Genomic DNA, 57,671 nt, shown 5'->3' with positions numbered 1-57,671 from the left:
AGTATAGAAAAGTAGATGCCCGCGATCAGTTTTACAGGAACTTTAGGCGAAGGACGATAATCAGGGCGTTGTTGTTTGCGAATGGTTCGACTAGATTCAGGTGCTAAGCGACCCATACTTTCCAACTTTGAATCTGCTCTTCATTGATGACTGAAATTGGGGGGGTCGGTCAATCTATCCTGAGGCGTAAAAATTTAAAGAGAGGGAAATAACGCAGTCAACATAAAACGCAGACCGCCAAGTAGCAGAGAGTTTAAAGCGATCGCTTGCACGTCCATCCTGTAGATAAAGCTGTCTTATTACCAACCACTCAAGTTTCTATCTTGAGCGCGATCGCCCAAAAGACCTCTTTTACCTATCCATCCGCACGAGGAAATTGACTTCGCTACTGCCTATCTTTCCCGTTTTGCTTAATTTATAGATGTAAATAAACTAGATATCTGCGATTTTTTCTTTCCAGCAATGAGCAGCCAGATGTATCAGATGACAGAAAAGTATGACCGTCATCCTAAAGGTTTATAATTAATTTTCTGTTGCTAAGGTCATTTGGCTAGTCCAGACACTGGATAGAAGCCAAAGAAGCAAAGATTCGGTAAAGATCCCCAACAATCCTTCTGTAGAATGAGGCAAAATGATACCTTAGGCGTAAAGAATGTTACGTGATGCACGATTAATTTACAAAAATTAATTTCAATAAACTTGAGTTGTTAACCTATCGCTTCCATGAAGAATCATTCGAGTCTCAATCAACCTTCTAAAACTGACCGCATTCTCGTTGTGGATGATTCTCCCGATAACTTGTTTTTGGTTCAAACCATTTTAGAAGAAGAGGGATATCAAATTACCTTGGCGGAAAATGGTCGTTCTGCCTTAAACGAGATTGAACAATCTCCACCAGACTTGGTTTTGTTGGATGTGATGATGCCGGGGATGGATGGATATGAAGTCACGAGGCGAGTCCGTGATAATACTAAGTTGCCATTTATCCCGATTTTGCTGATCACAGCCCACGATCACGCCAGCGTGGTAGAGGGATTAGATACTGGAGCAGATGATTTTATTCGCAAGCCAGTGCAAGTTGACGAATTGCTGGCGCGGGTGCGATCGCTTCTGCGGCTCAAGCATAGTGTGGACGAACGCGATCAAATTGCCCGTCAGCGAGAAGATTTCGTTTCCTGGCTCACCCACGACTTGCGGACGCCGATCGTCGCCGCAGAGCGGATGCTGGCTTTATTTAGGCAAGGAGCCTTAGGAGAACTCTCGCCAGGAATGCAAGAAGCGATCGCTACAATGGATCGCAGCAACCGCAACTTGCTGGCGATGGTGAATACTTTGTTAGAAGTCTATCGCTATGAAGCCGGTCGTAAAACCCTGAGCTTCTCACCAATTGACCTGCGGAAACTACTTCAGGAAGTAGTTCAAGAACTTTCTCCCTTAGCAGAGGAAAAGAATCTCACCCTGAAGCTGGATTTAGGGGACAGCGCCGATAATCATCCGCTTGATTTCAAAGTAGTCGGCGATCGCATGGAAATCCATCGGGTTCTAACGAACTTAATCGGAAATGCTATCAAATTTACAGATAACGGTTCAGTTGCTGTCCATGCGTCGGTAGGCTCCCATACAAGTAACTCCGCGAATCCTGCCATCGTTATTGACGTTAACGACACAGGTCCTGGTATCACCCTAGAAGACCAGAAAGTTTTATTTGAGCGATTTCGCCAAGGGAACCACAAGCGTTCTGGCAGCGGTTTAGGGCTGCATCTATCGCGTAGAATTGTGGAAGCTCATCAAGGTGAAATAGAAGTCAAATCCGAGTTGGGTAAAGGTAGTTTATTTAGAGTTCGCTTGCCTGCTCAAATATGAAATTTTACTGTTGGATTTTAGATTTTGGATTTCAAAGGGTATAGAGTCTAAAATTTAAAATCCAACATTGGAGAAAAAATGCTAGTACCACCAAAAGTTAGTAACATCGTATTTCAGCAACGAAAGTTTTTTGCAACCGGAAAAACTAAAGATATATCATTTAGAATTCAACATTTAAAAATTTTAAAGCAAGCGATTTTAGAAAATGAAGCCGCTATTTTTAAAGCTCTGCAAACCGACTTAAATAAACCAGTATTTGAAGCTGCTTTATCAGAGATCGGAGTTTGCTTAGAGGAGATTAATTATGCTTTAAAAAATATTAATATTTGGACAAAACCGAAAAAAATAAAGGCACCAATTACCCAATTTATAGCCTCCGCTCAGGTTTATTCTGAGCCGTTGGGTGTAGTTCTAATCGTGGGAGCTTGGAACTATCCCTTGCAGCTACTAATTTCCCCTCTAGTGGGTGCGCTCGCAGCCGGTAACTGTGCGATTCTAAAACCGTCAGAACTCGCTACAAATACATCGCATCTATTAACTGAGATTATCCCTAAATACTTTAATCCAGAAGTAGTGGCTGTTGTAGAAGGCGGTATCGAAACCAGCCAGCAGCTACTGGAAGAAAAGTTTGACTATATCTTTTTTACAGGCGGCAGCGAAGTTGGAAAAATTGTTATGGCGGCAGCAGCCAAACATCTGACGCCCGTTACCCTAGAATTGGGCGGCAAAAGTCCTTGTATTGTAGATGCCGATACTCATCTGGAATACACTGCGAAAAGGATTGTTTGGGGTAAATTCATGAATGCAGGTCAAACTTGTATTGCCCCAGATTATCTTTTAGTAGATAAAAGAATTAAAAGAGATTTGCTCGCACAAATCAAAAATTGTATTCACGATTTTTATGGGGATGAACCGGAAAAAAGCCCTGATTATGGCAGAATTATTAATCAAAAACACTTTAACCGTCTTTGTAAATATCTAGATGGGGATGTTTTGATTGGTGGAGAGACTAATCCATCTGAGCGATACATTGCTCCTACCGTCATCGATCGCGTGGGCTGGGAAGATCCAGTCATGCAAGAAGAAATCTTTGGTCCAATTCTGCCAGTCCTAGAATATACAGAGTTGAACGAAGCGATCGCGCTTGTCAACGCCAAACCGAAACCCTTAGCCCTCTACTTCTTCTCGAAAGACAAACAAAAGCAACAAACCGTCTTGCAACAAACCTCCTCAGGCGGTGTTTGCATCAACGATACCGTTATGCAGGTTGGTGTCCTAGATTTACCCTTCGGTGGCGTCGGAGAGAGCGGCATCGGTCGTTATCACGGCAAGGCAAGTTTTGAGACATTCTCCCATCAAAAAAGCGTACTCAACAAATCTTTTCTCGTTGATATGAAGTTGAGATACGCTCCCTATAAAGACAAGCTCAAGATCCTGAAGTGGCTAATGAAATAATTAGTAATGATGAAAAAGTTTTAAATTGTAGAGGCGCGATTTATTGCGTCTGAGTTTTGAATTAAAGAATTCTTTTATAACTCAAAACTCAAAACTCTCTTTTCCTACTCCCTTAATAGCTATATCGCTCTTCTGCCCACGGTTCTCCCCGCCGGTGGTAGCCATTGCGCTCCCAAAAACCCGACTCTTCTTGCCGAAGAAATTCTAAGCCGTTAATCCATTTGGCGCTTTTCCAGGCATAAAGATGAGGGACAACTAGCCGCATCGGCCCGCCATGTTCCGCTGGTAGGGGTTCCCCAAATAGAGTGTGAGCAAAAAAGTTCTCTTCCCGCAGAAAGTCTTCTAAAGGAATATTCGTGGTGTAGTCGCCGTAGCAGTGTTCCATAACATGAACGGCTTTCGGGTCAACTTCCACCAGCTTCATAAAGTCTGTCACCTTAACGCCAGTCCACTGCACGTCGAGTTTAGACCAGCGGGTGACGCAATGGAAATCGGCAGTAAAGTTATGTTGGGGCAGAGCCATAAAATCTGCCAAGCTGAAAGTCTTTTCGGTTGCCAAACCCCAGACGCGAAATTGCCAGTTGTCAGTATCGATCTGCGGAGTGTTGCCGTAGGTCAGCACCGGGAAGCCTTTCGTCAGATATTGACCGGGAGGAACCCGTTCGCTCTGCTCCGATTCTGGTTTTTTGAAAAATTTTCCTAGCATGAGTCTAGTAGAGATGGCGTTTTGTGTACTCTAATTCTTAATATGCACTTATATCCAAAAAAATAGCGCCCAAAGGCGCTCGGAAATTCTAGGAGGCTGAGACGAAAAGCAACCTCTAGGATAATTATTCTTCTTCGGCTTCTTCTTCCTGGGTTGGATACACAAACTTAGAACGCCCAGTCAGAATCGATTTGCCCAAAGACAGAGCTTTCTGAGCTTGAATTGTCGCCTTGTGCTTCCAGGTGGCTTTGCGCTTATCGCGCTTGGATTTTGATGTTTTCTTCTTAGGAACCGCCATGATCGTAACTCCAGCAATCGTTTACAGCCTTCCTATTCTAAGAGATCCCTTGACCAGTTCAATCTAGTCGGGCGAATTTCTCGACTGTCTCACGCTTGTTCGTTCCCGATGAGGCACTGAGCAGAGAGGTGTGCGCGGTGGTTCACACGCTGATTTGGGCGGTTTTTATCGCCCCTGTCCGGTGGTTCCCGTTCCAGTGGTTGGCGTAGTGGGATTGGGAATGTTCTCTGTTGGATTGGGAATGTTTTCTGTTGGATTGGGAATCGTTTCCGTGGGATTTACATTACCGCCAGGAAATGCTGGTGAAGAGGGAATCGTTGGCGAGGTGGGAGCAATTGGTGCATTTGGTGCAGTTGGGGCTGCGGTTCCGGGTGCCTGGTTCTGAGGAGTACCGGGGGCTGCGGGAGCGGCTGTTCCCGGTGTCTGGTTCTGAGGAGTCCCTGTAGGCGCTCCGGGCGCGACATCCCTAATGTTACCGGGCACTGCGGTTGGTGGGGGAGGTGTAGCAGGTGCCCCCTGTGCTGGTGCTGGGGGGGGTTCGGCAGTAGCGGGGACGGGCTGATCGGAAGGCGTCACGTCATCCACAAAACCGAGTAAAGACTTGGTATTGGGGAAGTAGGTTGCCCAGCGCGGGGTATCGGGGCGGCTTCTCCAGGCTCCGCGAGTTACTTTTAAAGAAAGAATCGGCGCGATCGCTCCCTGATTTTGCCCCAGAATCATTACGGCAACATCAGTCACTAAGATGTCGCGATCAAAGCTGCGCTGCGCCGCCGCCCTAGCCACTACCTCGGCTCTGCGGACAAAACCTTCGTAAGTTTCTGCTGGCTGACGAACCAAGGCAACTTCAGAGCGAGCAGTGTAAGCTTGGGCAATCTGCGGTATAAAAGCAGCCGTTGCCAGCCAAGTTGCTCCCCCATAACCGAGCAATGTCACTAAACTAATGGGTGCAATTCGCTTAGCTGCAAAAGACTTCATCAAATTAGCAGTCCTCTGACTCCACCCTCTCCCTTGAAACTCGATTGCTGATAAAACCTTCAAACCATCAGAACCCGATTCGTGCATAGTTGCCACCCGGTTTTTGCCCCGCCCTAGAATCACCGATTTTCGCCTTCCTACTTTAAAGATAATGCCCAACAAAAATGTAGTTCATCTACATCATGGCTGAGAATTACCTCCCACTGTAGAGGGATTTTGCCATAGATCACGACAAAATTAAATTCAAAATAGTTCCGAGTAAATGAATCTTTTCTTGTCTTTGGTACTTGGCTATGCGTTCTTTTTTAGTTTTCAGCTCAACCCTAGCGGTAATAGCTAGCATTTGGGGAGTCTTGAGTCCTTCATCTAGGGCGATTCAGCTAGCAGATGGAACTGTTTCCTTTGAAAAACCGCCTCGCTTAATAGATGCTACGACTACCTTTGACCGGATTAATGTCTGGGGAGCTACCTATTATTTCACCGTCAGTGTGCCAGAAAATGCTGGTGAACCACTTGGGCAAGTGACGATTACCCAAAACGAGGGATTAGAGATAATTCGATTTAAACTTAACGACAGCGAAGCATTTGTAGGGAAGCCTGGAAACAAAGGCGAGAAGTTAGGGCTGGGAAAAGTCATAAGAGATAGCCAGACAAACACCATTTCAGTCATGTTTGATCCTCCCGTACCTCCAGGTAAAACCGTTACGATTGGTCTCGATCCGGTACGTAACCCCTTCAGTAGCGGCGTATATCTGTTCCGAATCAAAGCTTTTCCAGCCGGAGAGAAAGCTTACGGTTTAGATTTGGGAGTAGGACGCCTGCACTTCTATTCGCCCTTTTAAAAGCTTGTCTTTCTCTTAACCATCATTGCCGAATTTTCCGGATAGGCTCTTATAGGGGATGTAGCCGTCTGAATTACTTGCATAAAACAAGTAAAATTGCAAGCGATCGCTACTCTGGTTGCAGATTTTTGTTACCACACCCCAATTACTCTGTTTCAATATCACTATGGCTCAAACTTTTTTTATCAATCCAGCGACCGGAAATGATAGCGCTGCTGGCAGCCAGTCAGCGCCGTTTAAAACGATTACCAAAGCTCTCCAACAAGCGCAATCCGATACGACCATTCAACTGGCAGTGGGGAACTACAATGCAGCCAGCGGTGAAGTCTTTCCCCTCAAGGTGCCGGCTGGGGTCAAGGTTGTGGGGAATGAAGCCAATAAAGGCAGTGGCATCTTGATTGAAGGAAGTGGAACCTACAGTAGCCCCAACTCTTCTGGCGGTCAAAATGTGACGGTCACTTTAGCGAATAATGCTCAACTCCGGGGCGTAACTGCAACCAATCTGGCTACACGCGGAACTGCCGTCTGGCTTGAATCGAATGCCTCCACGGTTGCCAATTGCACCTTTACTAATAGCAAGCGCGAGGGAGTCTTTGTGACGGGTGATGGCAACCCGGTCATCACCAATAATGTATTTACTAAAAATCTGGGCAATGGCATCTCGCTAGCAGGAAATGCCAAAGGCGAAATTCGAGGCAATACTTGCCAAAATACGGGTTATGGCATGAGCATTGCGGATAGTGCCTCTCCATTGGTGGTAGATAACCAAATTTCAGGCAACCGATCTGGGATTGTCATCTCTGGAAATGCGCGTCCCAAGCTGCGGAATAATCTGAGCGAACGAAACTCTGACGATGGTGTGACGATAATTGGCAATGCTTTACCGGATCTGGGCAGTGCCACCGACGCAGGCAAAAATATCCTGCGGTATAACACTAAATTTGATTTACAAAATAGCAGCTCAAACCAGCTAATTGTGGCGGGAAATCAAATAAATCCCGACAAAGTCAAGGGAAGCGTAAACTTGCTCGATAATCAGCTTCCTCCGACTGACACGGCAGGTGGCGGTGGTACTGGCGGCGGTACTGGTGGCGGTGGTACTGGCGGTGGTACTGGTGGCGGTGGTACTGGCGGCGGTACTGGTGGCGGTGGTACTGGCGGCGGTACAGCCGTTGAGCTAACCGATATTAAAGGTCATTGGGCTGAGACTTTTATTCAGGAATTAGTGAAGCAAGAGATTATCAGCGGTTTTCCTGACAAAACCTTCAGACCCGATGCCAGTCTGACGCGAGCGCAATATGCTGCCTTATTGACCAAAGCCTTTACCCCACCTGCCAAACGAGAAGCGATCGCTTTCAAAGATGTGGCAAACAGTTTCTGGGGTTACGCTGCGATTCAACAAGCCTATCGCGGTGAATTTCTCTCTGGGTTCCCCGATAAAACCTTCAAACCGAACGACAATGTCCAGCGCGTCCAAGTGATTGTCTCCTTGGTGAATGGACTAAAGTTAACCGGGGGCGCTCTCACCGCGTTAAACTTCTTCGATGACCGCACGGGCATTCCTGACTATGCCAAGGACGAGGTTGCAACAGCCGCCCAAAAGCAGCTGGTTGTCAATCATCCAACGCTCAAAAAACTTAACCCCACCCGCGATGCAACGCGGGCGGAAGTAGCGGCAATCGTTTATCAAGCCTTGGTGAATGCTAACCGAGTCTCAGCTATCAACTCACCCTATATCGTGACGGCTTGATCGAGGCTGAAACTGCTTCACCTTGATTAAATGTTTCGACCGCCTTTAGGGGCGAACAGTTGTTCGCCTCTACTTCTCAAATCTACACTGGAGAAACCACGAGATTTACGAGGGTAGACCCGATCTCGTGGAGGGGGAGAACGAAATCTACACTTCCCGTCTCAATGGCGGCGCGAGGCATCTCAAAAAATTCCGATGTACTTTCATCTTGGGCGATCGCTAATCCACCCATCTTATGAATTGCCTGCACCCCGGTTGCACCATCGCTGCCAATTCCAGAGAGAATAACCGCGATCGCCCGTTCTTTAAAACTCGCCGCCAGTGACTGCAATAGCAAGTCAGCAGAGGGGCGTGCAAAGTCCACGAGTACCGCCCCAGACAGGCAAAAAGTCCCCTCCGGGGTGACGAGTAGATGCTGATTTGGAGGAGCCACGTAGACCATCCCCGGTTTTAATGGCTCTCCTTCTTGTGCCTGCTTGAGTGGCAAGGTCGTAGGGCGATTTAAAGCGTCGGTTATCAAACTGGAGGCAGACTGAATGTCGGGTTTTTGCACCACAATAATCGCTGCCGGAAAGTCCGGGGGGAAGGCAGGCAGGATGTGGCTTAAGGCTCTCAGCCCCCCCTCAGATGCCGCCAGCACCACTACTTTGAAAGGGGAGTGCGGATTTCCATTTCCGTCTGCACTCTCGCCTGATTCCTCACTCTCGGCTAGCCGTACTGTCGCAGGCAATTGACCTTGGAAAAGCCCCTGCCGGATGAAATCAGAGCGTTGTTCCGCTTCTTTAGCTTTTGCTTCATAACGCTGTGCTGACAAGGTTTTGTTGCGATCGCGCGAATACTTCGCCATCTTATACATCAGCTCTGCACGCTCTTCTAGAGAACGGATTGCGGCCCACAGCGCCTCCTCCTGAGCCTGGGACTGCCCCGCTACCAGAGTCTCTGCTGAATAAGCGTGCCCCACGCGACAGCGGTACTGGAGCAATCCTCTCTCATTCAGTTGGAACAAACTCCCGCCACAATCTGGACAAGTAAAGCTTGAGTGGGTTCCAGGCTTTCCCCGTTCCCGTAAAGCGGCTCCATCCACTTCCACAATATCGGTATCCGTATCAAATTCGCTTTCGCTAGACACAGTGCTGGCTCCTTCCTCTGCCACAGTTTCATGGGCTAGACGCACTAAAGCAGGGGCGATTGACGACAGCGGCAGGATAAAATCAACATCTGCGTGTTCGATGGCGCTCTTCGGCATCCCTGAGAAAAAAGCGTCCGTTGGGTCTTGAACGACTGCCACGCCCCCTTGCCGCTTTAAATCGATCAGTCCCGCCGTGCCATCGTCGAGGGTACCCGACAATACCACCCCGACTACCCGGCGTTTATACGCCCTCCCTGCGGTGCGAAACAGGGGATCGACTGCCGGACGAGCGTTGTTCTCTTTTGGCCCCTGCACCAAGCGGATATATCCGCGCTTCACCAGCAGGTGATAATCTGGCGGTGCTACATAGATTCGCCCATACTCAATCTTCTCATTGTTTTTAGCATGGTCTGCGTGCAAGGAACCATTCAAAAGCTGCGGCAGAATACTCTTACCCCACGCTGGAAAGTGAACGACGACGAAAATCGCAGCCGGAAGATCCGACGGCAAATCAGCGACCAATTGAGTCAAGGCTTCTACCCCCCCGGCGGAAGCTCCAATAACGATAATGTCGTGACCAGGCATTTGCCTCTCCTGATGGAACACTGCGGAAAAATCCATCCGATTGATGGAATGGGGTGAAAACTCTGCTCAATTAGTGATGATTGTACCTACGGCGGTTTTAGCTGAATTTCTACAAGGAAAATGTGCTTGGCGAGAAGCTCTATCCTTCTCTCGCCAAGCATCTTCTTGAGAGAACCACTATTTTCTGCCTTTCCTGTAAAGCTTGCAAGGCAGTGGAATTTTTAAAGCTTTGGCTTACTTATAACTAATGTAACTACTCGTGTTGCACCCATCTTCTAGCTGGGGAATGAGTTCACTATGAAGTTTATAAGTGAGCTTGAACACAAAAAGCCTTAATGGTTTACAGCGCTAGAAGCTTAGTTAATAGGTCTATTTTCTATGGAATTGCATCTTGATAGCAGCTAGCAGGCATTGCTAATTTTTAAAATAATCGGACTTACACAGAGATACCCCTTGCATCCCCCGATAAATTAGGGGACTTTAACTCGATTTTCATCAATTTATCAAGAAGTTACGGGGATTTAGGTTTTAAGCTTTCAGTGAGTCAGTCCTGAATAATATAGAAGTTTTTGCTCTAGCGATCGCTTTCTCTTTGATGAGATGGGGAAAGTTCCATTACCCTAGAAGAGGCTTTCTCATCCAGTCTGAGTCGCAACCAACGCTCTACCCCCAATTTCTTAAATGGTGGAACAACTTAAACCCCGCTATTCTGTTGCTTGGATTAGTAAAATCGCTGAAGTGCCCCAAGCCGAGTGGGACGCGATCGCTCTGCCGTTGAAAACGCCTTTCCTAGAATGGGATTGGCTCAACAATATGGAAACTTCTGGTAGCGTCGGCGCTAAAACGGGTTGGCTACCCACTCACCTAACGATATGGCGGGACAGGCAGCTAATTGGGGCTGCACCGCTTTATCTGAAAGGACATAGTTATGGTGAATTTGTATTTGACCATCAGTGGGCAGATTTAGCCCAACGCTTAGGGGTGCAATACTATCCAAAATTACTGGGAATGTCTCCGATGACCCCAGCGGAAGGCTATCGCTTCTTAATTGCGCCTGGTGAAGATGAGGATGAACTAACCGAGCTAATGGTGGAGGCGATTGACCATTTTTGCCAAAAAAATCGGATTAGTGGCTGTCATTTCCTCTATGTAGACCCCGAATGGCGACCGATTCTGGAACGACACGGTTTTACCCCGTGGCTGCACCATAGTTTCATTTGGCAAAACACGGGCTTTAATACTTTTGATGATTACCTGGGCGCGTTTAACGCGAATCAGCGCCGCAACATCAAACGGGAACGCAAGGCGGTAGAAAAAGCCGGTTTGCAAATCAGAACCCTCACGGGTGATGAGATTCCGAAGCCACTATTTTCGTTAATGTATGACTTCTACGCCGATACCTGTGACAAGTTTGGTTGGTGGGGAAGTAAGTATTTAACTCGGCGATTTTTTGAACAGCTGCATCCCCGCTATAGCCATCGAGTGTTATTTGTAGCAGCCTACGACGAGCAGAATGACCTGCACCCCATTGGAATGTCTTTTTGCCTCACCAAGGGCGATCAAATGTATGGGCGCTATTGGGGTAGCTACCAGGACATTGACTGTCTGCATTTTAATGCCTGCTACTATACGCCAATTGAGTGGGCGATCGCGCATGGCATCCAAAGCTTCGACCCCGGTGCTGGTGGACGTCATAAAAAACGTCGCGGTTTCCCAGCTACTTCCAACTACAGTATGCATCGATTCTATAATCCGCGTTTGGGTCAAGTTCTGCGGACTCACATCCATCAAATCAACGAAATGGAGCAACTGGAAATTGATGCAATTAACCAGGAGTTACCTTTTGCCCAGCGCGATGAATAAAACAACCTTAAGAGGCACGAAAGCTCTGGAGAAATAGAGGAACGAACTAAACTTGAGATAGGCTGTAAGCCTGTTTACAGTGTCGATTGTTTAGAAATCTCTTGATTTTTATGCCTCAAACTGCTCAAGATTTAGCTGCCATTGATGACCAGCTTTCCAAACGTTATATTCACCTCGATCCGGCTGGATATTTCATCATTTACCTGGATCGGGAAGCGGGGCTAATTTGCGCTAAACATTTCACGAATATCATTAACGAACGCGGTTTAGCAGTCGATCCCGAAACTGGCAAACCCATCCCGGTGCGAGGCAAGGTAGAACGTACCCACACCGCTGTCTATAGTGGCAGAACAGCTAAAGAGCTTTGCATAAAAATTTTTGAGCAAACTCAGTCCGCCCCACTCACCATGCTGGATCATGCCGCTTATTTGGGGCGCGAATTTGTCAGGGCTGAGTTTGCTCTAATTAACGGGCAGGAGTACGTTCAAGACTAGCCGGAGAAGCCTTGATAGAAAAAGTAAGTCACCATTGGAATGACAGTGGCAGCGAGCAGTAAGCCAACCACCCAGATAGTCGCGTTGCCAGTGTCGGTTTCTTCTGCCTTTTTAAAGGTTCTTTCGACGTTAACCGTATCTTTGACTTCCGGCGGACCTGGGTCTGGCTCACCTGTTAGTACGGCAATTAAGCGATCGCCTGCATCCGAAAAAGCTTGATTGTATTTGTCGCCTTCCCGTAGTGGCACCAGCACGGTTTCTTCGGCAATGCTCTTGGCGATATCATTGCTCAAGATAGACTTTACCTTTTCACCTGTGCGAATCGCAGTGTTGTTCGTAACGCTATCAATCACCAGTAAAATTTGATTCGCTTGCGCTTCTGGCGTGGGAAACCATTTTTCAAACAACTGATTGGTAAAACTTTCCACTGTTTCGCCATAATCGAGGTGGCGGATGGTCACAAATCGGACTTGATTGCCTGTGTCGTTGGCTAATTTATCCAACTCGGTGTTAATTTGACCTTCAGTAAGGCGACTGAGAATTTCAGCTTTATCGAGAATCCAGTTGCGATCGCCTGCTGCTAAATTGGGAATTTGATAAACGCCTGTAGCATTTACTGGCGCTGCGATTAGCTGAGTAGCTAGAACCATCAGGGCAATGGCTACTATCAGGCGCGTCTGGAATTTTATTCGGCGAAAGACTTGAGTGAGGAATTGTCTCATTGGATGAAATGACAAAAATGACTTTTTTCAAAAAATACTACACAAACTCCCCGAAAACTCACTTTCGGTGAAGCGAACGTGTTAGTTTTTAAAAATAGCCTTTTTTCGGTTATATCGAAAGTGAGCGCGATAGGTTAGCAAAATAATCAATAAAATCGCTCTGGGTGGTATCAGCTATGAGTTCACCAGAAATTTACAGGGGTTGGCTAATTGAAGCACGACCAGTATTCTGCGTTCAGGTTTGGAGTGCTGGTGGAGAATGCCTGATTCCCGTCCATAATGCCAAAACCGAGGCAGAAGCACTGGAGTTGGCGAAGCGTTGGATCGACCTGCAAACAGCACCAGAAAATCCTCAGCCCAACTCGTTCGATCCATTTTCCAATGAGATTGACTACGACGATGATATTCCGTTTTGAGCGATCGCATCCTTTGAGTAATCTCATCGCACTGACGCAAGCTTGGAAATCAATTTCGACCAGAAGCTAAAGTAAGCTTTAGCTTACTGGTAGGCGGTTGAACCCGTTTCAACGGATGTTAGCTTTTAGCCCATTTAGTTCAGGGCTGTAGTCCGCGACTTGCTCTTGGCAATAGAAAGAGAGCGATCGCATCTAGAGTGGCAAAACTCGGTTCGCTTCAGTAAAGAGAATTGAGCTACTAACAAAGCGATCGCATTGTCTTAATTTTTATGTAAAAAAATTCATAAAATTTAAACTACTTAAATCAAAAAATGACCCAAAAGTTAATGCATTTTTGGCGATATATTTGGGAACTCTAAAAATAGACAAGTTATCTGTAAGTGAATCTGGAGAAATCCTATGGATGCACAAGAACTGAAACAGCGCTATGAAGAAGGACAAAGAGATTTTAGCGGCGAAAATCTTATAGGGATAAACCTGGAAAGAGCCAATCTATCCGGGTCAGACTTTTCAGGAGCCTATCTATCAGCGGCAAACCTTAGTCGCGCAGTCCTAATCGGAGCAAACTTCAGTGGAGCCTGCCTGCATCGAGCCGATCTGAGTTTTGCCAAAGTCAACGAAGCACGATTCATCGAGACAGACTTGACAAAAGCCAACTTAAGAGGAGCTGTCCTCGTTAAGTCGGTGCTGGTCGGAGCAAAACTAAGTGGTGCAATCCTAACATCAGTAAATCTGCGTTTGTCAAACTTGCGCGGAGTTAACCTGTGCGGTTCGGACCTGCGGGGGATAAACTTGCGGTCGGCTAACTTGGTGGATGCTAACCTAAGTTGGGCAAATCTGAGTGGAGCCAGATTGAGCGGCGCATTGCTGCGAGGAACGATACTCAACGGCGTACACCTGAGAGGAGCTTACTTAAATGGCGTCGATCTCAATGGCATAGACTTGGATGGCGTCAACCTCAGCGAGACCAAACTGAATGGAGCTAATCTGAGTGGTGCCAACCTAGCAGCCACAAATCTGTCTGAAGCCCAGATGCGTGTAACGATTCTATCTAGAGCAAATTTGCACGCATCCAATCTAAATCACTCCTCACTTGCCAAAGCAGACTTATGTGAAGCGAACTTAAGTAAGGCAGACTTGAGTCAAGCCAATTTGAGTGAAGCTGACATGACGGGAGCAAACCTAAATATGGCAAGCTTGCGTGAAGCCAACCTAAGTGAAGCAAGTTTGCGGGGAGCCTATTTGTGGGGAGCTAACTTGAATGTGGCAGAAATGCGTGGAGCCGACTTGACTGGTGCTAGCCTACGGGGAGCCTACCTGGAAGACTCTGATTGGCAACAAGCAATCTTAACGGGTGCAATCCTTCCGGATGGCACAGTCCACGAATAAGTTATCTGGCGGGCATCCTGGGCGATACTTCTACCATTTGTATCTGTGGCTACAACATGAACTAAAGGGTAATTGGTAATTGTTTTCTCGTTACAGCTCATGAGCATTTATTTGTAGCAAGCATTTATAGAAAAAATGGTTTTAACACTCGAAGCGATACGCGCTAAGCGTATCGCTCCAATTCTATGTTGGTGCTGTTAGTTGTAGGTTCTCGTTTCCAAGCGTAAGAAACGAGAAATTTTATTTTGGGAAATTGGAGAGAGTTTTTGCAATTTCTTGGTAAAACTACAGTCACTTGAGCGGATCGTGACCCCAATTCATCAGTGAGTAGCGCCAGCGCGTGTGTTCTATATCGCCTGACGGCTGCTGTGCGCTGTGGCGGTGGACGTAACTAATCACTTTCTTAATGTGCGATATGTCATCTTCGCTGTACTCATCCTTCTTCTTGTGCAACAGCTCGATGATACGCTTACCAGATTTGTGACCTGTTGATTCTTCCTCTCCATCCTTCTGCCCAACAGCTTTAGAATCTTCAGTTTTAAGCCAGGACTCAAGTTCCTGCGGAGTCATGTTAACAACGCTGTGAAACTCGTCGATGGCTGATTTCACATCATTATTCATAATTCAGCATTACTCCTCTTTCTTGAGGGATTCAGGCTTGTGAGCAGCTTCTTTCCCAGTTTTTTCGCTTTCAACTAGATACTCAGGATTATCTTTGGATGCGGCGACGTGGTGTCCTTTGATATCTGTGGGTGAAGTCAGTTTTTTCTTCACAGTGCCGCTGGTTTCACCTTGTGAAGTCTTCCATGTAACCTTGTCACCTTTCTTCAATTGATCGCTCAAAGTTTGACTCCTGCTTAATATTTCTTTATCTACTAACTGTCACATTATGGTGGCTGATTTCCAGGGAGTAATCAGTCTGGTTGCAGATTAGCCGCCCGAAGTTTGCTACCACAAATATGCCTTTTGTAAGTGGTTGATTGCTAGGAAACTGATTACTTAATTGCAGAGTAAATTGCGCGATCGCAAGTGCGCCTAGAGGCAAGTACAGCTCAATACATTAGTTCGTACTGAAATTTACCTGGTAGCGATCGCGCCCAATCGCTTGATTTTGCTAGCACAATATTAAAAATTTTTCAAGTCGCCCAATCGACTGACACCCAACTGAGTTACCAAAAATAAGCGACTGGCAAGAAACTTTCAGCAAAGGTTATATCTGTAAAGCAAAGGGATTTGGCTGGCAACCTGAAAATTAGTATCGGCTGCGAGCAGTACCATCTTCTTTTACGATTGCCGATTTAAATTGCAGAAATTAATTACTATCTAATCTTTCACAATCTGCAATTTTAAATCGTCTAACTAGATACCAGTTTCATAAATCCCCATTTTTTTTAAATTACTGATAAGTAGGGTAAATTTCAAATTGATTTTGAGGAATCCGAATTCTTCAACCTCTTCCTAAATCGATAATCAGAGCGAGATTTTTCAAAAAAATTAGCCGGTTAGAAACACTGAAAATTCAATTTTGTGGAATCTGGACGCAAGAAAAACGGAAATTTCGATCGAGGTAGAGGTCAAAACCAGCGCCACATAAAACGGTAATCAACAAGGAGGAAACATAATGACTAGACACGGACAACTCTATCTAAGAGACCAAGTTCCACCCCGCTCCACTGCTTACGATCAAGGAAAGTTTGGTCGGCTATTCCCGTCCTTGCCTCCCTTTGCTAGTGACTCCAAATCAGTGCGCCAGAGGCTGATGGAGCTTGGGAAACCAGGCGGTTTGATGGATGCAAAAGACGATTTAAACGCAACAGACCCCGTACCTGGAAGTCCTAGCAACACCGATAACCCCAATATGACCGCAGGGTTCACTTTTTTGGGGCAGTTTCTAGATCATGATATGACCTTCGATTCCACCTCTAGCCTTGAGCGACAAAATGACCCGGAATCTATTGAAAATTTCCGAACGCCTTTCTTAGAGCTAGATAACGTTTATGGTTCGGGTCGTGCAGCCAGTCCTCACTTGTATGACAAAACAACGGGAGGCATCAAGTTCCTGATTGAGAAATTGGGTGGGGAAGGGTCGAAGGACGATCTCCCTCGAAATAGCCAAAATATGGCGCTCATCGGCGACCCAAGGAATGATGAGAACACGATTATTTCTCAGATGCAATTGGCATTTCTGAAATTCCACAATCATGTTGTGGATTACGTTATCGATAGTGGAATCAAAGATCCGAATGATGCATTCACCGAGGCACAGAAGCTAGTTCGCTGGCACTACCAGTGGATTATCGTGCATGAGTTCCTGCCCACAACCGTAGGACAGGATTTGGTGGATGACATTCTGAAAAAAGGTCGGCGGTTCTACAACTGGCGCAACCAGCCATTTATCCCAGTTGAGTTCTCGGTCGCTGCCTATCGCTTCGGTCACAGCCAAGTCAGACCGGGATACATCGCCAATCATGGCACTCAGGATATGCCAGAGTTTAGGGCACCAATTTTCAATTTCAGTTTAGACCCTAATCTTTGTGACCCAGATGACCTGCGCGGTGGGAAACGCGCACCCCGACGATTTGTTGACTGGGATACCTTCTTTGATTTCAAAAACGGAAAAGTCAAGCCCAACAAAAAGATCGATCCTAAACTCTCAAGTGCATTATTCACGCTGCCTTTTCCAGCACCCGGTTTGCCAGGACAAGAAGAGCCAATCCGGTCGCTGGCGCAGCGCAATCTGCTGCGTCACCTCACCTTCAGCTTGCCGTCTGGTCAGGATGTAGCCAGAGCGATGGAAATCGAGCCTCTGAGTCCATCCGATCTGCGCGACCTCAAAGATTTGGGATTCGACAAGCGAACACCCTTGTGGTTCTATATTTTGAAGGAAGCGGAGCTGAGAGCGCAAGGCAAGACACTGGGGCCTGTCGGCGGACGCATTGTTGCGGAGGTGTTCATCGGTCTGCTACAAGGCGATCGCAAATCCTATCTTCGGCAAGACCCCAAGTGGAAGCCAGTTTTAGGGCAAAAGCACGACTTCAAGATGGTTGACTTGTTAAAGTTTGCGGGACTTGCTCCATAAGGAACGACTGAGTGCGGAACGGCTAATTTTTGGGTACGCGATCGCGCTTGTGCGTGCTGCCAATCTCTCACAAGCTACGCACGCAAGCAAAATCTATTCTCCACTAGGAGATAAGCGGTTGGATGAAAATCTGCCCGCTTTTTTCTGTAGCAAGGTTTAGCGATTCGGGTCCGGCTTGTTCCCTAAGTGGGTGTTGTTCAAATGAATCTATGGACTGCTAGATTTTTTTTAGTTATTTATAGTATTTCTAGGTCATCTTCATCTGCTCAAAGAGATTGAGCCTTCGTTGGGACGGAAACTCAGTCGCTCCCTATTCCCAGCGTTGCCAATTGCACTAGTCAATCGCTCGAAAGAAAAAACAGGCATGAAAGAACCATCAGAAAAAATGGTTAGCGGTGGATTTACTCTGGCGCTGCTTTTGTTGTTTGGCGTCGGTGTCACCTTCTCCTGGAGCGTCCAAAGGCTGCTGAGTAACTCTAGATGGGTAGATCACACTTATCAAGTCCGGGAAGAGATCGAGCATACCCTTTCGGGAATCAACAGTGCCGAAAAAGCAAGGCGAGGCTACATCATCACGGGAAAAGACACTTACCTGATCAATTACCGGCAGGGCATTCAAGAAAGTAACCGGGGCTTCAAAACGCTTCGGACATTAACGGCTGATAATCCTCTCCAACAGCAGCGACTCGATCTCCTCGAACCTCTGATTGCCGAAAAACTGAAGGGGCTGCAAGAATCCATTGAGCTGCGACAGCGGAATTTAGGAGAAGACAGGAACGCTCAAATTGCCTTTACAGATAGAAACTCAGCGATATACGAGAAAATTAAAGAGCTACTGGCTGCAATGCAAAAAGAAGAGCAAATGTTATTGCAGCGTCGCGCAGCGGCAACAAATAGAAGCGTTCGTTATACCATTCTGGTTGTTTGTATTGGCGGTTTGTTGAGTTTCAGCCTACTGATTGCGATTTACTTTCTGTTGCGAAAGCAAATTCGCGATCGCATCCTAGCAACCGAAAAACTTGCTCAGACAAACGCTGCTTTAGAAACTGAGATTGCGGAACGGTTAGAAGCAGAGCGCAAATTAGAGCAACTCACAACCAACTTGCAGCGCTCCAATCGAGAACTAGAGCAGTTTGCTTATGTAGCTTCCCATGATTTGCAAGAGCCATTACGGGCAGTGTCAGGTTATACCCAACTGTTAGTGCAGGAGTATCAAAACAGTCTGGATGAGTCTGCACAGGAATATATGGCTTATGTAATAGACGGTGCAACGCGGATGCAGCAGTTGATTCAAGACTTGCTTGCCTATTCCCGCGTCAGCACTCGCACTCAAGCATTTGTCTCCATTGATGGGGAGAAGGTGTTGCTTCAGGCGATAAACAATTTGCAAGTCGCGATCGCAGAAAGTAACGCCACCATCACCCACGACCCTCTGCCCCAAGTAAACGGTGACAAAACCCAATGGCTCCAGTTATTTCAAAATTTAATCGCCAACGCCATTAAGTTCCGCCGTGAGGAACCGCCCCAAGTTCACATTACAGCGGAGTTAAAAGATCGGGAATGGCTTTTTTCGGTACGTGATAATGGAATTGGTATCAAGCCACAGTATCTCGATCGCATTTTTGAGATATTCAAGCGTCTTCATACCCGTCGAGAGTTTCCTGGTACTGGCATTGGTCTGGCTATGTGCAAAAAAATTGTCGAGCGTCACGGTGGAAGCATCTGGGCCGAATCGCAACCAGGACTAGGAACGACATTTTACTTTACCATTCCCCTCACGCCTGACCCTTCACTCTTAGAAGCCACGAACTCGCATGAATAGCCGCTATACCTTCCGATCCGTGGAAATTTTGCTGATTGAAGACTCTCCCAGCGATGCGAATTTAACCATCCGAGAATTTAAAAAAGCTAAGATTGCTAACAACCTGCACTGGGTTGAATATGGCGAGGCGGGAATGGAATTTCTGCGACAGGAAGGTGAATATGCCAATGCTCCACGTCCAGACCTGATTTTACTCGATCTCAATTTACCAGGGATGGATGGGCGAGAAGTCCTCATGGAAGTCAAATCAGACCCCGATCTTAAACGTATCCCAGTTGTCGTTCTCACCACCTCAGCCGATGAAGAGGATGTACTTAAGTCTTATAACCTCAGTGCCAACTGCTACGTAACGAAGCCGGTTGATATGCAGCAATTTATTCGGATTGTGCAATTGATCAATGATTTCTGGCTGGCAGCAGTAAGACTCCCACTAGAGTAACCCCAGTTATGTACAAAACGCCGATTCAAGTCCTCCTAGTGGAAGATAGCCCCAGCGATGCCAACTTGCTACGCCAACTGTTCTCGCGCTCAAATCAGGAGGGATGGCAATTAGTACACGTTGAGCGGCTGGGCGACGCAATTGATGCTTGTAGCGCTGATTCCTGGGATGTTGCTTTATTGGATCTTTCTCTTCCTGACTCGGATGGATTGGACACAGTGGCACAATTCCGGATAGCTGCACCAGATATCCCCATTGTGGTGCTGACCGGGTTTGATGATGAGGAACTTGCCCTACAAGCGGTGGCAACAGGGGCACAGGATTATCTCGTCAAAAATCAAATTACAATGCAATTGCTAGTGCGGACGATCCGCTACGCCATTGAACGCGGACAAATTCTCAAGCAGCTGCACGAAAGCGAACGACGCTTCCGAGGGATTTTTGAGCAGACATTTCAATTAATGGGGTTGTTGACACCAGAAGGAAAGATCCTGGAAGTTAACCAAACAGTTCTTAACTTCAGCGGTCTTCAATTAGAAGATTATGTTGGTCACTTGATGTGGCAGACAAAATGTTGGAATTATTGCCAGGAAAGCCAGGATTGGTTGAAAAATGCGATCGCCTACGCCGCGAACGGTCATTTTGTCCGTCATGAGATCCAGGTACAGGGCGAACTGAATGTGATGCTGTGGATTGATTTTTCCTTAAAGCCCTTGACGGACGAAACGGGAAAAGTGGTGTTGCTGATTGTGGAAGGCAGAGATATTAGCGATCGCAAACTCGCAATGACAGAAATCCTCAAAGCCCTGGAACAGGAACGAGAACTCAACCAACTCAAATCAAACTTCGTTTCCATCGTTTCCCATGAGTTTCGCACTCCCATGACGACAATTCGGATGTCTGCGGAGTTACTTCGAGCCTACAATCAGAGCTTAACCGAACAGAAGAGAAATGAATACTTCGAGCGGATTGAAGGTGCCATCGGCAATATGCTCCACCTATTAGATGAGGTATTGATCTTGGGTCAAACTCAGGCAGGTGGACTTCAGTTTAAACCCGCACGACTCGATTTAGAAAAATTTTGCTGCGATCTCACAGCAACTTTACAAGCTAGTGCTACCAGACAGCACAACATTATCTTTACCTGTCAAGGGAAACGCCCCCAAGTTGAAATGGATGAAGTCTTGCTGCGGCATATCTTCACTAATTTACTTTCCAACGCGATTAAGTATTCTCCCCAAGGTGGCAATATCTACTTTAATTTAGTTTTCCAAAATGGAGAAGCTACTTTCCGCTTAAAAGATGAAGGAATTGGTATTCCTTTAAAAGATCAACAACGTCTGTTTGAAACCTTCCATCGCTGTAGCAATGTGGGACCAATTCAAGGAACCGGATTAGGTCTTTCCATTGCCAAAATGTGTGTAGATTTACATCGGGGAGAGATTCAAGTAGAAAGTGAAGTCGGTATTGGAACAACATTTATCGTCACGTTGCCATTCAATCACTCACCGGGACGGTTTCCTCCACAGGAACGCCATTTACATCACCAATCTTAGGGAATTTGAAAAAATTTTGCTTGACATTTCGAGCCTCCACCCGAAGATAAATTGGAGACTAAAAAAGTTGCGCGTAGCGTCTCTTCCGCTTTCGGCTTCGTTTAAGCCTATGTGGTCTTAACAAGATGTACTGGAATTTCAATCGTAAACTCTGCACCCTGTCCGGGGAATGAATGACACGTCAGTTGACCTTTATGCTTTTCTACTATAATCTCATAAGTCGTCAATAACCCTAACCCGCTGCCTTGACCTATAGGCTTTGTCGTAAAAAATGGGTCGAATAAGCGCGATCGCATTTCTTCAGCAATGCCAATTCCATTGTCTTTAATTCGGATAATTATCGTTTCCCAAGCACTAAACTCTGTACTAATCCAAATTGTTGGGCTGGAAGATTCAGAAAAGTCTTGCCCAATCCTCAATTCTAGAGCATCAATAGCATTATTTAAAAGATTAAGAAAGGCCTGGTTAAGCTGGTTAGCATAACAATTAACTAAAGGTAAATCTTCATATTTTTTGATCACCTGAATCTCCGGGCGTTTCCCTTCTCCTCTAAGTCGATGCTGCAACAATAATAAAGTGCTATTCAATCCTTCATGGATGTCTACAGCTTTAATATCTGATTCATTAAGGCGGGAGAAAATGCGTAAAGCCAGGAGCATTGTGCAGATTCGCTCTACACCCGTTTGCATTGAGCCTACAAGGTTTTGAATATCTGAATTCAGAAAATCTAGATCGATTTCTTGAATTGCTTTCTGAATGGAAAGAGTAGGCTTTGGGTACTCTTGTTGATAGATACGAACCAGATTTAGCAAGTCTTGAATATATTTGCGTGCTGGATCGAGATTGCCAGAAATAAAGCCAATAGAATTATTGATTTCGTGAGCCATTCCTGCGGCTAATTGACCCAACCCAAGCATTTTTTCTTTTTGAACCAGTTGTGCTTGAGCCTTCTTGAGATCGCCTAAGGCTTGTTGAAGTTGTGAGTTCTGATTTTTCAACTGAGTTTGAAGGCTTTGAATTGTTAGTTGATTTTGAATCCTCGCCAAAACCTCCTCAATTTGAAAAGGCTTAGTAATATAGTCTACGCCCCCAACTTGAAAAGCTTTCACTTTATCTAAAACATCATCCAAAGCACTTAAAAAAATTACAGGTACAGAGGAAGTTTCAGTATCTTCCTTTAACCTTTCGCAAACTTCATAACCATTCATGCCCGACATATTAATATCTAACAAGATTAGATCCGGCTGAAGTGTCTTAACTGCGGTTAAAGCCATTTGACCATTAATCGATTTACGAACGTTATATCCTTTATCTAACAGCAGGGAAGATAAAAAGCGAATATTGTCTGGTGTATCATCAACTATCAGAATATCGGCTTTGAAGGTATTTGCTAATTTGGAATCCATTGGGCTTTGAATTAAAAGGGTATCAAAATTGTCAACCTGCTGATTATCGCTGCATCCCAAATAGTTAATCTTTGGAAAAAAAATAGGTGCTATTTCAATTTTATTAACTATCTTTATTTAATTTAAACTTATATCTAGTAACATAGACTACACGTTTAGCTTAAATATTATTGCTGTGTATCCGATACGATTAAGTTTGTTGCTTTTTTTCCCTCTACGGGTTTGGAAAATAGATATCCCTGTCCAAATTCACAATTTAAGTTTCTTAGCTGAGATAGCTGTTCGCCCGTCTCAATTCCTTCAGCAATTACACTCATATTTAGAGTTTGAGCAATCTTCATAATCGCCGGAATCAGTCCCAAACTATCTGTTTTTTCATCTAAATAACTAATAAAAGAACGGTCGATTTTGAGAGTATCAACAGGAAAATTATATAAATAACTCAGAGAAGAATACCCGGTACCAAAGTCATCAATACATAACTGAATCTTACGTTCTCGAAGTTGCTGAATAATCGCTTTTACAGATTGAGTATTATTCATCAGAACACTTTCTGTGATTTCTAACTTCAAGCTTTGAGGATTCAGTTGGGTTTCCGCGAGGATTTGGTCGATTTGCTCAATTAAATCTGGCTGTGCAAACTGCCGCGCTGAAAGATTGACACTCATAAATAGGGGATGATCGAGCAATTTTTCCTGATACCATTGCTGAAGTTGATGGCAAGCTTCCCGCAAAACCCAATTGCCAAGTTGGTTAATCAAACCTGTTTCTTCTGCTACAGGAATAAACAATCCAGGCGATACCATTCCTCGTTGAGGATGATACCAGCGAACTAATGCTTCAAACCCAACAATCTTGCTGGTATCAAGGGCAATAATTGGCTGATAGTGGACAATGAATTCTTGTCGTTCGATGGCTCTACGCAAGTCATTTTCAAGCTGTAAAACTTGAATCACAGCATCGTGCATCTTTGGGTCAAAAATTTGGTATTGACCTTTTCCTAAGGTTTTGGCACGATACATTGCGATGTCTGCATCTCGCAATATATGTTCTGCTCGCTCGTAATTAGGATTGCTCATAGCAATTCCAACACTAGCGTTGATGAAAATTTCCTGTTTTTTTAGTTGAAACGGAGAAGCAAAAGATTGAAGGATTTGATCGGCGATAAGGAGTACACTGCTGATATTTCCAACGTCTGTCAAGATAATCGCAAATTCATCACCGCCCAACCGAGCCAAAGTATGATGTTGACTGAGTAATTTTTCTAAGCGACGAGCTAAATTAATTAACAGTTCGTTCCCAGCAAGATGACCGAGAGAATCATTGACTACTTTAAAGCGATCGCAATCAAGAAACAACACGGCAAACGCCTCTCCTGAATGTTCCTTGGTGCGTTTGAGAGCTTGTTCTAGACGCTCCATGAATAAAGCTCGATTGGGCAATCCTGTAAGATCGTCATAAAGTGCCATTTTTATGAGTTGTTCTTGAAGGAGCATCCGCTCGTTGATTTCTCGCCTCAGTTCTTGATTTGCTACTTCTAGCTGAAAAGTCCGCTCTTTAACTCGTTCTTCAAGTTGAGCATTTAGTTGTTGGTTTTGGATTTTTGCGGCTCTTAACTCTAGTTGATTCTGAACACGAGCTAAAACTTCTTCAAATTGAAAAGGTTTGGCAACATAATCTGCTCCGCCAACCGAAAAAGCTTTTACTTTATCAAAAGCCTCGCTGAGAGCGCTTAAGAAAATTACAGGAATTGCAACAGTTTTTGGATCGGCTTTCAGTTTTTCACAAACTTCATAACCATCCATGCTAGGCATCATAATATCAAGCAAAATTAGATCGGGGATAACAGTTTGTATCGCTGTCAGTGCCATTTGCCCACTTAATGCCTTGCAAATGGTATAGCCTTGCTTCATTAGCAGACCAGACAGAAAACGCAAGTTTTCAGGGGTGTCATCAACGATGAGAATATCTTCTTTTGCCATAACGAGGGAGAAATTATTTATTTCAATTCTTTCATCATCGATTTTGGAAAATTCGTTAGTTTAGAATATTATTTAAAAGTCATCTTTCTTCTATTTCCTGTTTGCAGTTAATGATAAAAGTTTAAAAACTTTTGAACTAATTGATTGCAGCGTTAAATATTATTTAACTACTTATCTTAGACATTCTGCAATCATCTTCCACAGGTGGGAGAGTAGAGGAAGGCAATGGGAAAAAACCTATTTGCCATCCTGCAACAAAATTTTTCAATATCTTACTCCTGCTGGGAATGTGATAGAAGAGGCGAAAAATTGAGGGAAGTTTGCTGTGAGTTTTTACCAGTAAGCTGTGTTTCAGTTGATTGAATTAATTCCATAATTTGCTCAAACTGAAAATTTTCGACCAAATTGGTCAAAGCATTTATAACAAACGAATTTGCTGGGGGAATTTCCTGAAGGAGCTGAAGGAGCAAGAAATCGCTGCCTTGGGAAGCTGCATAGTGTAGCTGTTGTATCCATTCAGAGGGCATAGTGGAAATCTGAAGGGGGATGTCAGAATCGGAAGTCTCTGGTAAATTTTCCTTCCTGCTTTCGGTGGGTAATGCTTCCTCCTCATAGAGATATTGCACCCCTAGATATTTATTCATTTTAAAGAGTAGTTCCTCTTCTCGAAAAGGTTTACGCACGAAGTCATCGCATCCCGCTGACAAGATAATTTGTCTGTCTTCTTCAAAAACGCTGGCAGTTAGGGCAATAATTATGGTTGCCTCACCTTTTAAGGAAGCTCTAATTTTTTTGGTAGCTTCATAGCCGTTCATCACAGGCATCCGCATATCCATCCAGATTAGATGGGGTTCCCAACTCTCCCAAATTGCCACAGCTTCTTGACCATTTTCAGCTTCTTGCACCTCAAAGCCCAAGTAAGTAAGAAGCTTAACTAGGAGGAGACGATTTGTGGGCTTATCCTCCACAACTAGAACACGATAGATGGGTTGGTCAGGAGCTAAACCAATAACTTTTTTATAGATAGATTGGGATGTTTCAATCTCCATCTGCTCAACCAAACCTGCCTGAATGTCAAAGGTAAATTTGGCTCCCTGACCTGGATGACTACTGACTGCGATCGCTCCTCCCCCCATCAGTTGGACAAACTTTTGACTGATCGGTAAACCCAAACCCGTGCCTTGACAGGACTTCAGCCCAACTGAGGTTTGTCCAAAAGCTTCAAACAACCGATCGAATTCATGTGGCTCAATACCAGGGCCAGTATCTTCCACTTCAAAGAGCAGACGGATAAAAGGTACAGGTGAGGAGTTATCTGCTTGCTCCCCGACATTCCTGCTTTCAGCCTCTCCTTCTTCCCCTGTAACGCGCAGGGTGACGCTCCCTTTGTCAGTAAATTTGATGGCATTACCGAGAAGGTTAATCAAGACCTGACGCAGCTTACTTTCGTCGGTTCTGACGTACTGGGGAACAGCAGCCGTGCATTCAAAGTTAAGCAAGAGTCCCTTGCTTGTGGCTTTGAGTTGTAGCATCTGTTCGAGACTATTGAGCAGACAATACAGGTCAAAGTCATTTTCATGTAGCGTGACTCGCCCTGCCTCGATTTTAGCCATCTCTAAAACATCATTAATCAATGCCAGCAGATGATCGCCACTGCGACTGATGATCTCCAGGTATTTCTGATGTTCGGCAGATAGGGAGGTATCAAGGCTCATCAATTGGGTAAAACCAAGGATGGCATTGAGGGGTGTCCTTAGTTCGTGGCTCATATTGGCAAGAAATTCGCTTTTAGCACTGTTCGCAGCATCGGCGGCTTCCTTGGCGATCATCAATTCAATTGACTGCTGTTGAGTTCGCGCTAGCAATTCTGCCTGTTGGATCGCAACGCCTAACTGTGCCCCAATTTGAACAACCATCTTGATTTCTGCCTCTTGCCATTGGCGAGAACCGGAATTTTGGTAAGTTGCTAGCAAGCCCCACAGTTGATTGCTATGGAAAATCGGAACAATGATATAAGCTCGTGCTTGAAAGCGCTCCAACAGTTCTAGGTAACAAGCGTCAAATCCAGCTTGGTAGATGTCTGGGACACAACGATAACTGGTTCCTTGGCGATAAGTCCCGCCTTGATTTGCTTGCAAATAAGTATCTTGGATTGGCTCCTCTGCACTTCCCAAAGTTTTGCCAGCACAACCCACCTGGTTAACGGCAACCTTGGGCAGCTGAGATTGATGAATTTGTTCGGGAACTAGCAAATTCCAGCCTTCTGCTACCGACTCCGATACAAAATCCCCACTCCAGTCGGGATGGAAACGATAGAGACCAACGCGATCGCAATTAATCGCATGGCGTAATTCTTCGGTTGTAGCGCTAAAAATCTTGTCAATTTCTAAGGTTTGACGCATTCGCTGAATCACAAAAGCGATCGCTTTTTCCCGTTCTGCACTCTCCCGTAATGCGGCTTGTGCTGCTTGACGTGCCTGAGTCACTGCAATGAATTCGTTGACTAATTTAAGCCAATTAATTTCTTCTTGACTCCAGACTTTGGAAGAACTTATGGCATCCAAACCCATAAAACCGACAACCGTACCAGCGTAAAGCGTCGGAACGGCAAGCCGAGACTGGATACACTGAAGTTCCGTCAAGGTTGGTTCGGCGGCTAAGGGTGGGCGTTCGGCAGGAAATTGAACCGTTTTGCCACTCAAAAGTTGGTTGTGAACCCAGTGATGATTTTCAACGGGTAAACCTTGAAACCGCCCGATCGCTGGCTGAATGCCAAAGCCGCACCACTCGTGGGTCATATTCCAGCCGTTTTGGCGATCGGAGTAATCAAACAGGTAAGTGCGATCGCACCCCAAAAACTCGCCAACGGCTTGCAGCGTGAAAGCGATCGCAGTATCTAAGTTTTCGTCAATCAGCATCCCAGAAATCCGGCTCAAGCAACTGTCCATCGCTGCTCGTTTTGTCAGCAATTCCTCCGCTAAGTTCCGCTCCAGCTCGGCTCCCGCTCTGGCAACAAAAATTTTCATAATCATTTCTTTGCCAGGATCGTGAGCCATTGGCTGCACATCCAACACCGCCAAATTGCCAATTGTATTGCCAGCCGAGTCTCTTAACGGAATTCCCCAGTAGCTTTGTGCGCCTAACTTCTCTAACGCTTGGAAGTCAGGAAAAAGTTCTTGTACCTCGGATGGATAAAAACCGCTCGTTCCCTTCAAGACGTTTTCGCAAGGACTACCCGCCAAGTCGTACTCGAAATTTTCGCCAAAGCCCTCACCCGTCCAGAAAGCCAAAGTTCGCACTCTAGTTTCAGTATCATCTGCAAATTGACCGACTACAGCGTAGCGGACTCCCAAAACTTGGGCGAGATAGCGGACACAAGAGCGAAAGAACTCATTGCCAGTTGCAGAAGCTGTTCCCTCAACCATTAAGTGCAGTGCCTCTTCCCTCTGCTTGCGATCGGTAATATCAGTATGGGAACCTGCTATGCGATAGGCTGTGCCGGTTTCATCCCACAATGCCACGCCACGGGTCAGAATCCAGCGCCAGCTGCCATCTTTATGGGATGCCCGAAACTCTACCTCGTAGTTGGGGATTTTCTTAGTTAAATAGGCAAGCATCACCGCTAACACTCGCTCTGAGTCTTCTGGGTGCAGAATTTGGTTGAAAGTATCGATGCTATTCGGAATTTCTAAGTCTTCATAGCCCAACATACTTTTCCAGCGAGGCGACAGATATACATAATTTGCTGGAATATTCCAATCCCAAATCCCGCCATTAACTCCTTCTACCGCTAAAGCAAATCGTTCTTCACTTTGGCGGAGTGCGGCTTCCGCTTGCTTTTGGTTCGTAATATTGCTGAGGGTACAAACAATTCGCTCTACACTCCCGTCCTCTGCTAGCTGCGGGTCGGCATTTACTAGCAGCCAGCGTTGATTATGGCTCTCAGGATGGTCGATTCTCACGACAATATTATGAATCGGTTGGCGCTGGGCAATGCTGGACTGCACGGGTAGCTCTGGCGTTGGGAAGGGTGTACCATCTTCTTGCTGCAACAGCCAATTTGCACCAAATACCTGATGCGATAAATCTTCTGCGTTGAGATTGAGGAGATTAATTGCAGCTTGATTGTAGGTGAGAATTTCGGCATTAGCATTGAGCAGTAATACTCCTACCTGCATTTCTCGGATCAGCATCCGAAAGCGGTTCTCACTTTCCTGTAACGCTTGCTCTCGAACTAACTGCGCTGTTAAACGCCGATCGAATAGAGAGGTTAATAGGGCTAAGCTCAAAATGAACAAGGTAGCAATCCCGATAGCGATCGCCAACCAAGACTGAGTGATGGGGGGAGACGGCTCTAGTGGAAAGACTTTGTGAGGGGTAAAGTGAGTCGCCCACATTCCCGTGTAGTGCATCCCACTGATGGCAATTCCCATCAGGAGAGCGCTGCCGAATTTCTGCCATAGCAAACCTTTTAAGGATTGCTCTTGTAGCCGAAATGCCAGCCAAAGCGCGGCAAAAGAAGCGATGATGGCGATCGCTACCGATAGGCTCACCAATCTCCAGTCATACTCAATCGTCGCCTGAACTTGCATGGCTGCCATACCTGTGTAGTGCATCCATGCAATGGCAATTCCCATACAAACTCCACCGCCGATGACCAGCGGGATTGAAACAGCGCGACTCAGCAGCCACAAAGCAATGCTTGAGGCAAGAATCGCGCACATCAGGGAGAACAGGGTGATCCACACATCGTAATTGACAGACTGTGGCAATTGGAAAGCCAGCATGGCAATGAAATGCATTGACCAAATTCCGGTTCCCATTGCCCCTGCTCCACCCAGAAGCCAGCGCCATCGTCCCCGTTCCACAGCAGACCGCACTCGTCCGGCTAAGTCTAGGGCTGTGTAAGAAGCTATTACCGCGATCGCAAAAGAAAGGATTACTAAACCTAGGTTATAAGTGCCAGCCATTGAGCTATGCATATCTTTTTCAATGTCGCGGATTTCTAAAAATCAATCGATATAAAAAAGTTTTTCAGCGAAAGGAATGCATTTGTGAATGGCTTCCTTAATCTCGCCCCACGAGTTTTCTTGAACTTACAAGTCCCGTTTCGATTCCTACCAATTCCTGCATAACGGCACGCATAGCCGTTCGCATTCGCGCCGCTACCTAACGGTAGAAAAGAGAGGGAAATATAGCCAAAAACCCTCCTAAAAAAGGAGATTTAGGGAAACCTCCGCGTAAGTCCTATCGGCTCGGCCCGCCTAAAGAAAGAACTTCGTCTGTTTTTAGACGAATCAGTAAACATTGCCCGAATCGGACAATTAAATTTTTTTGAGAATTTGCTTTAAAATCCGTAAGTTTGTACTTGATTTTTTTGATTTCATAAGATACTACTTCAAGTAAAGCGTTGGATGGAGGCAGTATAAAGTTCTGTCAACTACCTAAACTAGCATTCTTTAATTAAATATGCCTTATTAAGAATCACTTACAGATAGGCGCTAACCTTATTGCTTTAAGCGATTCGTTTACAAGCCGCGCAAACAAAGGATTTCAGCAGTTTTCCCAGTTCAAGCAAATAAATTACTAAGTATAATTCCCTACTTTTCCTACTTTTCCTACTTGCTGTTTGGGTCGAATATAATCATCTATCAAAGGTCAAGGGTTGCGATCGCGCTTTTATCATGTATCAATTATTAGGTTACAGATTCTTGGCAATTCCATAACCTCCACCTCCTGGTGTTTCGATAACAAATACATCGTCACGCTGCATTTCTACAACCCCTGTACTGCCTAATTCCTCTATAGTTTCATCAGTACGCTGCACATAATTTTTCCCGACTGCACCCGCTTCACCACCATGCAAACCAAAGGGAGAAATGACACGACGACTTGATAAAATTCCAGCAGTCATGGGTTCAAGAAAACGCAGGCGACGGATAACACCATTCCCTCCATGATGATGTCCATTCCCGCCGCTATTGGGACGAATCGCAAAACTTTCTAAAAGGACAGGAAATCGCCATTCCAATACTTCTGGATCGGTAAGACGGGAGTTTGTCATGTGAGTTTGTACGGCGTCGGTGCCGTCGAAGTCAGCGCCAGCGCCGGAACCGCCACAGATGGTTTCGTAATATTGATAGCGATCGCTTCCAAAGGTAAAATTATTCATTGTTCCTTGGGAAGCTGCCATTACCCCCAGCGCCCCATACAAAGCATCGGTAATGTTTTGCGAAGTCTCTACATTTCCCGCCACCACAGCAGCAGGATAACGCGGATTTAACATACAGCCTTCGGGAATAATAATTTCCAAAGGTTTGAGACAACCCGCATTGAGGGGAATATTGTCATTCACTAAAGTGCGGAAGACATACAATACTGCTGCCTTGCACACGGCTGCTGGTGCGTTTAAATTACTCGGTTGCTGAGGAGAAGTGCCGGTAAAATCTATTTTGGCGCTGCGAGTCGATTTGTTGATGGTGATGGTAACTGCGATCGCGCTGCCATTATCCAGAGGACAAGTAAAACTGCCATCTTTGAGAACTTCGATAACCCGACGTACCGACTCTTCCGCATTGTCCTGTACAAAGCCCATATACGCTTGCACAGTCTCTAAACCATAATGCTCCATCATCTTGTGGAGTTCTTGCACGCCGCGTTCGTTCGCCGCAATTTGTGCTTGCAAATCTGCAATATTTTTACTGGGATTTCGGGCTGGATAAGCGCTGGATGCCAGCAGTTCCAGCAATTCTTTTTCTCGAAAATGTCCTCCCTCTCCTAGTTGAAAATTATCAAGTAGCACTCCTTCTTGTTCTACCGTGGTGCTGTTTGGAGGCATGGAACCTGGGGTAATCCCACCAATGTCTGCATGATGTCCCCGCGAGGCAACGTAGAAGAGGGGAAGCGTAGGAGGGGAGATTGTAACGCGATTTATCGCGTCTGGAGAGGAAGCAAATACAGGAGTAATTACGGTGATATCGGGTAGGTGCGTGCCGCCGTTGTAGGGATTATTTGAGGCAAAGACATCTCCAGGTTGAATCGTGTCGCCACAGGCGTCAATTAAACTTTTGACGCTTTCACTCATGGAACCCAAATGTACGGGAATATGGGGAGCGTTGGCGACTAACTGCCCGTGTTGGTCAAAAATTGCACAGGAGAAATCTAAGCGTTCTTTGATGTTGACTGAGGAACTGGTATTTTGCAGAGTGATACCCATTTGTTCGGCGATCGCGCGAAACAAATTATTGAAAATCTCCAGCATCACCGGATCGGGACGATTGAGGATTCTAGATTCTGGATTTTGGATCGAGAATTGTAAATCTGCCGAACGCTGCAAAATCAGATGATTGCGATCGCTTAGCTGTGCTTGCCAACCGGGTTCAATCACATTCGTACCCGTCGCATCGGCAATGATAGCAGGGCTAGAAATCCAGTCTCCGGGTTGCAAATCCTCTCGCTTATACACTGGCGTCTCGTGCCACCGATCCGCCGCATACATCTGTACAGTTGCCACCGGCGAGGGAAGTTCATCACTGCGACGCTGAATGACTGCTTCCTCTACTCTCTCCGTCTTCGCCACCACCTCAACCGAAACCGCCTCTACAATCAGCCTTTTATCTTCCACAATAAAGCCGTAACGCTGCCGATGCAACTCCTCAAACCGCCCCCTCATCGCCGCCGTATTCCCAAAATCCACAATCAGCGCCGAATCAGTCCCCTCATACCGTAAATGCACCTTCCGAAAAACCTCAATCTCAACATCCTCCCTTATCTCTTCTTCCTCTCTTTCCTCTGCGTCCTTGGCGTCGTGGCGGTTTAATTCCTCCTCCCCCTCCCTTGCCAACTGGCTTAACATCCCCTCCAAACTCAGCACTAACTCCTCACTCAGATGCGCCTCCACCGCCCGTTCTCGCAGCACCCGCATATCTGCCAAACCCATGCCATAAGCCGATAACACGCCGGCATAGGGATGCAGAAACACCTGCTTCATCCCCAACGCATCGGCAATCAGACAAGCGTGTTGTCCTCCTGCGCCCCCAAAACAGCACAAAGTATATTCCGAAACGTCATAACCGCGCTGGAGAGAGATTTTTTTAATTGCACTCGCCATTGTTTCAACTGCGATCGCGAGAAATCCAGCCGCCACTTGTTCCGGCGTCCGATTGTCCCCAATTTCTGCCGCCAGTTCATTAAACTTTTGCCGCACTACTTCTGCATCTAGCGGCAAATCTCCGTTCGATCCAAACAATTTCGGGAAAAACTCCGGTTGCAACTTGCCCACCATCACATTGCAATCCGTCACCGTCAGCGAACCGCCTTTTCCATAGGCAGCGGGACCCGGATTTGCCCCCGCTGATTCGGGTCCCACGCGATACCTCGCCCCATCGAAAAAGAGAATCGAACCGCCACCAGCAGCAACCGTATGAATTGCCATCATCGGCGTTCGCAGTCGTACCCCGGCAACTTCCGTTTCAAAGGTGCGTTCGTATTCGCCGTTATAGTGGGCGACATCCGTAGAAGTTCCGCCCATATCAAAGCTGATAATTTTGTCGAATCCCGCCATCAAGCTTGTCTGTACCGCGCCGACGATGCCCCCAGCAGGGCCAGATAGAATACTGTCTTTCCCTTGAAACTGTTGGGCATCAGTAAGTCCACCGTTGGACTGCATGAACATCAACTGGGGAGAGTTTTGAGTTGAAAATTCCGATTCCAAACTGGCTAGCTGACTGGCAACTCGATCTACATAACGCCGTAAAATAGGCGATAAATAAGCATCAACAACGGTAGTATCACCGCGACTCACCAACTTCATCAACGGGCTAACTTCGTGCGATACCGAGACTTGGGTAAATCCAATTTTCCGCGCTGCATCTGCTATTTGTTTCTCGTGTTCGGGATAGCGATAGCCGTGCATGAAGACAATGGCACAGGAGCGAATCCCGTCGTTGTACGCTTCTTGTAGAGATGCGATATATCCTGTTTCTACGGGGATTAATTCTTCGCCTTGGGCGCTGTAGCGTTCCTCGACCTCAATCACTCGCTCGTAGAGCATCTCTGGCAATACAATGTGACGGGCGAAGATATCGGGGCGATTTTGGTAGCCGATGCGAAGGGCATCTCGAAATCCCTGAGTAATGACCAGAAGAGTGCGATCGCCCTTGCGTTCCAGTAGCGCATTCGTCGCCACAGTGGTTCCCATCTTGACAACTGCAATCTGTTCCGATGGAATAGGTGCATCTGCCGCAACTCCCAAAATGTCTCGAATTCCCTGTATTGGCGCGTCAGTATACCGTTCGGGATTCTCCGACAGCAGCTTATGAATCACTAGTTGTCCATCCGGACGCCGCGCCACAATATCAGTAAACGTACCACCCCGATCGATCCAGAATTGCCAGCGGTTATTTACGTGGGAAGGTAGATTGGAATGCATAATAAAAAATAATTGCGCGATGTTGATGATAAAATCTTTCTAATTAATTCTTATTATAAATACCGTTGCTAGTTTGTCCGGTTTTAGTTTAAAAACATCCAAACTATTTTAATGAACATGTTTTTTGATATAAAAATAGCTTTTGTAGCAGAAGTATTTATAAATATTAATTGCTGTAACTTCTGAACTTAAAATAAACAATCTAACCTTTTATTTAACTTTTATTTACAAAAAGGATGTTTTAGAGAATGCTTTACTTCACAGAAACAGAGAAAGCTAAAGTTCTAATTAATGAATATTCAAAACGCCAGCTTTTGTACTTAGATACGGAAGTCGCCGATTATAATACTCGCAAGCCTAAACTCTCTTTGATTCAAATATTAGATGACTTTACCGATGTAAGCGGAAATAGCGTTTGCATCTTAGATGTTTTAGATAATCCTGAAATTGCAGAAATCTTTATTAAAGAAATCATGGTCAATCCTGCAATTGAAAAGGTCTTCCACAATTCCAGCTATGACCTGAAGTTATTAGGTAAAACTAAAGCTAAAAATGTAAGTTGCACCTTAGAGATTGCCAAATCAATTCCTTACTATTTATTGCCAGTACCAAATTTACAATTGAGAACTCTGGCAGAAAAGCTGTGCTATTTTCCCAATATAGACAAAACCGAACAAAGCAGCGACTGGGGACAGCGACCACTGACAGAAAGTCAGCTACAGTATGCAAAAATGGACCCGATTTATCTGGCTCACGTGCATCAGCGGCTGTTGGAATTAACTCAATTGAGTAGTCCAGATCCAGAACAGGAAGATGTAACAGCTCTAGCTCAACGCTATCGAGAAATTGAGCAGGAATGGAAGTTGCTAGATACCGAAATTGACAACATCCAAAATAGGCTCAAAGCCGCGATGCAAGCACAAGAACTATCAGAAACGAAATATTTCCAATTATCCAGTTATGAGCGAACCATAAAAAAAATTCCGTTTAACCAGTTGGCAAGAATGGCGGAAATTCATGGAATTGATTTAGAGTTTCCGGTGACACTAACCCAAAATCTTCAGAAAGACTTGGGAGAATTGATCGCGGAACTTCCAGTGGAAGAAGAGAAAACTACTATCTGGCGGTTGAATCCCAAAGAGCAGGAAGATGAAGAGGATGATGGGATTCCATTTTAAGGAATATTCTGTTAATTCAAGTAACTATCTCTTTCTTCCCGTCTTGAGATTCACCTTTTATCTGGAATAGCAGTCTGTTCTCGTGTGTAAAAGCTCGTAGCTAACCTTCGTATTCAAGGGGTTTCTGTAATGCTTCCTGATTTATTGCATCGCAAACAGACACATTTCGTTTTGTGGCGTCCAGGAGATATTCAACCCCCTCCAACGCTTTACATCGGCAACTTCGCTGGAGATAATCCAAGCTCATTTGAAAATTTTCAAGAATTCGACTTAATCCAATCAACAGATTTTCCAGAACTTTGGGAAATACCAGCAGAAAACTGCAATTTAACAGACGGAGAGGTTTATTTTTACTGGTTTAAAGTCCGCGACACTGACGCCTACACCAACACCCATCGAATTCTCTACTGCACCGATCCTACCGCTTACACGGTGGATCGGCGTTTCTCTGCACCGAAAATCCTTTCAGAAGAGGGAATGTCCGACCTAGATCCAGCTAGCGTCATCCTCTACCGAGATAAAATGCTGGTTCCGTGCGATCCGAAGGGGCAAACAGCGGACTGGGAAGGAGATACGATAGAAAACCTACAACCGAATAATCGGCTAGTGATTTACGAGTTGCCCACTCGCTGGACTCGAATTCGTTCAACTGGGGGAATTCAAGAAGGAAACGGGACTTTTCGAGACGTAGTTTCTCTATTGGTGGAAGAAGCGATCGCACCTACTTTTTCCTCAGTCCGCGCCTTACAAAACCGCGCTCATCTGGTGGAATTAGGTGTCAATGCTTTGGAACTTTTACCGCCATCTGATAGCGATCAAACAGATAATTGGGGCTACGGTACGGCTAATTATTTTGCAGCCGATTATGACTTAGGTCGCCCGGACGGTCAAGAAGCACCTACGGCTTCCATTGATTTAATCAATCTCATCAAAGTTTGTCATCAACACGGCGTGCGCTTTTTTGTTGATGCGGTAATGGCTTTTTCTTACAACAATCCTTACCGCAACGTTAATTATGTAGAATTTTATATCAAGTTTAATAGTGGCGATCCAGAACAAGGAAATCGGGACGGATTTGGCGGTGATTTGTTTAAGTACAACTATTGGGTAGAAGGGTATCATCCGCTTGCAGGTACGCGATCGCGTTTTGTTCCTGCCCGCGAATATATGAAAGCCTACATCGCCCACTGGATGGATTACTATCGGGTAGATGGTTTGCGCCTCGATAGCGTCAACAATATCGGCAATTATGACTTTTTACAGGAATTCAAAGATTATGCGCGATCGCTTTGGCAGGAACGGGAAGGAAGCGGCGATAAATTTCTCGTAGTCGGTGAAGAATTAAGCGTACCTCTCGCTTTAATTTCACAGAATCGTCTCGATGGGTTGTGGAACGAAAAGTTTAAGCATATTATCCGTAGCGTCATTCTAGGACAAAATTCGTCTGATGAGCCTAGCTTTGAATGGAGCGTCCGCAAACTCATTGACTGTCGTAATTTAGGGTTTGCAGATGGTTCTCAAGCAGTTAATTATCTGACTTCCCATGATGTAGGAGGCTTTGGCAACGAACGCTTCTACAGCTACCTAAATAATAATCAAGTTTTTGATACAGAAAAGCGCATCAAGCTAGCATTTGTTTGTTTGCTCACTGCTGTCGGGATTCCGATGATTTTGGCAGGAGATGAATTCGCCGATCAAAATGACTTGCCAACTTCAGATGACCATAAAAAACAGGTTGATCCGGTTAACTACAGCCGTCTGACAGATGATTGGCGACAGCGTATTTTTAATTATGTTTGTAGATTAGTGAAGTTTCGGACTACTTCTGATACTTTAGCTGTAAATGACACTCATTTTATCCATTCTGACTTCAATGAAGGTAAGCGAGTTATCGTCTGGCAGCGAGGCAAAGACGATCGATTAGTGATTGTGGTGGCGAATTTCTCTGAGTACGGGACCCCTCCAGGTTCTGAGTATAAAATACCTAATTGGCCTGCAACTCCGGCAGGTAAACAGTGGAAAGAGATCGCGCAAGATCGTATGGTTCCTGCTGAATGGGTAGGCAGAGAAGGCATCTTCCCGTGGGAAGCGAAGGTTTACGCGCTAGTTTAAACTTATTCACCCTCAGAGGTAGAGACACGGCAGTGTCGTGTCCCTACTTACTCAATACTGGTCTCTAAACGCCAATACACACCATTTTCCCGCTGCATCAGTTTAGAAGCTATCAACTCTCGTCGCAGAGTGGCGGAGTCAGGATGGTGGCGCTTGATGATTTCATTCACCTGAAGTTCTGGGTAATTAATCCCGATTTCAAATTGGTTTGCCAACCACTTGAGAATCACTTGGCGTTTTTTACGACTGGCAGGAATTTCTTTCAAGCGAAGGACGCGATCGCATCCCGCTTCGCTAATCTCCTCAAAAAAGTTCTTCAATACCTTGCTCTCCCATGCTTCCCCTTCTACATCTTCGACGAGAGAAGCCATGTTATCTGGAGTGAAAATCTCTTTGCTAAAGTTTTGCAGCGCCTCGCTATTGAGTCGATACAAATGAGTATTGCCGTCAGGGCGCATATTCACCAAATTGAGTTCTTTCAGTTTACCCAAATGATGGGAGACAGTCGGCTCCTTCAGTTTCACAATCGCGGCTAATTCTTCGACGCTGCATTCCCGATTCGCCAGAATCCCCAAAATCTTCAATCGGCTTTCGTCAGCGAGAACCTTGAAGAAGCGTAGCAGGGTTTGAAATTCCGCTTTTTCCATCGTTTTACTTCTAATTAGATACATATCTAACTAGAAGTTTATCTAATTAATTGTGCGGTATGCAAGTCATCTTTCACAGACGGCTAATACCGGAAGCCAAACCGCGACAGACGCCGGTCAGAAAGTTTAAATCCAGGGTTTCTATGGTGTCGCTCGGTTGATGGTAATGGGGATTTCGCATAAATGCTGTATCTGTCACCATCATTGCTTTATAGCCTAAATCCCAGAAGGGCGAATGATCGCTCAGTCGCGTTGAGCTGACGATTAAACCTTTATTCGGCACCGGCAACCATTCGCTTGGAACTCCAACTTTACGAATGTTGCGACTCAGGTGAATTAGATCGGGAATGCTCGGTAAATTGCCAATCAAAGCAATGTAATCACCCCGATTTGGGTAAAAACGTTCTAATCCGGCCGGATAGCGTTGCGAACCAGGGGCGGAGTTGCAATATCCCAGCATTTCTAAGGAAAGCATCAAACGAAGTGATTGTCCTTGTTGCTTTAAATCAGATGCATATTGCTGACTCCCTAGCATCCCGTATTCTTCCATATCAAAAGCAACCAATCGCACCGGGTATTTTGCAGGTTCTGCTGCGAAAATTCTCGCCAATTCCAATAGCGCGGCGACACCCGTGGCATTATCATCTGCGCCTGGGGTTCCAGGTGCAGCGTCATAATGTGCGCCAATAAGAATCGGTGGCTTCTGATTATTTGTCGCCGCTGGTAGATTCAGAATGAGATTCTGATGATTTTGACCGCGAATGCTGAACTCGTGGGTTTCTACAGTTCCCCATTGTTGCAGTTGTTCGCGGATGTAATGCTGTACGTAGAAATGCCCCGAACTGGCGAGATAAGGGTCGCGATCGCGTACTATCTGGGTGAGATGCGATCGCAAGTTTTCTTTTAAATCCAATTGTCTATTGCTCCTAAGTTTCTAACCAAGCGCTCAAATCATTTACAGAGGAGAAATCCAACAGCGCCTCGCCCAAATCTTCTTACTGGGGAATGGATAATTGCTGAATTCTAGTTTGTAGTTCGGGAGCGATCGCGCCAAACCGACGGGTAAGCTGATGCATAATCAATGCTACCCTTTCTCATTGCTGTCACTTTTGGCGGATATTTTGATAAATTACCGAACCTTGCATAATCTCCTCTCTAAATAATTGGCTAATCAAATCTTTTTCAAAGCCTGATACTGTTTATAGTATCTACCGCCAATCCTGAGCATGGAGATTCATCTGATGACGACTTCCGCTCACCGCTCATCGAACGCTGTTTGGCTCCCTTTGTCACTCTCAGCTTGGCAAGATACCTATCAAACGCTGCATTTGTGGACACAAATTATTGGTAAAATCCGGTTAGCATTAGCCCCGAAAATCAACCATTGGTGGCACTCGACGCTGTATGTCACCACCCCAGGACTTACCAGTGGTTCAATTCCTAACGGAACACGTAGCTTTCAAATCACCTTTGATTTTCTCGCTCACCAACTCAAAATCGAGACAAGCGAAGGTACAACCAAAAGTCTGGCACTTGCTCCTCGCTCGGTGGCTGATTTTTATCAGGAAGTGATGAACACCCTGAAGGATCTCGGTATCGAAGTGCAAATCTGGACAATGCCCCAAGAAATTGCCGATGCGATTCCCTTTGAGCAAGACCATCAACATCATGCTTACAATCCGGAATCTGCTCAACGCTTCTGGCAAATTCTGGTACAAGCCAATCGCATCATGACGGTGTTTCGCTCCCACTATATTGGAAAGTGCAGTCCTGTCCATTTTTTCTGGGGCAGTTTCGATCTGGCTGTGACTCGCTTTTCGGGACGAAGGGCACCCGAACATCCAGGAGGTGTACCCAACATGGCAGATTGGGTAACGCGAGAGGCTTATTCCCATGAAGTCAGCAGTTGTGGTTTTTGGTTTGGGGGTGGTTCAACAGAAGCCTTATTTTATGCCTACGCCTACCCAACACCAAGAGGATTTAAGGATTATCCAATTCAACCACAGTCTGCATTCTATAGCCCGGAGCTGCAAGAATTTGTCCTGCCCTATGAGGCGGTGCGACAAGCAGACGATCCAGATACAGCCGTGCTGCAATTCCTACAAAGCACTTATGAGGCAGGGGCGAATTTGGGAGATTGGGAGCGAGCTGCGTTGGAAGATATTCCAGTAGCAAGTGAATAAAGTGAGTCTGCGATCGCTTCTATTGGTATATGGGATGACACTATCTGTGCTTTTTTCCGCGTCACTTCATAGAGAATTGGTATCACCAGGCGATCTAATTATTGACAAGAGAAGAAATCCAACCGCGCCTCGCCCCAATCTTCTCACTGGAGAGCAGACCGACGTGATTGATAAAAAAAGGGATACGGTAATGCCGTCCCCCTTTTTTAGCCTAAAAAAATTGAATTTCAAACGCCAGAATTGAGAATAAATTACCTCAGCTTAGGGGCAATTTTAAACAGACAAAGCGGAGGAAAAAGCCTTGGACTGAGTAGGCTGGAGTAGATACTCAGAGTCAACTTTTTCAGCAGTCAAGGGCACCAGTTGCACCGCACAAGCTTTCAGTTCCGGTTGCAGTGATTCGGGACAAGATTCGGCATGGGTGAGGACGTTCGCTTCGGCACCATCCGCCCAAAGAGCGCCCCAGTGCATGGGGACAAAGGTAACACCGGGAGCGATCGCCTTGGTGACTCTGGCAGGGAATCGCGCCGTGCCCCGACGGGTTCGCACTTCCACCCAATCATTTTCCTGAATCTTCAGAGAAGCCGCATCGCGGGGATGAATTTCAATGAATGGCTGCGGGTGCATCTGCCGAATTTTATCAATTCGTCCGGTACGGGTTTGGGTGTGCCAGTGTCCGTAAAGTCTGCCCGTCGTCAGAACAAAAGGATAATTGGGATCGGGCGGTTCTGCCAGCCCCCGCGAATGATAGGCTCCAAACCGCGCCCGTCCATCCGGCGTCGGAAAGTGAAAATCCGTGTAAAGCCGTTTTGAGTTTTGAGTTTTGTTAGCGTAGCGATGCGTAGCACATTTTGAGTTTTGAGTTGAAGAGTTTAACGGAGAACTCAAACTTGGGGTATCAAAACTACGATCGGGACAGGGCCACTGAAGCGGACCTTCTTGCGCCAGTCGTTCGTGACTAATGCCGCTCATATCACAGACGCGATCGCGTGTCAACTTCACATATTCGGCATAGATAGACGCTGGCGTCTCGTAGGGAAATTTTTCAGCAAAACCTAAGCGCCGTGCGACTTCTGTAAATATTTGCCAATCGGGTTTGGCTTCTCCTGGGGGAGTGCGAAATGCCTGACACAGCGTGACCACTCGCTCGGAGTTAGTCATCGTGCCAGTTTTCTCGCTCCACTGCGCCGCCGGGAGCAAAACGTGAGCAAAGGCGGCGGTTTCAGTGGGGTAGTAGGCGTCTTGATAGACCGTAAAAGGCGATCGCTGCAATGCGGCTTTCGCACGTTCCAAGTCAGGTAAACTGACAGCCGGGTTCGTAGCGGCAATCCAGAGAACGCCCACATCTCCGGTTTCCAAACCCGTGATAATGTCCCACGCCGTGCGACCCGGATAGGGCGAAATTTGTCCGGCGGGGAGTTGCCAAAACGCTTCAAGTTCCGCTCGATGTTGGGGATTTTTGACCACTCGATATCCGGGCAGAATGTGGCAAAGACCGCCGGTTTCCCGACCGCCCATCGCATTCGGTTGACCCGTCAGCGAAAACGGCCCTGCACCGGGTTTGCCAATCTGAGCCGTCATCAGGTGCAGATTCACGATCGTTCGCACCTTGGCAGTGCCTTCAGAAGACTGATTCACGCCCATCGACCACAGAGACAGCACGCGCTTCGACTGTGACCAGTATCGAGCTGCTGTTTCCAGGTCAGAGATGGAAATACCGCATCGTTCGGCGACCACTTCCGGTGGATAGTGCTGGATGACTTCTGCAAAAGCTGGAAAATTCGTCGTGCAGTCCTCTATGAAATAAGTATCAATTGCGCCCCAACGCATCAGCAGGTGAGCGATGCCATTGAGTAGATCCATATCGGTGCCTGAGCGAATCGCTAAGTGCAAATCTGCTGCCTCAGCCGTGTTCGTCCGGCGCGGATCGACCACAATCATTTTGACGTGAGAATTTTTCTTGTGGTGTTTCCGCAGGCGGTTAAAAATGATGGGATGACAGTCGGCGGTGTTGCTGCCGATGATAAAAGCACAGTCGGTTAAGTCTAAATCTTCGTAGCAGCAAGGGGGGCCATCCGAACCAAAGCTTTGCATATAACCCGCAACGGCGGAGGACATACACAAGCGCGAGTTGGAATCAAAATTATTCGTGCCCAGACACCCTTTGAGTAGTTTCTGAGCAACGTAGTAATCTTCAGTTTGCAGTTGCCCGGAGCCGTACATACACAGGGCGTCCGATCCTTGAGTTGCCAGAACATTTTGAATCTTGCTCGCGACGAGATCCAAGGCTTCCTCCCAGGTGGCGCGCCGGAAAGGTTCATCCAGGGAGTCGCGGATCATCGGATGGAGAAGGCGGTCTTTGGAAAGGGACTCGGCAACGGTAGCACCTTTGACACACACCATCCCGTGACTAGAAGGGTGCGCGCGATCGCCCTGCACTTTCCAGATGGGATTCCCTTGAGCATCCCGATGCGTTGGCTTACCGGCTTGCGCTGGAGGTGTCACCTCCAATCCACAGCCGACGCCGCAGTAAGGGCAAAGGGTTTTTGTACTGTCAGTTGTCATTCGTCAGTCGTCCGTTGCTAATTGCTAATTGCTAATTGCGATTAGCCATACTTTCATCGCTTGTTGGGGATTACCCATTGGATAATACCTAACAAGCGATGACTAATCATCATCATGAGCAAATCGGTTGAACAGGAAGTCGAGGGCGTAGTTTCGCAGGTTGTAATATTCCGGATCTTCCATAATCCGGGCACGATTGCGGGGACGGGGGAAAGGAATCTTCAAAACTTCGCCAATGTTTGCCGATGGCCCGTTGGTCATCATCACCAGCCGATCTGCCAAGAAGAGTGCTTCGTCGATGTCGTGGGTAATCATCAAGACAGTAACTTGATGTTCGCGCCAGATGGTCAGCAACTCCTCTTGTAATTCTTCCTTGGTGATGGCATCCAAGGCTCCGAATGGCTCATCCAGAATTAATACTTTAGGGCGAATCGAGAGCGCACGAGCGATCGCGACTCGCTGTTTCATCCCTCCAGACAGCTGAGATGGTTTTTTATCTGCTGCTTCAGTCAGCCCCACCATTGCGAGGTGATCCCGAACGATGGTGACTTTTTCCGACCGGGGTTTACCGGGATAGACAGAATCCACTGCCAGGTAAACGTTCTCGAAGGCAGTCAGCCAGGGAAGCAGGCAATAGTTCTGGAACACCATCATCCGGTCTGGGCCAGGTTCGCGGATTTTCAGGGTTTCCAGGCGCACTTCACCGTCAGTTGGCTTGTTGAAACCTGACACCATGTTTAACAGGGTGGATTTACCGCAACCAGAGTGACCAATCAGGCAGATAAATTCGCCTTCATAGACGGTGAGATTTACCCCATCCAGAACGGTATACGGCCCGGTAGGAGTGGGATAAACCTTGGAAACATCTTCAATGACCAAAAACGGGTCGCGGTTGACGGTTTCTTGGGTTAGTTGGGTGACGACGCCAGTGTTGTTCAAAGTGTGCATGGGGAGGTGAAGGTTGTTAATAGCTAATCGCGAATTGTTCTTGCCATAGTTCCATTAGCGAATGGCTAATGACTGATTACTAACGACTCGCAACTAAGGGGTCGATGTTAATCTCTTCGATACGAATTGGACGCTTAATTTCCAAGCTATTGAGGTACTTAATGGGATCGTCGGGATTGAAAATGGTGCCATCAAACATTTGCATGGGTGCGCGATCGCGTCCGATATCCATTAAGCCGAGTTCCCGCGCCGCTTCCCTAAATACATCGATGCGCCGCACTCGTTCTTGAATTTCTAGCCAGTTTTTGGGGAACGGAACAATTCCCCATCGTGCTAGCTGAGTCATCACCCACAGTCCTTCCTCCGGTTCTGGAAAGTTCGCTTTATCGACAAAGAACTGGTTATAACGCAACATCTGTTCGGGTGCTGCGCCCGTCCCGCGAATGTAGGGATCGATAAAGCCGGGACGGGTGTATTCTGGGGCGGAGCCGATGTATTGCGGCTGACACAGTAAGTTGACAATTTCTTCCCGATTGCGTCGGTCATCGCAGTATTCGCAAGCTTCCAAAAGCGCTTTTATCAATGCGATATGAGTTTGCGGGTACTTATTTGCCCATTCTTCCTGGCATCCGAGTACCTTCTCCGGATGTCCCGCCCACAACTCCATATCGGTGGCGATGACAAAACCGAGTTTTTCATGAACGGCGCGAGAGTTCCAAGGTTCGCCGACACAGTAGCCATCAATACTTCCAGATTTCAGATTGGCGACCATCTGGGCGGGTGGAATCACCGTCAAACTGACATCTCGGTCGGGATCGATGCCGCCACTTGCCAGCCAGTAGCGCAGCATCATGTTGTGCATAGAGGCAGGATGCACCACTCCGAGCGTATGGATCTTGTCGGGAGTTTGCGCGATCGCTTCCTTGAAATCTGCCAAGGTGCGAACGCCGCGATCGTACAAATCCTTACTGAAGGTAATCGCATTGCCATTGCGCGATAAAGTCATCGCCGTACACACGGGCAGTGGCGGGCCATCGGCTCCCAAGGTCATTGCCATCGGCATTCCGGCAACCATCTGGGCAGCGTCTAGGCGTCCCGTCGCCACCCCTTGCGCGATCGCTTTCCAACTGGGTTCGCGATTCAGCGTCACATCTTCTAACCCGTGCTTGGCGAAGAAACCTTTTTCTTTTGCCACCACTAAAGGGGCGCAGTCAGTTAGGGGAATAAAGCCAATTTCCAGATTGACTTTCTCCAACCCATTCCGGGCAACCACCGCCGGTTGCGTTGCTTTGCGCTGCTTGGCTTTTTTCTGCTGGTTGAGGAAGTAAATCATCTCATTCCGCAAGCCGTAGTAGCTGGGATGATTGACGACCTCCATGCGCTTGCGTGGGCGAGGGATGGGAACGTCCAGAATCTGTCCGATATGGGCATCTGGGCCGTTGGTCAGCATCACAATTCGGTCAGACAGTAGCAGCGCTTCGTCCACATCGTGCGTCACCATGATCGCGGTGACTTTGCTTTCCTGGCAGATTTGCATCAACTTTTCTTGCAAGCCGCCTCGTGTCAAAGCATCCAGCGCCCCGAACGGTTCATCGAGTAGCAGCAACTTGGGACGAAGGGCGAGGGCACGCGCGATCGCTACCCGCTGTCTCATTCCCCCCGATAGCTGACCGGGTCGTTTATCCGCAGCGTGCCGCAATCCCACCAAATCGATGTGATGCTCCACAATCCCCTTGCGCTCACCTCTGGGCCGGTCCTGTAATACTTCATCTACCCCCAGAGCGATGTTTTCCCGCACGGTGAGCCAGGGAAGCAGCGAATAATTTTGGAACACGACCATTCGGTCTGGTCCCGGCGAAGTCACCTGTCGCCCTTCTAAAATCACACCCCCACTCGTCGGTCTATCTAGACCAGCCACCATATTTAGCAGGGTTGATTTGCCGCATCCAGAATGTCCAATTAAAGAAACAAATTCACCTTGTTTGATTTTCAGGTCAATATTCTTGAGTGCCACATAAGTACCGCCATTGGCAAGCGAGTACACCCGGTCAACATGGTCAATTTCTACAAAGACAGACATAGCAATAGGGCTGAGGTATGAGGACTGAGAGAAGTGAGGACTGAGGTATGAGGGCTGAGGACTGAGAGAAGGAACTAAAAGAGGAGTCAGGGATAAGGATTGAGGATGAGTTGAGAAGTTAAGGGCGAAGAGTTTACTTAATACTTCCTACTCAGTCCTCAGTCCTTACTTCTGTTCCTCTGGTACAACTTTGGAGGCGACGAAACCGACCAGCCTATCTAGCAGCAGACCTACAATGCCGACATAGACAAGCGCGAGAATAATTTGGCTTAGTAAAGAGTTGTTGTAAGCATCCCAGATGAAGAAACCAATTCCCACACCGCCTACCAACATTTCAGCTGCAACAATTGCTAACCAAGATAAACCAATGCCAATTCTCAGTCCAGTAAAGATATAAGGAACCGCTGCGGGAAAGAGAATCTTAAAGAAATACTTCTGCTTAGAAAGCCGCAATACTCTAGCAACGTTTCGGTAATCTTGAGGAATCTGCTGCACTCCCACGGTGGTGTTAATAATAATGGGCCATATCGACGTGATAAAAATTACAAAAATAGCTGAGGGATTGCTTTGTTGAAATGCTGCCAGAGAAATCGGTAGCCATGCCAGAGGGGGAATGGTACGCAGAACCTGAAAGAGGGGGTCTAAAGCGCGGTAAGTAAACTGATTGGTACCAATCAAAATCCCCAACCCAATCCCAACTAAGGTAGACAGAGAGAAGCCAATCGCTACCCGTTGTAAACTGGCGAAAATTTGCAACGCCAAGCCTTTATCCGTACCGCCATTATCAAAAAATGGATTGATAATATAGGGGTTCCAAGTTTCTCTTAGTACTTGGATTGGCCCTGGCAAACCTTTAGAACCCGGAGGGCAGAGGATTTGCCAAAGGATCATAAAAGCTGCAAGTGCTAGCAGCGGTGGCACAATGTGTTTAAGTTTCTTCTGAAAGAAGGTTCCGATTAGCTTCTGGGAATTATTACTTGAAAGGCGATTCTCAGTTCTAGCAGTCATTCTCGCTCCTAATTGTTAATCATATTGATTCGTCATTGGCTAGCAAACAGCGAATAGCCGATTCCTCTGGAACTATTCGCTATTCGCGATTTATGCCTTCTTAATCTTGAGACTCTTCAAGTATTCCTCTGGCTTTTCGGGGTCAAATTTGACGCCATCAAAGAATGTTTCAACACCACGAGAACTGCTAGTCGGAATTTCTGAAGCAGGAACGCCTAGTGCTTTGGCTGCCTCTTTCCAGAGGTCTTCCCGGTTCACTTTGTCAACGAGTTCTTTAACGTTGGTGTCAGCAGGAATATTCCCCCAACGGATGTTTTCAGTTAGGAACCAGGTGTCGTGACTCTTGTAGGGATAAGAAGCGTTATCTGACCAGAACTTCATCAACAGCGGACTATTTTGCACCACCGGACGACCATCGCCGTAGTCAATGTTGCCCTTGGAACGCTCAATAATATCTTTCGCTGGCACCTTAAACCACTTTGCTTGGGAGACAATTTGGCACATCTCTTCTTTGTTTTCTGCCTTGTCGCACCACTGCTGGGCTTCTTGGATTGCCATTAGCAGCGCTTTGGCAGAATTTGGATTTTTATCTACCCAATCAGCCCGCATCGCAAAAGCTTTTTCGGGATGGTCTTTCCACAGTTCTCCCGTTACCAAGGCGGTGTAACCCTGCCCTTGGTTCACCAGCTGGGCGTTCCACGGTTCGCCTACACAGAAGGCTTCCATGTTGCCCGTTTTCATATTCGCCACCATCTGAGGCGGTGGTACGGGAACTGTAGAAATATCCTTGTTTGGATCGATGCCGCCTGCGGCTAACCAGTAGCGCATCCAGAGGTCGTGGGTGCCACCAGGATAGGTAATGGCTGCCTTGAAGTCATTTTTGCCCCCAGCTTTGGTAAAGGCTTCTTTAAGTCCTTTGCTGTCTAAGCCGACTTTGGATTCTTTGTAAGTATTGGCAACAGAAATTGCTTGACCATTGGTATTCAACCGCGCCAGGATGTACATCGGCACTGGCTGCTTGTTCTTGGTTTGTCCCAAGCTCATAAAGTAAGGCATGGGGGATAAAATATGCGCCCCATCAATGCCACCGGCGTTACCGGCTGTGCCTAGCTCCAAGTTATCGCGGGTGACGGGCCAGGAAGCTTGCTTGACAACCTCAACCTCTGTCATGCCGTATTTGGCAAACAACCCTTTTTCCTGGGCTACAACTAGGGGCGCGGAATCCGTTAGAGCAATAAATCCTAGCTTGGCGGTGGTTGTTTCTACTTTCGGCGCGTTGGCTGCCGTGCTGGTGGCAACGGGGGAGGATTTTGAAGCGGACTTGGCGCTATCGGTCGGGCCGGAACTACAGCCATGAGCTAGCAAGCTTCCGGCTGTGGCTGCGCCTGCTGTAATGATAAATTGCCGTCTAGAAACTCTGCTCATATTTCTCTTGGAAGTGGTAACTCGGTGGTACGTAGTCGGGAATTAGTGGTAGGGAGTCGCTAAAAGCTTCTTTGCAATTCCTAGAAGCGAGGAGTCGCCCCAAACTGTTCGATCAATAAATTCCGCAATACAGGTTTGAGGTCTTCGCAGGGAATGCTTTTCTGGACGCAGGTACCCAAATGGGCTTCTTTACCAACTGTGCCTCCCATGTAAAGATCGACACCTTCTAAGGTTTTGCCGTTTTTGCGAACTTTTGTCCCCATCAAACCGATGTCGGCTACTTGAGGCTGACCGCAGGAGTTGGGGCAACCAGTCCAGTGAATCCGCACGGGTTTAGTTAGAGATAATTCTGCTCCCAGTTCTTCAATCGTTGCCAGGGCACGGTTTTTAGTTTCAATTAAGGCAAAGTTGCAGAACTGCGATCCGGTGCAGGAGACTAGCGATCGCGCTAAAGGATCGGGATTGATCGAGAATCGCTCTAGAAGCGGTTCGGCTAAGCAGACGTCTAAGCGCGAGTCGGGAATATTCGGGATGATGACATTTTGCTCAACGGTGAACCGCATTTCGCCGTTGCCGTAGACTTCAGCCATCCGAGCCAGGTCAAGCATATCCTGGGCATAGAGACGCCCCACGGGAACGTGTAAGCCGACGTAGTTTAAGCCGGGTTGCTTTTGGGGGTACACGCCGATGTGGTCGCGCTTTTCCCAGTCAATTTCGTCTTTTTCGGCGGCTGGTTGGAGAGGCTTCTCTAGATATTCTTCTACCAAGGCTCGGAATTGGCCTAACCCCAATTCATCAATCAGCCACATCAGCCGTGCCTTGTGCCGATTCGATCGGGGACCGCGATCGCGAAAAACTTCTAAAACGGCTCGGCATACCTCTACAACATCGTCAGGATGCACCCAAGCATTCAGGGGAATGGCAACATCGCAACGCTTGGCAGAGAACAAACCACCGACGAGAACATTAAACCCGAAGACGCCATCTTTGTAGGCGGGGACGAAGGCGAGGTCGTTGATTTCAGCGTGAACCGAATTGTCGCGGCAACCCGCGATCGCAATATTGAATTTCCGGGGCAGATTGCTGAAAGCTTTGTTGCCTTCCCCATGATTCGTAATCATGTCCTGGACTTGCTGCACCAGACTTCGCGTATCAAACAATTCATCCGCATCAATCCCCGCAACTGGCGAACCCGTGATGTTGCGGACGTTATCCATCCCCGACTGAATGCTGGTCATCCCGACTCGCTCTAACCGTCGGAAAATTTCTGGCACATCCTCGATTCGGACTCCCCGCAGTTGGATATTTTGCCGGGTGGTGATGTCGCCGCTGCCATCTTCGCCGTAACGCTGCACAATCTCGGCGAGCATTCGCATTTGATCGCTGGTGAGGAGACCGCTGGGCATCCGCATCCGCATCATAAATTTTCCGGGCGTAACGGGTCTGAAGAAAATCCCTACCCACTTGAGTCGGTGGTCGCGGTCTGTTTCGTCCATCGCCTCCCAGCCAACCTGGGCAAAATGTTCAATTTCTGCCTTTACCGCCAGACCATCTTTCTCTGCTTTGAATTTTTCAAATTTATTAAGACTTGCTGTGGGCGTGGCTGTGCTTGTCATGGGTGTGTCCTCATTACGTGGCGCTCGAATGCCCGCAAACGGATAATCTTGTGTTTGTCAATTGCTCGTTGATGATAAGTTATGCAAACTGAACTGTGAAATTCGTATAAGAAATTACAAAATGTTAATACAAATGAAGTTTTTGCATCGATCGGATGCCATTTAGTCATGACATCCCCCTTAAGGAGGATTAATGATTGACATAAGAAATTCTTGTGGCGAGGGGTTTTGGAGTCGCGATCGCTTCCCCAAAACCCTTATTAATGCAACCATTGAGTTTCCCTCAACTCACAGCCATCCAATACTAGAACTCACAAAAACGTGATTTTCCTCCTCTTGAACGTGGAGTTAAGCAATTTTGTGAGAATTTACAATCGTTAAAACCGGATTACAAGGAAATATTCAAACCGTTAGTAGGGAACGCTCTTTTGTACGATAGGCATAGAACGGGTACGAAACTCGGCAAATTACTAAATGATCATCCCGACTTCTGTGCTGGCAGATTTGCTGCAAGTCCTGCCCCAGCTGCGACCTCAAATGTATTTCAAGTCTTCCTTAATCGCCTTATCTCATGCGATGGAAGACCAGGTTCTGGCATCTTTAGACCAGCATCTGGTGATTGCCAGTTTCCAGCGAGAGCGCTTCTATCGTCAGGAAGCTCACCGTTATCGACGGATTGCAGAACGGACAGAGCAGTTATATGTGCTGGCAGCCCCAGAAACCGACTTTAGCAACAGTTCGGAAGCTTACGAAACTGTTGCTTTTGAGCCGACCGATGGTTTAAGTCAAGAGTGGCACTTAGTGGTGATCGGGCAGAATTATGCTACCTGCTTGGTTTGTCGAGAACGAAACCTAACAGAGGATGGGCGATCGCGTCAGGGTGTAAGAGGAAAGACCGCAGCTAGAAAAGGAATCGCACCCGCGATTTCCCCTAGCCGCCGCACTTCTGACCTTCCTCGAACCACCTCCCGATTGCGGATGTCATCGTTTGAAGGGATAGACCCCGCCCGCCGGTTTGAGGGAATCTGGACGTTCGATCGGCAAGTCAGTTGCATCGTTGCTGAATTATTACTCAATCGGATTTCGCAGTACCGTCCGGAGTTGGCTCAAAAGCTCGCTCAAGCACGAAATATTTACGGCATTCCTTCGAGGGGAGAGTTTTTAGAAACTTCCTTTGGAAAAACCGATCGGGAAGCAGCGAATCGGCAGAATTTTTTAGTTCAAAACTCCATACAGCCACAGGCGGCAAAGGAACCCTCCGCCCAAACTCCAGAGTCTCTAACCGACAATCCCGACCCCTTTGTTCAGTGCCTAGTCACTTACTTGCAAGCGGGGCAGTACAAGCTGCTCAAAGCTTATCGCTCAATTTCCGCCCAAGAACGCAAAGAACGCCTAGTCAACTCGATTACGGCTGCCATCCGGCGGGGTAGCCATACGGGACAGCCGTTACACCCGGATGAAATTCTATCCATTGCCGTACAGGAATTAGGACAGGCATTGTTTGCTTGCCGGTGTCTGATTTATCGTGCCGGGGAAATCGATACTTCTGCCACGATTAACCATGAATTTTTGAAAGTGACCGATAACGGGAATTCTCGACTTGCCTCTGCACTCGGTCAGGATTGGCCTTTACAGGAAAATCTTCTATTTCAGGAAGTTGTGCAGAACCGAGAGCGAGTTTATGTTGCCGATACTCATATCGACCCTCGCATTGTAGGAGTGTCGGCAGGAATATCGGTAGGAGTGTCGGAACTTCCTTCCAATCGCCCACTTCAAACTCTGGCGAGCCGCTTTGCTATTCAGTCTTGGCTGATGATGCCAGTGCTATATCAGGATCGACTACTGGGGATAGTAGAGCTGCATCATTGCGGTGCTACCCCCTACGAGTGGCAGGACGACGAACTAGAACTTGTAGAAGCCATTTCTATTCAAATCGCCGGGGCGTTGATTCAAGCCGAAGCCTACGCGAACCTGGAAGACCTCAACCAACAGCTAGAAGCTCTCGATCGCACTCGCAGCAACTTAGTCGCAATTACGGGTCACGAACTCCGCACCCCCCTCTCTACTATCCAAGTCTGCCTGGAAAGTCTAGCGAGCGAACCTGATATGCCCCCGGAGATGCGGCAAGTGATGCTCAGTACCGCTCTCACCGACGCCGAGCGGATGCGTAAACTGGTTCAAGATTTCCTCACCCTTTCTCGCCTAGAAAGTGGTCGGGTGCAATGGCATCCAGAACCCCTAGCGCTGCCAGAGTGCATCGATCTTGCCCTCAGCAGTATCCGCGCCCGCAATTCCGATGGTCAGCTACCAAAGATTATTACTAAAGTGTCTGATTCGCTGCCTTTAGTACGAGCGGATGGGGAGTGGCTGGTTGAGGTGCTTGCCAAACTGCTGGACAACGCTTGCAAATTTACAACGCCTCAAGGAAAAATTACGATACTCGCTGAGTGTAACGACAGCTCAATGCTTGAAGTTACGGTTGCCGATACAGGTCGTGGCATTGAACCCAACCGGCTGGAGGCTGTCTTCGATCGGTTCTATCAGGAAGAAGGCGCTCTGCGGCGAACTACTGGCGGTACTGGTCTGGGACTTGCGATTTGTCGCCAAGTTGTCACGGGTTGGGGCGGTGAAATTTGGGCTGAATCCGCCGGTAAAGACCAAGGTAGTCAGTTTCACTTTACCGTCCCTATCGCGGCAAGACAGTCAGCAGTCAGTAGTCTTTGATGAAATTAGTCAGCAATTAGTAGTCAGCAGTGCTTGACTAATGACCCATGACTAATGACTAAATGACTCATGACTAAATGGCTAATGACAAACTGTTACAGTTCTTGACAGACTCGCAAGACAGGCCTTGCCTCGGTGATAGGATGCCCTAAAACGTTGGGAGAAAAATCTATGCCAGAAACTCTTACTGGACAAACCCCCATATTTGGCGGCGGTACCGGCGGTTTGCTCACCAAAGCTGAACTAGAAGAAAAGTACGCCATCACTTGGACAAGCCCGAAACAGCAAGTATTTGAATTGCCCACTGGTGGCTCTGCCATCATGAACCAAGGTGATAACGTGCTATACCTAGCACGTAAAGAATACTGCATCATGTTAGGCGGTCAGGTACTCCGAGCCAAGTTCAAAATCAACAACTACAAGATTTACCGTGTCTTCCCGAACGGTGAAATGGAGTATCTGCATCCGAAGGATGGCGTCTTCCCAGAGAAAGTCAATCAAGGTCGTCCTTATGTGAATAAGGTAGAACGGAACATTGGTAGCAACCCGGAACCGCCAACGATTAAGTTTAGCGGTCGTGCGACTTACGACGTTTAGCACCTTTTTAATTATTTAGCATTAGTAGGGTGGGCATCCACCCTACTTTTTCGTTAAAGATGATGCGATAAATGGGCGAAGCAAGGGCAATTCTGTTGGGTTAACAGTTTGAATTCAGATATCGCAATTCTCATTTGGGTGCGATACATCTGTAGGAGCATGACAATCCAAAAGCCCCTATCAAACATTAGAACCGCAAGATATTCCACCCAACTGAGAACTGCTATATTTGCTCCCCACGACTTATCCTCCAAGACTCCCCGATAAGTTGGGGGAAATTAGATAAAACAAAAATACGAGAGTCTAAAGGAGAAAGATGAAGGATGAACTAAAGCGTCTGTTTCTTCCCTTTTCCCATTTGCGCCCATTTCTGTTTTAACCTGGATGAATAATGGCGGCGCTAGGGCGAATCGCCTCGATCCAGAACGCAAGAAAATTATGATTTTTCCTGATTTTTCCCAATTTTCCGATCTGGCTAAACAGGGTAATTTTGTGCCGGTGTATCAGGAATGGGTGGCAGACCTAGATACACCCGTGTCTGCTTGGTACAAAGTCTGTGCTGGACAGCCTTATAGCTTTTTACTGGAATCCGTGGAAGGTGGGGAAAAAGTAGGTCGCTACAGTTTTGTCGGCTGCGATCCTTTGTGGGTGTTGGAGGCGAGAGGAAATAAAACGACGCAAACCCACCGTGACGGGAGAGCGATCGCGTTTGAAGGCGATCCGTTTCAGGCATTAGCTTACTGCCTAAAGCCGTTTCACCCGGTAACGTTGCCCCAATTGCCGCCCGGAATCGGCGGATTATTTGGCTTCTGGGGTTATGAACTAATTAACTGGATAGAGCCGCGCGTGCCGATTTATCCCGCCTCAGAGGACGATTTACCGGATGGATTGTGGATGCAGGTAGATAACCTGATTATTTTCGATCAGGTGAAGCGGAAGATTTGGGCGATCGCGTATGCAGATTTGCGCGACCCAGATGTGGATTTGGCTCAGGCATATCAACAAGCGTGCGATCGCGTTACTCAACTGGTCAGCAAACTCCAGCTACCTCTGTCAGGAAAAGATACTTTGTTGCAATGGACACCCCCCGAAAATCGGGAGAAGCAACTCACCTACACCAGCAACACCGGACGCGAACAATTCTGCGCCAATGTCGAAAAGGCAAAAGATTATATTCGCGCTGGAGATATATTCCAAGTCGTCCTGTCTCAGCAACTCTGTGCCGAATATAGCGGAGAACCCTTTGCCTTATATCGCTCTTTGCGCCTAATTAATCCCTCGCCTTATATGGCTTATTTCAACTTCGGCGATTGGCAGATTATTGGTTCTAGCCCGGAAGTAATGGTGAAGGCGGTGCTGAGTTCTTACGGAGGCGATGCGGCGCTAACAGAGGAGGGAATGAGCGCGACCGTGCGCCCGATTGCAGGGACGCGCCCGCGAGGGAAGACGCCTAAAGAAGATGACGCCTTTGCCGAGGACTTACTTCAAGACCCAAAGGAAATTGCCGAACACGTCATGCTAGTTGATTTAGGTCGCAATGATTTGGGGCGCGTCTGCACCAGCGGCACGGTGAGAGTCGATGAATTGATGCTAATCGAGCGTTACTCTCATGTGATGCACATCGTCAGCAACGTACTGGGAGAACTCGCGCCCGATAAAACCGCCTGGGATTTACTCAAAGCCTGCTTCCCCGCCGGAACCGTCAGCGGTGCCCCCAAGATTCGGGCGATGGAGATTATTCACGAACTCGAACCCTGCCGTCGTGGCCCTTATTCAGGGGCATATGGCTGGTATGACTTTGAGGGGCAATTAAATACAGCGATCGCGATTCGCACGATGGTTGTTCGTTCTCAAGCCAGTGGGAAACATCAGGTGTCAGTCCAAGCGGGTGCGGGTCTGGTTGCCGATTCTCGCCCCGAAACTGAGTACCAAGAAACCCTCAACAAAGCTAAGGGATTGCTAGAGGCTATCCGCTGTCTTGAATAGAGGCTAAACCGTTAATGGAGTGTAGAGACGCGATTAATCATCGCGTCTTTTTTTCAAGAACAGCCCTCGATCGAGGTTAGAGCGGTTTCATCACCACGGCTTCATAGGGAATCACGCCCACCTCTTCACTCTTAACGCAGCGAGCGGCTCCCCGCGACAAATCCAGCGTTCTCGGCGGAATGTAGGGACCACGGTCAGTCACCCGCACGATGACAGCATCCCCATTTTTCAAGTTTGTTACTTTTAGAAAGGTATTAAAAGGCAGAGAAGGATGAGCCGCCGTAAGTGCATCCTGGTTATAGATTTCGCCGTTTGCCGTTTGGCGTCCGTGAAAATAGCCCCCATACCAAGAGGCTAAACCCTCCAGTTTGGTATCTGTCTGGATTAATCCGTGCATTTGGGCTTGAGCTTCCACCAAGGTTAAGGGCTTTTCCCCCAAGGCGACACGGAGATTATTTACCCATTCGATTGCTAAGAGTTGGCGATCGCGATTGAAGTCGGTAGCGATCGCGTCGTCAATTACGAACAACTGGTTGTTGCCTAGCTTACCCCCTGGCTTCCCATCCACCAGCATTGGTTTCAGTTGCGAAGCGTCAACATCGGAGTTTTGCAGGAGTTGCGCGACGCGCTTGGCAAATCGCTCAGCTTGGGGTTTTTCGGGGATTTGAGCCACCAAATGTCCCTTCACCCAGACTTGAAACTGCTCCGGTTCTCCGCCGGATGTGGTGACGCTCTTGGTTTTGCGCCCAGCCAAGGACATCCACAGACCTTGCCGTTTTCCAATTTTTTCATTGATTAAGCGATCGCCCAATGCGCCTTGGTCGCGAATCTGAACGACTGCAACCGGCGAAGGCTTTGTATCGCGAGATTCAGCCCAAGCAGGCAATTTCAATAAATTCTGCATCACCTGCATGATTCTGTCTGGAAAACTCGGCTTTGACGCTCGACTGACAGGAACTTCAACCCATGAAGCCGACTGAGATAGGATAGTTGGTGCTACTGGCGCTTCCTTTGTGGGTGCCGAGCCGGGGCGGCAAAGCACATTATCCACCGTCTCTAGCTTCCGCCTAGATTGTTCGGGCGTTTTGGCTTTGTTTGATGAAGATTGGCTCTGATTTCCTCCTAGTTGGAAATCCCAGGAAGGCAAGAACGCACTGAATTTTTGAGAATGTAAACCGCTTAAATACGAGTAGGGTTTCCCCGTTCCTACAGCCTGAACAAACAGAGGTTTATCGCTATCCAGGGGATTATTGACAGATGAAAAAACCTTGGCTGGAAGTGTTATCGAGAGGTAATCAGGTATACTCGACAACGCCTGGTTAGAGAAAAAACAGCTGACCCAAGAAGTTACCCAAACAAGTCCGAAAAATGGCATTGGCAAAAAAATCTTTAGTTACAATGCACTCTGGATTTGCAAACGTTCTCTAGTATACCAACCTCCTTATTTGGTATATCTGCCCTCTGGCTGAGTTGTGCATTTAGACGCGATCCCAGCCTCTAGCTAATAAACCATATAGCAGCGATTTTGACAAGTATGAAGCGACTTCACTTTTACATTGTTGATGTATTTGCCGTAGAAAAATACACGGGTAATCAACTAGCAGTCTTTACGGATGCCGGTGAGCTTTCTGATGTTCAAATGCAAAGAATTGCTAAAGAAACGAACTACTCGGAAACCACTTTTATAACCTCCCCAGAGGTTCGAGATGGAGGTTATGATGTGCGGATTTTTACGCCTGAGCAAGAGTTACCGTTTGCAGGTCATCCTACTTTAGGGACTGCTTATATTTTGCAACAAGAAATTATTAATCAGCCGGTTGAAAACTTAATTTTAAATCTAAAAGTTGGACAAATTCCTGTATCGCTGCATTACGGAGAGCAAGCAGTAGAATGGTTGTGGATGCAGCAAAAACCACCTATTTTTACCCAAACCTTCGAGGGAGAGGCACTCGCCCAAGTTTTGAATTTAGAACCCAGCGAGATAGATCCTCGATTCCCGATTCAAGAAGTTTCTACGGGAGTTCCCTTTATTATCGTTCCCTTGAAAACGCACCAAGCCTTAAAGCGAATCAAGGTAAATAAGGATAAATATTTTGATTTAGTTAGTCATACTCAAGGCAAATGTATATTGGTTTTCTGCCCTGAAACTTATCATCCAGAGAATAACTTGAGCGTGCGCGTGTTTGCCGAGTATGCAGGAATTCCCGAAGATCCGGCTACAGGAAGTGCAAATGGTTGTTTAGCTGGTTATTTGGTTCAGCATTCCTATTTTGGAGCAGAGACAATCGATCTCAGGGTTGAGCAAGGGTATGAAATTGGCAGACCTTCTTTGTTGTTATTAAAAGCTCACAAAAAGTCTGATTTCATTGAAGTATCGGTGGGTGGTAAAGTAATTTTAGTT

At 46.9% G+C, this 57,671-nt stretch carries 40 protein-coding genes and 1 pseudogene (2 of these 41 running past the window's edge); 19 read left to right on the top strand and 22 right to left on the bottom strand.

Features of this window, described 5'->3' with window-relative positions; translation table 11 throughout:
• On the bottom strand, positions 1-116 hold the beginning of the coding sequence (locus H6F52_RS15560) for a hypothetical protein (protein ID WP_190426776.1). Its footprint begins 319 nt before the window's first position; only the first 116 of its 435 coding nucleotides appear in the window; it begins with the start codon at positions 114-116; its stop codon lies off the left edge, out of view.
• 607 nt (positions 117-723) lie between these two features.
• Between H6F52_RS15560 and H6F52_RS15555 the strand changes: the two genes are divergently transcribed.
• Together H6F52_RS15555 and H6F52_RS15550 are read left to right on the top strand one after the other, a co-directional pair.
• The gene (locus H6F52_RS15555) at positions 724-1,863 is read left to right on the top strand and encodes a hybrid sensor histidine kinase/response regulator (RefSeq protein WP_190410228.1); all 1,140 of its coding nucleotides are present in this window, start codon (positions 724-726) and stop codon (positions 1,861-1,863) included.
• 78 nt (positions 1,864-1,941) lie between these two features.
• Complete coding sequence (locus H6F52_RS15550) at positions 1,942-3,318, top strand: aldehyde dehydrogenase (RefSeq protein ID WP_190535954.1); 1,377 nt, start codon at positions 1,942-1,944, stop codon at positions 3,316-3,318.
• Between the two features lie 112 nt (positions 3,319-3,430).
• Here H6F52_RS15550 and H6F52_RS15545 read toward each other — a convergent pair whose 3' ends face one another.
• The 3 genes from H6F52_RS15545 to H6F52_RS15535 form a co-directional block, all read right to left on the bottom strand.
• A complete protein-coding gene (locus H6F52_RS15545; protein ID WP_190535952.1) occupies positions 3,431-4,024 on the bottom strand; it encodes a sulfite oxidase-like oxidoreductase in 594 nt (197 codons plus the stop codon).
• Between the two features lie 124 nt (positions 4,025-4,148).
• Positions 4,149-4,322: a 50S ribosomal protein L32 gene (rpmF, locus tag H6F52_RS15540; protein WP_190410231.1), complete on the bottom strand. Its 174-nt coding sequence runs from the start codon at positions 4,320-4,322 to the stop codon at positions 4,149-4,151.
• A gap of 165 nt (positions 4,323-4,487) precedes the next feature.
• Positions 4,488-5,420 (bottom strand): hypothetical protein, encoded by a 933-nt coding sequence (locus tag H6F52_RS15535; protein ID WP_206754037.1) that lies wholly within the window; start codon positions 5,418-5,420, stop codon positions 4,488-4,490.
• Positions 5,421-5,590: 170 nt separating this feature from the next.
• Between H6F52_RS15535 and H6F52_RS15530 the strand changes: the two genes are divergently transcribed.
• Together H6F52_RS15530 and H6F52_RS15525 are read left to right on the top strand one after the other, a co-directional pair.
• Entirely contained in the window at positions 5,591-6,139 is a 549-nt protein-coding gene (locus H6F52_RS15530; protein ID WP_190535947.1) for a DUF2808 domain-containing protein, read from the top strand.
• A 166-nt stretch (positions 6,140-6,305) separates the two neighbouring features.
• On the top strand, positions 6,306-7,889 hold the full coding sequence (locus H6F52_RS15525) for a DUF1565 domain-containing protein (protein WP_190535945.1): 1,584 nt from the start codon (positions 6,306-6,308) through the stop codon (positions 7,887-7,889).
• A gap of 82 nt (positions 7,890-7,971) precedes the next feature.
• Here H6F52_RS15525 and H6F52_RS15520 read toward each other — a convergent pair whose 3' ends face one another.
• Positions 7,972-9,603, bottom strand: a complete 1,632-nt coding sequence (locus H6F52_RS15520; protein WP_190535943.1) for a chemotaxis protein CheB — start codon at positions 9,601-9,603, stop codon at positions 7,972-7,974.
• Between the two features lie 681 nt (positions 9,604-10,284).
• Between H6F52_RS15520 and H6F52_RS15515 the strand changes: the two genes are divergently transcribed.
• Together H6F52_RS15515 and H6F52_RS15510 are read left to right on the top strand one after the other, a co-directional pair.
• Positions 10,285-11,466 (top strand): GNAT family N-acetyltransferase, encoded by a 1,182-nt coding sequence (locus H6F52_RS15515; RefSeq protein WP_190535941.1) that lies wholly within the window; start codon positions 10,285-10,287, stop codon positions 11,464-11,466.
• 110 nt (positions 11,467-11,576) lie between these two features.
• On the top strand, positions 11,577-11,960 hold the full coding sequence (locus H6F52_RS15510) for a DUF4346 domain-containing protein (RefSeq protein WP_190410237.1): 384 nt from the start codon (positions 11,577-11,579) through the stop codon (positions 11,958-11,960).
• Here the strand turns inward: H6F52_RS15510 and H6F52_RS15505 are convergent.
• Positions 11,957-12,682, bottom strand: coding sequence for a TPM domain-containing protein (locus H6F52_RS15505; protein WP_190440189.1), 726 nt, complete (start codon positions 12,680-12,682; stop codon positions 11,957-11,959). The two genes, H6F52_RS15510 and H6F52_RS15505, sit on opposite strands and share 4 nt — an antisense overlap.
• A gap of 176 nt (positions 12,683-12,858) precedes the next feature.
• Between H6F52_RS15505 and H6F52_RS15500 the strand changes: the two genes are divergently transcribed.
• Positions 12,859-13,098 (top strand): hypothetical protein, encoded by a 240-nt coding sequence (locus H6F52_RS15500; RefSeq protein WP_190410239.1) that lies wholly within the window; start codon positions 12,859-12,861, stop codon positions 13,096-13,098.
• Positions 13,099-13,497: 399 nt separating this feature from the next.
• Positions 13,498-14,487, top strand: a complete 990-nt coding sequence (locus H6F52_RS15495; protein WP_190524250.1) for a pentapeptide repeat-containing protein — start codon at positions 13,498-13,500, stop codon at positions 14,485-14,487.
• A 291-nt stretch (positions 14,488-14,778) separates the two neighbouring features.
• On the opposite strand, the gene H6F52_RS15490 is transcribed toward H6F52_RS15495, so the two are convergent.
• Together H6F52_RS15490 and H6F52_RS15485 are read right to left on the bottom strand one after the other, a co-directional pair.
• Entirely contained in the window at positions 14,779-15,108 is a 330-nt protein-coding gene (locus H6F52_RS15490; RefSeq protein ID WP_190535939.1) for a DUF3140 domain-containing protein, read from the bottom strand.
• Positions 15,109-15,117: 9 nt separating this feature from the next.
• Positions 15,118-15,330, bottom strand: a complete 213-nt coding sequence (locus tag H6F52_RS15485; RefSeq protein ID WP_190410242.1) for a DUF2945 domain-containing protein — start codon at positions 15,328-15,330, stop codon at positions 15,118-15,120.
• Positions 15,331-16,108: 778 nt separating this feature from the next.
• On the opposite strand from H6F52_RS15485, the gene H6F52_RS15480 reads away from it, so the two are divergent.
• The 4 genes from H6F52_RS15480 (at position 16,109) to H6F52_RS15465 (ending at position 21,383) form a co-directional block, all read left to right on the top strand.
• Positions 16,109-17,566, top strand: coding sequence for a heme peroxidase family protein (locus H6F52_RS15480; protein WP_190535936.1), 1,458 nt, complete (start codon positions 16,109-16,111; stop codon positions 17,564-17,566).
• Positions 17,567-17,930: 364 nt separating this feature from the next.
• The gene (locus H6F52_RS15475; RefSeq protein WP_190535934.1) at positions 17,931-19,388 is read left to right on the top strand and encodes a CHASE3 domain-containing protein; all 1,458 of its coding nucleotides are present in this window, start codon (positions 17,931-17,933) and stop codon (positions 19,386-19,388) included.
• On the top strand, positions 19,381-19,827 hold the full coding sequence (locus H6F52_RS15470; protein WP_190410245.1) for a response regulator: 447 nt from the start codon (positions 19,381-19,383) through the stop codon (positions 19,825-19,827). Before H6F52_RS15475 ends, H6F52_RS15470 begins: the two co-directional genes overlap by 8 nt.
• Before the next feature lie 8 nt (positions 19,828-19,835).
• Positions 19,836-21,383, top strand: coding sequence for an ATP-binding protein (locus tag H6F52_RS15465; protein WP_190535932.1), 1,548 nt, complete (start codon positions 19,836-19,838; stop codon positions 21,381-21,383).
• 107 nt (positions 21,384-21,490) lie between these two features.
• Here the strand turns inward: H6F52_RS15465 and H6F52_RS15460 are convergent, their stop codons facing one another.
• The 4 genes from H6F52_RS15460 to H6F52_RS15445 form a co-directional block, all read right to left on the bottom strand.
• A complete protein-coding gene (locus tag H6F52_RS15460) occupies positions 21,491-22,789 on the bottom strand; it encodes a response regulator (protein ID WP_190535930.1) in 1,299 nt (432 codons plus the stop codon).
• A 167-nt stretch (positions 22,790-22,956) separates the two neighbouring features.
• Entirely contained in the window at positions 22,957-24,771 is a 1,815-nt protein-coding gene (locus H6F52_RS15455) for an EAL domain-containing protein (RefSeq protein WP_190535928.1), read from the bottom strand.
• A gap of 272 nt (positions 24,772-25,043) precedes the next feature.
• A complete protein-coding gene (locus H6F52_RS15450; RefSeq protein WP_190535926.1) occupies positions 25,044-29,753 on the bottom strand; it encodes an MHYT domain-containing protein in 4,710 nt (1,569 codons plus the stop codon).
• 719 nt (positions 29,754-30,472) lie between these two features.
• Complete coding sequence (locus H6F52_RS15445) at positions 30,473-34,201, bottom strand: hydantoinase B/oxoprolinase family protein (protein WP_190535924.1); 3,729 nt, start codon at positions 34,199-34,201, stop codon at positions 30,473-30,475.
• A 248-nt stretch (positions 34,202-34,449) separates the two neighbouring features.
• Here H6F52_RS15445 and H6F52_RS15440 point away from each other — a divergent pair, with 248 nt between their 5' ends.
• Together H6F52_RS15440 and H6F52_RS15435 are read left to right on the top strand one after the other, a co-directional pair.
• Positions 34,450-35,379: a ribonuclease D gene (locus tag H6F52_RS15440; RefSeq protein WP_190535922.1), complete on the top strand. Its 930-nt coding sequence runs from the start codon at positions 34,450-34,452 to the stop codon at positions 35,377-35,379.
• A gap of 129 nt (positions 35,380-35,508) precedes the next feature.
• Positions 35,509-37,491: an alpha-amylase family glycosyl hydrolase gene (locus H6F52_RS15435; protein ID WP_190535920.1), complete on the top strand. Its 1,983-nt coding sequence runs from the start codon at positions 35,509-35,511 to the stop codon at positions 37,489-37,491.
• Between the two features lie 47 nt (positions 37,492-37,538).
• Here the strand turns inward: H6F52_RS15435 and H6F52_RS15430 are convergent, their stop codons facing one another.
• The 3 genes and pseudogenes from H6F52_RS15430 to H6F52_RS26155 all read right to left on the bottom strand — a co-directional run bounded on the left by H6F52_RS15430 (position 37,539) and on the right by H6F52_RS26155 (position 39,220).
• The gene (locus H6F52_RS15430; protein ID WP_190535918.1) at positions 37,539-38,138 is read right to left on the bottom strand and encodes a metalloregulator ArsR/SmtB family transcription factor; all 600 of its coding nucleotides are present in this window, start codon (positions 38,136-38,138) and stop codon (positions 37,539-37,541) included.
• Positions 38,139-38,211: 73 nt separating this feature from the next.
• Positions 38,212-39,051 (bottom strand): M28 family peptidase, encoded by an 840-nt coding sequence (locus H6F52_RS15425; RefSeq protein ID WP_190535916.1) that lies wholly within the window; start codon positions 39,049-39,051, stop codon positions 38,212-38,214.
• 13 nt (positions 39,052-39,064) lie between these two features.
• Positions 39,065-39,220, bottom strand: a pseudogene (locus tag H6F52_RS26155) (DUF4351 domain-containing protein).
• A 159-nt stretch (positions 39,221-39,379) separates the two neighbouring features.
• Here H6F52_RS26155 and H6F52_RS15415 point away from each other — a divergent pair.
• The gene (locus H6F52_RS15415; protein WP_190535914.1) at positions 39,380-40,321 is read left to right on the top strand and encodes a DUF5996 family protein; all 942 of its coding nucleotides are present in this window, start codon (positions 39,380-39,382) and stop codon (positions 40,319-40,321) included.
• Between the two features lie 273 nt (positions 40,322-40,594).
• On the opposite strand, the gene H6F52_RS15410 is transcribed toward H6F52_RS15415, so the two are convergent.
• The 6 genes from H6F52_RS15410 to H6F52_RS15385 form a co-directional block, all read right to left on the bottom strand.
• Positions 40,595-42,886, bottom strand: a complete 2,292-nt coding sequence (locus H6F52_RS15410; RefSeq protein ID WP_190535912.1) for a nitrate reductase — start codon at positions 42,884-42,886, stop codon at positions 40,595-40,597.
• Between the two features lie 102 nt (positions 42,887-42,988).
• Positions 42,989-43,834 (bottom strand): nitrate ABC transporter ATP-binding protein, encoded by an 846-nt coding sequence (locus H6F52_RS15405; RefSeq protein ID WP_190410257.1) that lies wholly within the window; start codon positions 43,832-43,834, stop codon positions 42,989-42,991.
• 79 nt (positions 43,835-43,913) lie between these two features.
• On the bottom strand, positions 43,914-45,914 hold the full coding sequence (locus tag H6F52_RS15400; RefSeq protein ID WP_190410258.1) for a nitrate ABC transporter ATP-binding protein: 2,001 nt from the start codon (positions 45,912-45,914) through the stop codon (positions 43,914-43,916).
• A gap of 165 nt (positions 45,915-46,079) precedes the next feature.
• A complete protein-coding gene (gene ntrB / locus H6F52_RS15395; protein ID WP_190410259.1) occupies positions 46,080-46,922 on the bottom strand; it encodes a nitrate ABC transporter permease in 843 nt (280 codons plus the stop codon).
• Between the two features lie 90 nt (positions 46,923-47,012).
• Positions 47,013-48,347, bottom strand: a complete 1,335-nt coding sequence (locus tag H6F52_RS15390) for a CmpA/NrtA family ABC transporter substrate-binding protein (protein WP_190535910.1) — start codon at positions 48,345-48,347, stop codon at positions 47,013-47,015.
• An 80-nt stretch (positions 48,348-48,427) separates the two neighbouring features.
• A complete protein-coding gene (locus H6F52_RS15385) occupies positions 48,428-49,963 on the bottom strand; it encodes a ferredoxin--nitrite reductase (protein ID WP_190535908.1) in 1,536 nt (511 codons plus the stop codon).
• 474 nt (positions 49,964-50,437) lie between these two features.
• On the opposite strand from H6F52_RS15385, the gene H6F52_RS15380 reads away from it, so the two are divergent.
• From H6F52_RS15380 to H6F52_RS15370, 3 genes are all read left to right on the top strand, one after another.
• The gene (locus H6F52_RS15380; RefSeq protein WP_190535906.1) at positions 50,438-52,687 is read left to right on the top strand and encodes a DICT sensory domain-containing protein; all 2,250 of its coding nucleotides are present in this window, start codon (positions 50,438-50,440) and stop codon (positions 52,685-52,687) included.
• Between the two features lie 171 nt (positions 52,688-52,858).
• Positions 52,859-53,284, top strand: a complete 426-nt coding sequence (locus H6F52_RS15375; RefSeq protein ID WP_190425504.1) for a photosystem I reaction center subunit II PsaD — start codon at positions 52,859-52,861, stop codon at positions 53,282-53,284.
• A 438-nt stretch (positions 53,285-53,722) separates the two neighbouring features.
• On the top strand, positions 53,723-55,270 hold the full coding sequence (locus H6F52_RS15370; RefSeq protein WP_190440307.1) for an anthranilate synthase component I family protein: 1,548 nt from the start codon (positions 53,723-53,725) through the stop codon (positions 55,268-55,270).
• Positions 55,271-55,346: 76 nt separating this feature from the next.
• On the opposite strand, the gene H6F52_RS15365 is transcribed toward H6F52_RS15370, so the two are convergent.
• Complete coding sequence (locus H6F52_RS15365) at positions 55,347-56,582, bottom strand: septal ring lytic transglycosylase RlpA family protein (RefSeq protein ID WP_242033957.1); 1,236 nt, start codon at positions 56,580-56,582, stop codon at positions 55,347-55,349.
• Positions 56,583-56,804: 222 nt separating this feature from the next.
• Here H6F52_RS15365 and H6F52_RS15360 point away from each other — a divergent pair, with 222 nt between their 5' ends.
• On the top strand, positions 56,805-57,671 hold the 5' portion of the coding sequence (locus tag H6F52_RS15360; protein ID WP_190535904.1) for a PhzF family phenazine biosynthesis protein. The gene runs 21 nt beyond the window's last position; only the first 867 of its 888 coding nucleotides appear in the window; its start codon is at positions 56,805-56,807; its stop codon lies beyond the right edge, outside the window.

Source organism: Coleofasciculus sp. FACHB-542 (assembly GCF_014695825.1).
Lineage (GTDB): Bacteria > Cyanobacteriota > Cyanobacteriia > Cyanobacteriales > FACHB-T130 > FACHB-T130.
This window is presented reverse-complemented; position numbering and strand designations above follow the sequence as displayed.

Coding starts and splice junctions, on each gene's coding strand:
- H6F52_RS15555 (WP_190410228.1), top strand. CDS start 724: ATGAAGAATCATTCGAGTCTCAATCAACCTTCTAAAACTGACCGCATT.
- H6F52_RS15550 (WP_190535954.1), top strand. CDS start 1,942: ATGCTAGTACCACCAAAAGTTAGTAACATCGTATTTCAGCAACGAAAG.
- H6F52_RS15545 (WP_190535952.1), bottom strand. CDS start 4,024: ATGCTAGGAAAATTTTTCAAAAAACCAGAATCGGAGCAGAGCGAACGG.
- rpmF (WP_190410231.1), bottom strand. CDS start 4,322: ATGGCGGTTCCTAAGAAGAAAACATCAAAATCCAAGCGCGATAAGCGC.
- H6F52_RS15530 (WP_190535947.1), top strand. CDS start 5,591: ATGCGTTCTTTTTTAGTTTTCAGCTCAACCCTAGCGGTAATAGCTAGC.
- H6F52_RS15525 (WP_190535945.1), top strand. CDS start 6,306: ATGGCTCAAACTTTTTTTATCAATCCAGCGACCGGAAATGATAGCGCT.
- H6F52_RS15520 (WP_190535943.1), bottom strand. CDS start 9,603: ATGCCTGGTCACGACATTATCGTTATTGGAGCTTCCGCCGGGGGGGTA.
- H6F52_RS15515 (WP_190535941.1), top strand. CDS start 10,285: ATGGTGGAACAACTTAAACCCCGCTATTCTGTTGCTTGGATTAGTAAA.
- H6F52_RS15510 (WP_190410237.1), top strand. CDS start 11,577: ATGCCTCAAACTGCTCAAGATTTAGCTGCCATTGATGACCAGCTTTCC.
- H6F52_RS15505 (WP_190440189.1), bottom strand. CDS start 12,682: ATGAGACAATTCCTCACTCAAGTCTTTCGCCGAATAAAATTCCAGACG.
- H6F52_RS15500 (WP_190410239.1), top strand. CDS start 12,859: ATGAGTTCACCAGAAATTTACAGGGGTTGGCTAATTGAAGCACGACCA.
- H6F52_RS15495 (WP_190524250.1), top strand. CDS start 13,498: ATGGATGCACAAGAACTGAAACAGCGCTATGAAGAAGGACAAAGAGAT.
- H6F52_RS15490 (WP_190535939.1), bottom strand. CDS start 15,108: ATGAATAATGATGTGAAATCAGCCATCGACGAGTTTCACAGCGTTGTT.
- H6F52_RS15480 (WP_190535936.1), top strand. CDS start 16,109: ATGACTAGACACGGACAACTCTATCTAAGAGACCAAGTTCCACCCCGC.
- H6F52_RS15475 (WP_190535934.1), top strand. CDS start 17,931: ATGAAAGAACCATCAGAAAAAATGGTTAGCGGTGGATTTACTCTGGCG.
- H6F52_RS15470 (WP_190410245.1), top strand. CDS start 19,381: ATGAATAGCCGCTATACCTTCCGATCCGTGGAAATTTTGCTGATTGAA.
- H6F52_RS15465 (WP_190535932.1), top strand. CDS start 19,836: ATGTACAAAACGCCGATTCAAGTCCTCCTAGTGGAAGATAGCCCCAGC.
- H6F52_RS15460 (WP_190535930.1), bottom strand. CDS start 22,789: ATGGATTCCAAATTAGCAAATACCTTCAAAGCCGATATTCTGATAGTT.
- H6F52_RS15455 (WP_190535928.1), bottom strand. CDS start 24,771: ATGGCAAAAGAAGATATTCTCATCGTTGATGACACCCCTGAAAACTTG.
- H6F52_RS15450 (WP_190535926.1), bottom strand. CDS start 29,753: ATGCATAGCTCAATGGCTGGCACTTATAACCTAGGTTTAGTAATCCTT.
- H6F52_RS15445 (WP_190535924.1), bottom strand. CDS start 34,201: ATGCATTCCAATCTACCTTCCCACGTAAATAACCGCTGGCAATTCTGG.
- H6F52_RS15440 (WP_190535922.1), top strand. CDS start 34,450: ATGCTTTACTTCACAGAAACAGAGAAAGCTAAAGTTCTAATTAATGAA.
- H6F52_RS15435 (WP_190535920.1), top strand. CDS start 35,509: ATGCTTCCTGATTTATTGCATCGCAAACAGACACATTTCGTTTTGTGG.
- H6F52_RS15430 (WP_190535918.1), bottom strand. CDS start 38,138: ATGGAAAAAGCGGAATTTCAAACCCTGCTACGCTTCTTCAAGGTTCTC.
- H6F52_RS15415 (WP_190535914.1), top strand. CDS start 39,380: ATGACGACTTCCGCTCACCGCTCATCGAACGCTGTTTGGCTCCCTTTG.
- H6F52_RS15410 (WP_190535912.1), bottom strand. CDS start 42,886: ATGACAACTGACAGTACAAAAACCCTTTGCCCTTACTGCGGCGTCGGC.
- H6F52_RS15405 (WP_190410257.1), bottom strand. CDS start 43,834: ATGCACACTTTGAACAACACTGGCGTCGTCACCCAACTAACCCAAGAA.
- H6F52_RS15400 (WP_190410258.1), bottom strand. CDS start 45,914: ATGTCTGTCTTTGTAGAAATTGACCATGTTGACCGGGTGTACTCGCTT.
- ntrB (WP_190410259.1), bottom strand. CDS start 46,922: ATGACTGCTAGAACTGAGAATCGCCTTTCAAGTAATAATTCCCAGAAG.
- H6F52_RS15390 (WP_190535910.1), bottom strand. CDS start 48,347: ATGAGCAGAGTTTCTAGACGGCAATTTATCATTACAGCAGGCGCAGCC.
- H6F52_RS15385 (WP_190535908.1), bottom strand. CDS start 49,963: ATGACAAGCACAGCCACGCCCACAGCAAGTCTTAATAAATTTGAAAAA.
- H6F52_RS15380 (WP_190535906.1), top strand. CDS start 50,438: ATGATCATCCCGACTTCTGTGCTGGCAGATTTGCTGCAAGTCCTGCCC.
- H6F52_RS15375 (WP_190425504.1), top strand. CDS start 52,859: ATGCCAGAAACTCTTACTGGACAAACCCCCATATTTGGCGGCGGTACC.
- H6F52_RS15370 (WP_190440307.1), top strand. CDS start 53,723: ATGATTTTTCCTGATTTTTCCCAATTTTCCGATCTGGCTAAACAGGGT.